The sequence below is a fragment of the Streptomyces sp. NBC_00078 genome, from assembly GCF_026343335.1.
GTDB lineage: Bacteria > Actinomycetota > Actinomycetes > Streptomycetales > Streptomycetaceae > Streptomyces.
In genome coordinates, this window is the sequence record NZ_JAPELX010000001.1 from 8,439,478 (window position 1) to 8,496,206 (window position 56,729).

The window sequence follows — 56,729 nt, forward strand, 5'->3', positions numbered from 1 at the left end:
CAGAACGTCAACGCGTGCGCGAACGACCGACCATGTCTCCTACCCCTTGGCCATGGCACGCTCCTCGCACGTGCCTGCGGGCAGGCGACAACGTAGCGTGCGGTGTCGGCACCGGCCACCGAATTCACGGCTGCAGAACCGGAGTTGCCCTATCTGCCCGGCGGCGGCCCGCTGCTCTTCCGTACCACCAGCTCCGTGGCCACCTCCACCCGCGTCGTCTCCGGCTCCTGTCCCGACAGCAGCCGCAGCACCATGCGGGCGGCCAGCGCCGTCATGTCGGCGATGGGCGTCCGCATGGTCGTCAGACGAGGCGTCACCCAGTCCGCGAACGGCAGGTCGTCGAAGCCGACCACGCTGACGTCGTCCGGAATGCGCAACCCGTGCTCGGCCGCCGCCCGGTAGGTGCCCAGCGCCTGATGGTCGCTGCCCGCGAAGATCGCCGTGGGTCGGTCGGCCAACGCCAGGAGAGCCAGGGCGTGCTGATGGGCGAGAGAGTGGGTGAAGTCGCCGTAGCGGACCAGTTCCGGGTCGAAGGGGAGCCCAGCCTCCGTCAGCGCCGAACGGTAGCCGTCCACACGGGCACGTGAGGTCAGCCGGCGCTCCGGGCCGCTGATGACGGCGATGCGCCGGTGGCCGAGCTCGAGGGCAGCTACACACCCGGCATCGAGATCAACGGCAACGACCACACCGTCACGCACAACACGGTCCGCCGCACGGGACGCGCCTCCATCGACACGGCCTGGCAGCTGAGCGGCACCGAGTTCCACGGCAACCGCATCGCCTACAACGACCTGTCCGAGGCGATGCGCACCTCCCGCGACGGCTCGCCCTTCTACGTCTGCTGCAGCCTGGACGGCACCGGCACCTCCGTCGACCATTACACCGCGCACGACGCCGACGGCCGGGTCGGCTTCTACGTCGACAACTACTCGGGCCACTTCCTCCTGCACCACAACGTCGCCTGGAACACCGGCACCCGAGGCCCCTTCTTCAACGGCCACACCGGCCCGAGCATCGCAAACCAGGACCACAACTCCAGCTACGGCATGGGCATCAACGGCAACTCCACGCTACTGAGCGGCGCCACCGACGCCTCCGGCTCGTACTTCAGCAACATCGTCGGACCGGTGCCGGTCAGTGCGACCGGGACCGGCGACCCGCGGCCGGTGTTCCGCTCCAACCTCATCAGCGACAAGGCCGGCTACACCGACCCCGTCAACGGTGAACTGTGGCTCGCCGACGGCTCACCCGCAATCGACGCCGGCGAGAAGATCGACGGCATCACCACCGAAGTCCGCGGCACGGCTCCCGACATCGGCGCCTATGAACACGGCGAGCCGATCTGGTCGACGGGCTGCGACCTCCCGGGCTGCCAACAGCGCATCCGCCACGGCGCCTGGACCGCGGCCGCCGGCGACGGCTCCGACGCCTTCGCCGCCGTCGACGCCGACGTCAACACCCGCTGGACGGCCACCGCCGCGCAGACCCCCGGCCAGTCCCTGACCGTCGACCTGGGCGAGCCCAAGACCGTCGACCGGCTCTCGCTCGACGCGGGCCGCGACACCAGCGGACAGCCGTACGGCTTCTCGGTATCGGTCAGCCGCGACGGCACGCACTGGAGCGGGAGCCTCGCCCGGGTCTCCGGCCGGTCCTTCACCCAGGACGCGGCCTTCCCGGCCCGTACGGCCCGGTTCGTCCGCATCACCCTCACCGCGAGCGGCCCCGTCCCCTGGGTGGTCAACGACCTGCGTCTGTACGGCGACGGGCCCGACGCCTCCGGCACGCTCCAGGCCGAACAGGCGACCTCAGTGCACGGCGCCGCACGCACCACGGCCACCACCGGGGTGCTGGGCTCCGGCGACTGGGTCGCCTTCCGTCGCGCTGCCGTGCACGGCGACCACCTCACCGTACGGCTCGACTCCACCTGCGCCACCGGATGCGCGCTCCAACTCCGGCTCGACACCCCGCGCGGCCCGGTGGCCGCGACCCTCCCCGTGCACGCGACCGGCGCCACCGCCTGGCAGGAGCAGTCGATCACCCTGCCCCACCGCCTGACCGGGGTCCACACCCTCTTCCTCGTCGCGAAGGGAGGCCCGCGCGTCGCGTCCCTCGACTGGCTGACGATCCGGCCATGATGCGCGCCGCTCCGCGCCGGACGCCGGGGAAGTCAGAAGAAGCGAGCCTCTGGATATCGGCCCGACGACCCGTCCAACAGGCCGTCGTCGTCCCGGCCGCGCAGCCAGCGGTCGAAGAAGGCGGCGAGACAGGCGCGTTCGGCGGCGATCGCGTGCCTCGGCATGATCGTGCCGATGTTCTCGACGACGGCCTTCCGCGGGAGTCCCAGCCGGCGGGCGATCTGCGGCACGAGCGCTTCGGCGTCGGTGTACGTCGCGTGTTCCGCACCTCGCAGGCTCAGGCCCCGGTGCCATCCGCGACTGTGCCGCCACAGGGCGTCCCAGGACGGCACCGTACTCAGGTCGTTGCCGTCCTTGCCGATCAGCAGGAAGGGGCGGTCGACGCCGTCGGCGGCAACGGTGGAGAGGCTGCCGGCGGCGTCGTCGTCCTGCACGTACGCGAGAACCCCGTCGAGATCGGCCGCCGCCGCGATGCGCGGATCGTCGTGCATGGCCTGCAAGGCGGTGAAGCCACCTGCCGACTGGCCGAACATGCCGGTGTGGCCGAAGTCCAGCATGCCGCGCAGCGCCCTGGGGAGCGCGCAGGGCAGTTCGTCGAGTACGAAGCGGATGTCGGCCACCCGCACGGCGAGTGTCTTCTGCAACAGCGCCTTGATGCGCCCGGGGTCCGGGTAGGCGTTGTCGAACTCCGCCGGCAGCACGGAGCCTTCGACACGGCCGCCGGGAAACTGGACAGCCGAGGCGTCGTAGGTGTGGTCGACGCTCACCACGACATACCCCCGGGAGGCGAGGTCGTCGCAGAGTGTGGTGCCCAGGGAACGAGGGTCGCCGGCACCCGGCGAGTAGCAGACGACGGGGAGCGGGCCGCTACGCCGATCGACAGGGGCGCCTTCGTGGGCATGCGTGCGCGTGGCCGACCAGTCGACCTGGCTGCCGGGCACATCGGTGAAACTGTTCAAGGCGGCGAATCCGGCGGCCTCGCCGGCAAGCATCTGCGGGGCGGCCGGGTGGCCGCCGACGGCTCGCGCCGGATAGCGGATGCTGATCATGAGTTCCCGGTACGGCTGCGAGGTGATCCAGGGGTCGGACCGCGACGCGTCGACCAGGTGCAGCGAGACCGTCCCCACGGGGTGCGGTCCGCTGGGCGCGGGCAACGTCAGCCGCACCGGCCCGGCCTTGCCCGACGCGGCGGAGGCGGCGGACGCGGCACGTGCCGGGACGGCGGACAGGGCGACGGCGGCAGCGGCCGACAGGATGACGGAGCGGCGGGTCTGCATGACTGAACCCCTTTTGGTCGTACGCGTTCTGCTGTCTGTACGTGTTGAGCGATCACGTACAGACTCGCGGCCCGGCATGGCCGCCCACCATCCGGCAAACCGGTCGGCGCGTCTGGGGGATTGCCCCCATCGCCGCACTCCATCCCCGGGTGGAGCCCTCTCCATCGACCCGTAGGTGGTGGTGATCCACTACTACTCGGAGCACGCTGGAGGCATGGATGCTCTCCACTCGGCACTTGTCGCGCTCACCGGCGTCTGCTTCCTGGTCTTCGTCGTGGCCTGGATCGCGGGTGCCATCTACTTCGGCACGAAGAGCCAGACGGGCCTGCGCGACTGGGGGCGTGGACTGCGTCGCACACTGCCTGGCCGGGTGCTGCTGATCGCAGGTGTCTTCGTTCTCTTCACGCTGGTCGGACGCTCTCGGGGCTTCTGGCGCCATCTCCAGTACTGGCAGCCCGAACTCGCGCTCCTGGGCGGGCTGCTCGCCGTCGCCTCCACCGCTCTGCTGCTGTGGGCCCGCTGGATCCTGGGCACGATGTGGGCCGGCGTCCCGACGGTCCGGGAGCACCACGAACTGCGCACGGAGGGCCCCTACAGACTCGTCCGCCACCCCATCTACTCGGGCCTGCTCGGCCTGGTCCTCGGCGCCATGCTGGCCTGCGGGTTCGGCGTCTGGACAGCGTTCCTGGCGGTCGCCGTCCCATGGCTGCTGCGCCGGGTACACGTCGAGGACGGGCTCATGGCGCACCAGTTCGGCGCGTCCTACGACTCCTACCGCGCCCAGGTCCCGGCCCTGATCCCAAGACTGCGCCCCACTCGACCCGGCCCCCGGCCGGCTCGGCCATGAGCAGCCGTGGCCGCGTCGGCCAAGTTCGGTGGGGCGGCGGAGTGCTCCGCCGCCCCACTCGTGGGCCTGGTGCCCCGTGCCCCGAGGTGTCAGAAGGCGCGGAACTGCGGGCCGTAGTTGCCCGGCGCGTCGGGGATAGGGCGTTCCATCAGCTTCACCGCAGGAGTCTCCAGCCCGCGCATGATGTGGATGGCCGCGTGCAGCGAGCGGTGGCCGCCGCCGGCCCAGGCCGATTCAAGAGTGTGGAGAAGGCTGTTGTAGGTGGTGTCGAAGCTCTCCAGGAGCCGCCGTACCTCTCCCGGCGGGTTGGGCCAGCCGCCCGCCGGAACCGGCGCCATGGGGCGTGCGTCGGGGAAGCGTACGGGCGCCCCGTTGAACTCCCAGTCGCCGTCGTTGTCGCGCAGCCGTCGGCCGTGGTAGATCTCGCCGAAGGCGTAGTAGTGCGCCGGGTAGTCGTCGTCGAAGGCCGTGGCGGGGGAACTGGTGGTGCCCTCGCCCTGCTCCTTGATGATCTCGATGGCGCGCTCGACGTCGTCGGGAGTCTCCACCGGCTCCAGCACGTCGGAGCCGATGCGCGTGGACAGCTGTCCGCGCGCCGACAGCTCCGGCGCCACGCTCCGGAACGTCTTGAGGATGTCGCTGTAGAAGGTGCCGACGCTCGGCGACGTGTCGATGCTCCGGGCGAGCGGGCGGTGAGGGGCTTCGATGCCCATCATCACGTCGTGCACGAACGTCTTGGTCAGGCCCGACAGATAGACGGTCAGTCCGGCGTGCACACCGCCGGGCAGCGGGCCGGGGTAGGTGGGTGCCGCTTCCCTGATCCGCGGCCGCCCGCCGACGGCCACGAGCAGGTTGCAGACCACGCCCAGGTGGAACATCTCGTCGCCGACGATGCGCCGGATCAGCCGCGCGGCCTCGCTGCCGCGATCCCTGATGGACCACCAGCCGCACAAGTAGGGCGGGATGGTGGAGAGTTCGAGCGCCACCGCGACCTGGAGGGCCGCTCTGAGCCAGTCGTCCCTGCGGCTCTCCTCGGGTACGGCCAGCAGACGCGCCACCGACTGGTGGCCGGCCGCGGCGGCCGGGCCGCTCTCCGACTGCGCGGTTGCCTGCACGGCTGCCTGCACCGGACCGGCGGCCGCCACCGGCGCACCTGCCGCCAACGCGGCTGACGCCAGGAAACTCCTGCGCTTGAACGGGGCAACCGTCGGCCTGTCCGAATGATCCGTCGTACCAGTCAATTTGGCCTCAGCTCATAGCAATGGCCCCGCCACGTCTTCGGACGAACGGGACCTTTCCGACAGTTGTGGAAGCTAGCAGCCCTCACCGCCGTTCCCGGTGCGCACGGGCCCGGGCGGCGTATCGACCACCCTGTCAGTCCAGCGGGTGAGTGCCGCCGGACCACCGGCGGAGGGGCAGCGGGCGGGCCGCCATAGGAACTCCCTATAGCGCCTGCTGACATTTCGTCTTTGCCCCTGATTCCTTTCCGCGCCTACCGTGAAACAGCTCGACGAGGTGCTCACCCGCGAATTCTCCGAAGATTCGCGCGGCGCACCCGATGCTTCTTCCGTCGAGCGGACGAACACACGATGGAGAGGACCGGTGGCATGACCACGATCGAGAATGGATCGGGAACGCGTGAACTCGCGGGAAAGCGGGCCCTGGTCACGGGTGGGTCTCGTGGGATCGGCGCGGCCGTCGTCCGCCAACTCCTGGACGCGGGCGCCGAGGTGCTCACAACCGCCAGGTCGGCGACGAGCACCCTGCCGGAGGGAGCCACCTTCGTGGACGCCGACGTGCGGACACGGGCGGGAGCCGAGGCGCTCGCCGCGGCCGCGCAGAAGGCGCTCGGCGGAGTGGACATCCTGGTCCACAACGCGGGTGGGGCGCGGCCTCACCAAGACGCCTCGGCCATCCCCGACGAGGAATGGCAGGACGCGCTGGACCTCAACTACCTGGCGTCGGTGCGGCTGGACTCGCTGCTGGTGCCGGGCATGCGGGAACGCCGTTCGGGGATGATCGTGCACATCTCCTCGGCCGCGGTCCTCACCCCGGTGGGACCGTTCCTGCACTACACGGCGGCGAAGGCGGCTCTGGAGAACTACAGCCGGGGACTGGCCTCGGAGCTTGCTCCGCACGGAATCCGGGTCAACACGGTGAGCCCTGGCCGAACCGCCACCCCCGGCGGCGAAGCGACGCGGGAGCAGTGGGCGAACCTGAACGCGGCGCCGGGCCGGATCAGCGCCGGCGACACCGCACCGCTGGGGCGCGACGGCCGGCCCGACGACATCGCCGACGCGGTGCTGTTCCTCGCATCCGACCGGGCGAGCTGGCTGACCGGGAGCAATCTCATAGTGGACGGCGGTGAATTCCCCAGGGGCTGACGCCGATACGCCGACGGAATTCCGGAACGCGACTTTCGACAAAAGGAATTCAGCGGCGCCCGCTTCCTTCCCGGCCCTTCAGGACGCCCGTGAGAAGGAAGCGGACTCGGACCAGGTTTCCGCACGCAGCAGTTCGAGCAGGGCCGTTTCCGCCGGACCCGCGCCCTGCCGGACGACGGCGATGACGGGCTGGGACACGACCGGGAACACCGGGCGAGTGAGGTGCTCGTGGCCGTGGGGCACCGCGGAGGCCGGCACGAGCGTCACCCCCAGCCCCTGGGCGGCCCAGCGCACGGCCGTCGCCGTCTGGGACACACGGGCGGCCGTCGGCGAGGTCAGACCGTTGTCCCGCAGTGCGTTCAGCAGCACGCCGTCGAGTGCGCTGTCGCGGTCGAACCGCACCCACGGCTCCCCCTCCAGATCGCGCAGCTCGACCCGGTCCGCGGCCAGTTGCCGATGCCCGGCACCCAGCACCACGACGAACTCCTCGTCGCCGAGGTGGTGGGCATCGGCGGGGCTCCGCTCGCACGCCGCCATCAGGGCGAGATCCAGCACGCCCCGGCGGCACAGGCGATCCAGCTCGGCGGAGCTGGGCTCCTCGAAGACACTGACCTCCAGCCGCGGGAAGCGGCGACGCAGCGCGCCGAGCGCGCCCGGCAGTTGCCGCGCGCCAAAGCCCATCTGCGCCGAGACCACCAGCTCGCCCACCAACTCGTCGGCACCGGCCCGCGCGGTCGCCCTCGCCCGCCGCGACGCGCTCACCGCGACCTCCGCCTCCCGCAGGAACGCCCGGCCGACCACGGTGGGCACCAGCCCGGTCGGTGTCCGAGCGAACAGTTCCACGCCGAGTTCCCGCTCCAGGCCGCGGATCTGCTGGGACACCGACGGCTGAGCAACGCGCAGCAGCTCCGCCGCTGCCGTCACCGAGCCCGCCTCGGCAATGGCCAAGGCGTACTCGTACTGACGAAGGCTCATCGGTTCCCGTCCCCTCCCTGCGGTCCAACCCCGTACCGATCGTTGTAGGCAACCCGGTTACGCCGGCGGAGATTCCCGCGGACATGGCCGGAGCCGATCTGTTCCTGTCCGCTCCTGTCCGCGAACTGGCGGCGACCACCAGCAAAACCGGCACGAGGGCCGGTTAGAGCGGAACCGGCATGAGGGCGCAGCGCACCGGCTTGGCGTGCGCCGGGTCGAGGGCGTTGAGGACGAGCCGGTTCACGTTCGGGTCGTAGATGCCACCGGCGTGACCGGTGAGGTCCAGCGGACACACGTTCTGCAGCAGGATGTTGTGCACCGTCGCGCCGGATCCGGCCTTGAGGAACTGGTTGGTGTACGGGGTCACGACCAAGTCGGTGCGGGTGACGATGGTGGTGTACGTGACGCCGGGCTCGGTGTCACCGTTGGCGTACAGCCGCTGGAGCACCGGGGAACCGATGGTCTGCTCCTTGGCCGCGGGGCTGTCCAGGCCGAGCGGTTTGCCCACCTTCCCCGCCACGTCCAGTCCCGCGTCGAGCAGGTGGGCCAGGCCGGAAGCGTTGGTGCCGTGATTGCTGGGGTTGATGCCCACCAGGTGGTGCACCTTCGCGGCGCCGCTCTCGAAGCGCAGGTACCACTCGGGCATCACTCCGCCGCCCTGGCTGTGTCCGACCAGGTCGACCTTCGACGCACCCGTGGCGGCCAGCACCTTGTCGACGTAGGCGGCCAGTTGTTCGGCCGAGTCGGGGATGTGGCGGGTCGCCTTCATCAGGGCGTGCGGTGTGCTCTCGCCGTAGTTGAGGGCGAAGACGCAGTAGCCGGCGTTCTTCAGTACCGGGGCGAGGCCGCTCCAGCTGTCGAAGGCGTTTGCGAAGGTGCCGTGGACCAGTACCACCGGGTAGGGGTGGGCGGCGGACGGCTTGCACGTGAAGTCGTTGGCACCGGCGGGCGAGCGCTCGGGGTCCGGCACCGAGGCGAGCAGGGCCAGCCCTGTGCTGACCGCCCCCAGGTACCCGAACTGGTCTGCCTGGTCGGCGTGCAGGGTGGATGGGGTGTCTGCGGCAACGGGCCGCGGTCTGGGCGGTGCTGCCGCGGCGGCGGGGACGGCAGCGGCCAGACAGGCCGCCGCTGCCAGAACGGTTCCTGCGGCTTTGAGGATTCGGCGCATCACGGTGCGCACCTCCTGGTGACGGGTCGTCAGCGGGCTCGGAGCGGGCCCAGCTTGGACAGCCGTCACGCCGTGCTCACGCACGGCGCGCCACGTGCGCCCGTTCGGCGCACGCGCGGTCAGCCGGGCGAGCGGACGGCCCCGGCTACCGGAGGAGGGGTGAGAGGAACAGGCGTGATGCCGTGCTTTCGGAGGAGTTGCCCTGGGTTCTCGTCGCGGCCCGACGGCCCGAACCCCGACCAGGTGGTGCCGGACACGCACGCCCCCTCGGCGTTGGCGCGCGTATCTGCCCGAGGAGGGCGGGGTGGATGGGCGCCCCGCCCTCCCCGCCTGCTAGGCGGTGGCAGGCAGTACGTGGTCTCCGATTTTGTCTGTGCTCAGGCACAGTGAGCAGACCACCGCGTCATGGGTGGCGCACGCGGTCACGTCGGGCCGCTCGTATGCCTGCTGGCAGACGTGGCAGTCGTACGTCGTGGCGCTCGGGTTGCCCTCCGCGTCGAGCAGCGGTTCCGCGATGCCGTCGCCGGCGCGGCGGAGGTAGTACCTGCCCTTGGTGACTACGGCCATCAGCGGGGTGAGGACGAAGGCGATGACGGCCGCGGCGACCGGGGAGTACGGCTGCAGGCCGTCGCCGAGCGCGTGGAAGTACATGGCGATCGAGAGGCCGGAAGCAGCCACGAAGGCGACGACACCGACGGGGTTGACCGCGTGGAGCATGCCGCGGCGGAACTCGGGCTGGAGCGGGGAGAGCTTCAGCAGGTACTTGTTGACGCCGATGTCGGTGGCCACGGTGACGACCCAGGCGATCGCACAGTTCGAGTAGAAGCCGAGGATGCTGTTGAGGAAGCTGAACATGTCGGCTTCCATCAGAGCCAGCGCGAAGCCCAGGTTGACCAGCACGAAGACCATGCGTCCGGGATAGCGTCCGGTGACGCGGGTGAAGGAGTTGGTCCACGCCAGTGAACCGGAGTACGCGTTCGTCACGTTGATCTTGATCTGGCTGATCACCACGAGCGCCACGGCGAGCGGGACGACCATCCAGGACGGCATCATCGCGTCGAACGCGCCGCGGAACTGCTGGATCGGCTCGGGCGCCGCCGTCGGACCGACCTTGGCGAGGATGTAGACGGCGAGGAAGACACCGATGGCCTGCTTCAGTGCGCCGAGCACCACCCAGCCGGGGCCGGCCATGACCACCGCGGTCCACCAAGTGCGCTTGTTGGCCTCGGTCTTGGGCGGCATGAAGCGCAGGTAGTCGATCTGTTCGCCGATCTGCGCGATGAGGGAGAGACAGACGCCGGCGCCCAGCAGCACGGAGGCGGTGTTGACGCCGCCTTCGCCGTCGGTGCCCGTGTAGGCGAGGAAGTGCTGGACGGTGCCCGGGTCGGTGGAGATCAGGTAGACCAGCGGGGCGACCATGAGCAGCAGCCAGATCGGGGTCGTCCACACCTGGAGCTTGCTGAGCGCCTTCATGCCGTAGATCACCAGCGGGATCACCATCAGGGTGGAGATGGCGTAGCCCAGCCACAGCGGCAGTCCGAGGCCGAGCTTGAGGCCCTGGGCCATGATCGAGCCTTCGAGGGCGAAGAAGATGAAGGTGAAGCTGGCGAAGATGACGCTGGTGAGGACCGACCCGTAGTAGCCGAAGCCGGAGCCGCGGGTGATCAGGTCCAGGTCGATGTTGTAGCGGGCGCCGTAGTACGCGAGCGGGAAGCCGGTGATGAAGATGACGACCGCGGCGACGGCGATGGCCAGGAGCGCGTTGCCCGTGCCGTGTGCCAGGCCGATGCCTGCGCCTATGGAGAAGTCCGCCATGTAGGCGATCCCGCCGAGCGCGGTCGTCGCCACGACCATCGGGGTCCAGCGGCGGTAACTGCGGGGCGCGAAGCGGAGGGTGTAGTCCTCCAGGGTCTCCTTGGTGGCCTGGCTGGTGGGAGAGTCCGACGCTGTGGCTGTCTGTGGGGAGTGGGTTGCACTCATGATCGACCCTTCGGGGATGAGGTGATGCTCCGGTGGGGGCGGAGGTGTGGTGAGCGGTGGGGCCCGGGTTGGCGTCGTCGGCAGCCGGGGAGTCGAAGGCCCGGGGCCGAAGTCCCCGGATTTCTCAGGCGGTTGCCGTCCTCAGAAGCGGCCGGCGTGCAGGGTCATCTGCGTCATGGCCCGCTGGGCGTGCTCCGTCACACCGGCCATCGAGTCACCCATATGGGCGTGCAGGGCCCGCAGGCCCTCGTCGAGCCGCCCGTCACGGACGAGTTCCAGGATCTCGATGTGTTCGGTGATGGTCGTCTCCACTCGGTCCTGGGTGAGGAAGTCGTACCGCCGCACCCGGCGGATCCGTTCGCTGACCGCCACGAGGGCCTCGGCGAGCGCGGGATTGCCGGAGGCACGGGAGAGTGCGGCGTGGAATCTCTCGTCCTGGACGACGAAGCGCGGATCCGGCTCCGGGGGCTGCTTGTGCAGCGCGTACCAGTGCTCCAACTCGGCGCCGATGACTGCCGAATCGTGCCGGACGGCCGGATCCTCGATGGCACGCGCGATCCCACGCAGCTCGAGGGTGACCCGCAGCTCGTAGAAATCCTTCAGCTGGGCCAGGTTGGGGATCGTGACGAAGAAGCCGCCGTCGCCGCGCTCGATCAGCCCGTCGGCCAGCAGCCGCGCCAGCGCCTCGCGCACAGGCGTCCGCGAGACCCCGAACCGTGCGGCCAGCCGCAGCTCGACCAGCCGTTCACGCGCGCCGAAATCGCCGTCGAGCACGGCCGCGCGCAGCTTCGCGTAGACCGACTCGCGCAGCGACGGCGCGCCTGCCGCCGCCGGACCCGGCACCGTGCCCGGCCGCGTATACAGCTTCGAATCCATGGGGGGACACGCTAGAAACCGCTTGTTTCCCGAAGATCCATCGCGTTGTGAACGGCTTGTTTCCGAGATCTCACGCGCCTGGCCGCGGAGGTTCGGCCCGCGGCAGTGGATCACCGGCCGCGCGACTCGACCGTACGACGGTCTTGATCGCGGGTAGCCAGTCGAGCCACATCCGAGGCCGGGGAGCCCGGTGTGAATCCGGAGCTGACGCACAGCGGTGAGGGGGACGGGCGGGGCATGTGACGTCACTGGGAGGAGCCCGTGCCGACCGGAGGGCCGATGGGGGCGAGCACAGGGAAGGCACCCCGGCCGGACGAACCCGAGTCCGAAGACCTGCTGGCACCTCCGTGCCTGGTGCGGGCAGGACGTCCGCAGGCCGGGCTCCAGTACGAGCCCCGACAACCGAGGCACCCCGCGCCCCGGCGAGACGATCGGCCTGCTCGGCCCCAACCGCTCCGGGACTCTGCTGCGCAATTCGCTGCGGGGGTAAGGCCGGGTCGGCGATGATCGTTGGCGGGGTCGCCTTCCTGTCGTGCGGTCCTGGAGGCGGTACGGATGTCGATGCGGCCGGTGGGGTTGCCGGAGATCCCGGAACAGACGGTGGTGGTGGCCCGGGCGGCGTTTCCGAAGGGGAGCCTGGCGATACGGGCGCGGGATCGCCTCGCGGAGGTCTTCGTCGATGAGCCGTTCACGGAGGCGTTCGGGGTGCGCGGGGCGCCGGGACTGTCGCCGGGGGTGTTATCGCTGGTGATGGTGTTGCAGTTCGCGGAGGGCCTGACGGATCGGCAGGCCGCGGCGATGGCGGTGCGGGCGATCGACTGGAAGTACGCGCTCGGTGCGGAGCTGACGGACACCGGATTCGATGCGAGTGTGCTGTGCCGGTTCCGGGCCCGGCTCGCGGACAACGGTATGGAGCGGGTGGTCTTCGACCGGCTCCTTGAGCACTGCAAGGACGCCGGCCTGGTGGCGGCCGGAGGCAAGCAGCGCACCGATTCCACCCATGTGATCAGTGCGGTGCGGGACTTGAACCGTCTGGAGCTGGCCGGGGAGAGTGTGCGGGCGGCCCTGGAGGCCCTCGCGGTCGCGGCACCGGCCTGGCTGGCCGGACACATCAACGTCACTGAGTTCGCCGAGCGGTACGGGCCGCGGGTCGACGGCTGGCGCATGCCGCCCTCGCAGACGAAACGTGACCGTCTCGCCCAGGTCTTCGGGCAGGATGCCATCGCCTTGTGCCGGGCGGCCTGGGCCGATGACGCTCCGGCCTGGATTCGCGAGATCGAGGCCGTGGGCTTGTTGCGGCAGGTCCTCGTGCAGACCTACATCGTCCGGACCGATGCCCGGGGACGGCAGGTGATCAAGAAGCGGGACGCCGACGACGGCGTCCCGCCCGGCCAACTCCGCCTGGCCTCCCCCTACGACTCCGACGCACGCTGGGCGGCCAAGGGCGACGACCTGTTCTGGATGGGCTACAAGATCCATCTCACGGAGACCTGCACCACCCTCCCCGACGCCGACGCCGACGCCGACGCCGACGCCGACGTGGGCACAGGGGTGGGCACAGGGGTGATGCCGAATCTGATCACCGACGTGCACACCACCGACGCGACCGTGCCGGATGTGAAGGCGACCGCCCCGATCCAGCGCAAGCTCGCCGAGCACGGAGTGCAGCCCGGCGAGCACTACCTCGACTCCGGCTACCCGTCGGCCGACCTGATTACCAAGGCCCTGAAACAGGGCATCCGCATGGTCACCCCGGTCCTCCAGGACCACTCTGACCAGGCCAAGGCCGCCGAAGGCTTCGACAAGAACGCCTTCACCATCAACTGGAAGACCCGCCAGGTCCGCTGCCCCGCCGGCAGGACCAGCTCCCACTGGAACCCGGTCAAACAGCACGGCAAAGACGCGATCGTCATCACCTTCAGCGTCCTGACCTGCCGGGACTGCCCTCTCCAGAAGCAGTGCACCACCTCGAAGACCGGGCGCCGCATGCTCACCCTGCGTCCCGAGGAACTCCACGAGAACCTCGCCCGGGCCCGCGCCGAGCAGAAGACCGACACCTGGAAGAACAAGTACGCCCTGCGTGCCGGAGTCGAGGGCACCATCAACCAGGCCCTCGACATCACCGGCATCCGCCGGGCCCGCTACCGCGGCCTGCCGAAAGTCCGCCTCCAACACGCCTTCTCCGCCACCGCACTCAACGTGATCAGGCTCGACGCCCACTGGACCACAGGCCCCCTCAACCGCCCCCGCACCAGCAGACTCGAACGACTCAGCTACAGACTCTCCGCCTGAACGAATTGCGCAGCAGAGTCCTCCGGCAAGCCAAAACTCTCCTCGACCTTCGCGGAAGGCCGCGCCGCCGTGGAGCGGACCCCGGGCCGACGTCACCGACGGCCCGGGGTACCCGGTGATCCGCTACCCGCGCCGGGCCAACGAGCCGTGGCGGCCGGCGACGTCGCCGGATCCGATCGCGTCATCGGTCTCCCGCTTCTCCCACGAGTGGTCGGCGGGGGTGTAACCGAGATCGCGGCGCGCCGCGGAGATGTCGAACCAGTGGGCCCGCGTCAGCTCGGCCACCAGGAAGCGTGTCAGCAGCGGGCGTTGCCGTCGTCGGGCCGCCTTCGCGGTGGCTTCGAGGAGCACGGCAGCGGCTCGCGCGGCCGAAGCGGGGATTCCCCGCACCTCCACGGCGTGGCCGTCGTGCGCCAGTAGCCCCCGGACGGTGTCGGCGAGGGTGCAGGGCCGGCCCTGGGTGATGAAGTAACTCGCGCCTGCCAACGGGGAGTTCGCCGCCAGTTGTTCCACCGCCAGCACGTGTGCCTCGGCCGCGTCGGCCACGTGCACGGTGTCCACGAGTTGGGACCCCGCTCCCGGCAACAGCAGTTTCCCCTTACGGACCGCGGCGCGCAGACCAGGCAGCAGATGCGGATCGCCGTCACCCCAGATCAGGTGGGGCCGCAGGGACACGGTCGCCAGACCAGGGCGGTTGGCAGCCAGGACCAGCTGCTCCGCTCTGGCCTTGGACCAGGGATAGGGGGCAAGGAACCGGCCGGGCAGGGCGACGGATTCGTCCACACCCTCCAGGTCCTGTCCGGCGAAGACCACGCTGGCACTGGAGCAGTTGACCAGCCGGCGCACACCATGGCGTCGGCAGGCGTCGAGGACGGCCGCGGTTCCCCCGATGTTGATGGACGCGAAGTCCCCTCGCGGCCCCCATACGTCAGCCAGCGCGGCCGTGTGCACGACGGCGTCACATCCGCGTACCGCATCCGCGACGGTCTCGGTGTCGCGGATGTCGCCCAGCACGGCTTCGGCCCCGCCGGGCGGCAGGGCACGGCGGCCGCGTTGCAGTGAACGCACCTGGTGCCCGCGGGCCGCGAGACGCCGGCAGATCTCCGCGCCCAGAAAGCCACTGCCACCCGTGACGAGAATCTTCACGCGCGTTCCTCCGCTGTCTGGCCGGTACGACCCTTCGCTGCCAGCCGGCGACGCGCCCACTGGCCCAGGACGCCCCGTTCGATCTTCGCGTTGTGCCGGATGTCCACAGGGAACCCGGGGTGGAAGACGATCGCCCGGACGTGAGCCCCGCCTTCCAGCGCGGCAAGCGTGCGACGCAGGTCGGCGACGAGCCGGCCGCGCTCCGCCCCGCGTCGCCGCCCGTCGGTTTCCACGCACAGAGCGGGCAGAGCCTGCTGGTCGCTGCCGGCGTCGACCAGGGCCGTGCGCCGGACTCCGTCGACCGCGTTGCACGCCGGCTCGATGCATTCGGTGAACAGGGGTCCGTCGGCACTCGGTACCGCGTGCGCCTTGCGCCCGCAGTACCAGAGGTTCCCCTCGTCGTCCGTGCGGCCGAGATCGCCGGTGCGGTGCCAGACGTCCGGCCCGTCGGGGATCTTCGCCTGAGCGTCGGCGTCCGGGCGGCCGTAATAGGTGCGGCTGACCAATGGGCCGCGCACCGTGATCTCGCCGACCTCGTGGGCGGGCAGCGGTCCGGCCTCCGGCGAGTGCGCGACCTGTCCGGTGTCGGCCGGGATGACGGCCACGGACGTAGCAGGCACCGTCCGGCCCACGCAGCGGCCGCCACCTCGTTCGGACGCGGCGCGGGCGGAACGCAGGTCCTGGCCGTCGATCGCACTCACCAGCAGGCACTCGGTGGCGCCGTACACGCTGCGGATCACGGCCTGGTCCGGCAGCGTGCCGGTGAGGCGGTCCAGGAGGCCGTACTCCAGCGGAGCACCGAAGGTGGCGACCGACCGCACGGTGGCGAGAGCCGGTTCCCTGTGGCCTTCGCCGGCGAGCACGGTCATGAGGGCCGGGGAGCCGAGCAGGCTCGTCGCGCCGGTCTGCGCCGCCGCGTGCAGCAGGTCGTCACGACGGGCCCGGCCCGGCCTGCGAAAGTCCATCCGGGGGATGACGACGGTGATGCCGAGGGCCGGACCGCCCAGGGCGAAGGGCAGGAAGCCGACGAGCGCCACGGCTCCTGGCCGCGTCCCGAGAACGCCCCCCGTGGCGACGCACTGACGTACCAGCTGCTCGTTGGTATAGACGACGCCCTTCGGTGTGCCGGTCGAGCCCGAGGTGTAGGCGAAGGTCCGCTCCCGACACTCCGGCCTCCGCCTGATGCCCGGGCTGCTGCGCCAGATGTACGGCTTCGAGGAGCGCCGTGTGGCGCCTGCCGATGCCTGGCCCTCCGACCTGGCGTCGGCAGCCGCCCGGAGCCTTCTCGACGAGTGCGGCCTCGGCCCCGACGCCGTGGACCTTCTCGTCTTCGCCTCCGCGAGCGAGGACATGGAGGAGCCGGCCACCGCCCATGTCGTGGCTGACAAACTCGGCGTCACGGCACCGGTCTTCGACGTCCAGAACGCCTGCAACGGCGTCCTCAACGCCCTGGAGATCGCCGACGCGCTGATCCGGGCCGGCCGCTACCACCGTGTGCTCATCGTCACCGGCGAGCGGGGCAGCATGCTCTCCCGCCTCCCGGCACGCGACCGCGAGGAACTCGCCCTGCTCCTGCCCGCCCTCACCCTCGGCGACCTGGGTGCCGCGCTGCTGCTGGAGGGGAGCGACCGGCCAGGTCTGCTCGGCATCCGCTTCTCCAGCAACTCGGCCGGCTGGCGGGCAGCCACGGCGACCAACCCCTACTACTCGCCCACCAGCCCGGTGATCTCCCTCCGCTTCGACTCCCAGGCCCTGGCCGCCTCGTTCAAGGGGATGGAGAAGGACATCATCGACGCGCTGGCGGAGTGGGGCCGCAAACCCGGCGACCTCGACCTCGTCTGCGTACACCAGGCATCCGTCCCCTTCACCGGCGCCATCCTCGACTCCACCGGCATCGCCCGCGACCGGGCCGTGGCCACCTTCCCCCGCTACGGCAACGTCGCCACCGCGAGCCTGCCCCTGCAACTCGTCGAGGCCGCACGGGAAGGCAGGCTGCAACCGGGCGCGCAGGTGGCCCTCCTCGGACTCGCCAGCGGAGCCTCCGCCGGCCTCGCCCTCGTCGAGTGGCAGCCCGAGCCCGCCTGACGACACAGCCGCCCCAGGACCCGCCCCCTACACAAGGAACACCCCATGCACGCCACGACCGACACCTACGGCGTCGTCTGCGCCGCGCTCACTTCCACCTTCCGTATCCCCGAGGACGAGCTGACACCGGATGTCACCCTGGAACAGCTTGAGTTGGACTCCCTCGCGCTGGCCGAGCTCGTCCTGGTCCTCGAAGAGAACCTCGGCGTCAGGGCCGAGGGCGAGCGCGCCAACCGGAGCACCACGCTCGCCGAGGTGACCGCCCATCTCGACGAGCTGCGCGCGGCCGGGGCGGAGGCCCGGTGACCCGGGGGAAGCAGCTGATCGCCGTCACCGGCCTCGGTCTGGTCACCCCGGGAGGCCAAGGGGTCGAGGCCACCTGGGAGGCGGTCTGCGCCGGACGCTCCCTTGCCGCACCCGACCCGGCCCTGGAGGGACTGCCGGTGGACTTCTCCTGCCGCCTCCCGCTCCCGGAGGAGGGCATCGACCGATGTGTCGGGCGCAAGTCCTGGCGCATGGGCCGGTTCGCCAAGCTCGGTGTCCTCGCCGCCCGGGAGGCCGTACGCGACGCGGGCCTGGATCCGGCGAGCTGGCAGGGAGCCAGGGTGGCCACGATCATCGGTTGCGGCATGGGCGGCACCGAGAAGTGGGAGGAGCAGCATCTGCGGCTCGAACGGTGCGGACCCGACCGGGCCTCGCCCCTCTCCATCCCCATGATCATTCCGAACCTGGTGGCCGGTGAGGTGTCCATCGACCTGCACGCCCGTGGTGTGAGCCTGGCGCCGGCCACCGCCTGCGCCTCCGGTGCCACCGCGATCTCGCTGGCCCGCGTGCTGCTCGGTGCCGGCCTGTGCGACATCGCAGTGGCAGGGGGCGTCGAAGCCGCCGTCAGCCGTGTGACCACGGCCGGCTTCTGGCGTATGGGCGCGCTGTCCGAACGGGGTCACGCGGTCGCCGAGGCGTCCCGCCCCTTCGCCGCCGACCGGGACGGCTTCGTGATGGCCGAGGGTGCCGGCGTCCTGATCCTGGAACGCGCCGCGGACGCCGCTGCCCGAGGGGCGCGCCCCCGCGCCCTGCTCGCCGGGTGCGGGAGCACCTCCGACGCACACCACCCGACCGCCCCGCCGGAGGGCGCCGAAGGCGCGGAGGCGGCTCTGCGCACCGCCCTCGACGAGGCGGGCCTTGCCCCTCACGACGTGGATCACGTCAACGCCCACGGCACGTCCACCCCGCTCAACGACGCCACCGAAGCCACGTTGATCGCCCGCGCCCTGCCGCACCGCCCCAGCGTCACCGCGGCCAAAGGCGTCCTCGGCCACACCCTCGGCGCCGCCGGCGCGATCGAGGCCGCCCTCACGGTCCTGACCATCCAGCACCGACGCGTACCGCCGATCGCCAACCTCCAGGCTCCCGCGCCCGAGTTCGACATCGACTGCGTCACCAAACAGCCCCGCCGTCAGGACGTACGCGCAGCCGTCAGCCATTCCTTCGGCTTCGGCGGCCACAACGTCGTCCTTGCCTTCACCGCCGCGTGACCACCGCGAAGGAACCCCGCTGTGCCCGAGGGCGGCGGGCGGCCGGCAGGGAATCCTGTCGGCCCGGGTTGCCGGCGGGGACGCCCCTCTCTCCCGGCTGCTGGGCCGCCCGGGCCTGCGCGCCGGCCTTGACAGCGACACGCACACCACCTCGGAGGCAGGCGGCGCACTTCTCGGCGTGACACTCGGGTGGCGCGCCGGGTCTCGTTCCGGTCCGACTGCGGGGCCGTAGCAGCCGGTTGGTGGCCCTCCAGGCAGGCGTCCTGCGAGGGCGATGACTCAAGTCGGCCTGTCAGGCGCCGAGCACCGGGGTGGCGGAGGTGTGGAAGTAGTGGCCCTTGTCGAGGTCTTCGAGGAGGCCGGGGTGGGTCGGCTGCCAGTCCAGCAGTTCGCGGGTCACGGCGTTCGACGCCGGGCAGTCGAGTCCGAGGAAGCTGCCCAGCCAGGAGAAGTGCTCGGCCGCGGCGTCGGGAGCTACCGACGTCACCGGCACATCGAGATGACGGCCGATGACCTCGGCCACGTCCCTGAGCGCGACGCCTTCCTCCGCGACGCCGTGCAGCACCGTCCCCGCGGGAGCCTTCTCGAACGCCAGCCGGAACAGCCGCGCGGCGTCGAGGCGGTGGACCGCAGGCCAGCGGTTGGCGCCGTCGCCGACGTGGGCGGAGACCCCCTTGGCTCGGGCGATGGCGACCAGGGTCGCCATGAAGCCGTTGTCTCCGTCGCCGTGGCAGGTCGGAGAGAGCCGCACCACGGATGAGCGCACGCCGAGTGAGGCGAGTGCCAGTACCGCCATGGCGGTGGCCGCACGCCCGGTCACCGGCGAGCCGTCGGGCGCGGCCGTGTCCCGCTCGGTCGCCACCTGTCCCGGCTTGAGGCCGGCCAGGCCCGAGGCGAGGACGAAGGGGCGGTCGCTGCCCGCCAGCGCGTCCCCGAGAGCGTCTACGGCGCGGCGGTCGGCCTCGGCGGCGCCCTGGAAGTCGCCGGTGAACGCAATGTCGTGCTTGAAAGCCAGGTGAATCACCCCGTCCGACGCGGCAGCGGCGCCGCCCAGGACGTCGAGGTCGTCGAGGGTGCCGCGGACCGCTTCCGCCCCGGCGGAGGTGAGTGCGGCGGCGGAGGCGTCGGAGCGGGCGAGCCCCACCACGTGGTGCCCCGCGTCGAGGAGTTCGGGAACGAGGGCCGAGCCGATCCAGCCGGACGCGCCGGTCACGAAAATGCGCATGGGAAAGCTCCCCAGACTGTCGATGTCAGTGACTGTCATCGACACTAACATGCGATGTCAGTTGCTGTCATCACGTAGGATCTGCCCATGGGTAGATGGGAGCCGAACGCGCGCGAACGTCTGGCGAAGGCGGCCTTGGAGCTCTACAGCGAGCGCGGCTACGAGCAGACGACGGTGGCGGAGATCGCCAGACTGGCCGGCCTCACCGAGCGCACCTTCTTCCGGCACTACGCCGACAAGCGTGAGGTGCTGTTCGGCGGCTCGAGCGGGTTGCAGGAGCTGTTCGTGAACGCGGTCGCCCAGGCGCCCGGGGCCGCCGCGCCGATCGACGCCATGGCGGCGGGACTCGAGGCGGTCTCCGAGGTGTTCGTGGACCGCCGCGAGTACTCCCGGCAGCGATACGCCGTCGTCGCGGCGCACGCGGAACTCCAGGAGCGCGAGCTGATCAAGCTCGCATCGCTGTCCGCCGCGCTCGCCGACGCGCTCCGCGGACGCGGTGTCACGGAGCCGGCTGCGAGCCTGACCGCCGAAGCGGGGGTCGCCGTCTTCAAGGTCGGCTTCGAACGCTGGATCGCGGCGGCAGAGGAACGCACCATGGCCCAGGTGATACGGGAATCCCTGGACGAGCTCAAGGCCGTGACGGCGGGAGGCTAGCGCCCGGGCGGGCAAGGTTTGCGCGACGGGGTGAACGTCGTCTGCGGGGCCTCGGACCTGGCGTCTGGATCATGTCCGCGTCACGGGGTCAGGCGCGCGCATCCGCGGCGTTGTCCGTCGGTTGCGACGTTCCGCGTCGACGCCCTCCACCGCCTTGCAGCTGCACGCACCAGACCTCGATCGGGCCGGCCGGAATGAACGTTCCACACAGCCCGGCCCGGCCCGACAAACGACAGGCCCTAACTCGTGAGGATGACCAACTGCCGGGTCGCCCGGGTCATCGCGACATAGCGGTCGACCGCGCCTTCGATGCCTTCGCCGAACGCCTCCGGGTCGACGAGCACGACCAGGTCGAACTCGAGCCCCTTCGACAACTCGGGTGACAGAGACCGCACGCGGGGCGTCGCCCGGAACGTGGGGTCGCCGATGACGCAGGCGATCCCCTCGGTTTCCGCGGCGAGCCAGGTGTCGAGGACCGACTCCAGATCCGCAGCGGAGCCGTGCAGGACGGGGAGGCTGTTGCTGCGGATGGAGGTCGGGACGTTGGCGTCCGGCAGCGCGGCCCGGATGACCGGCTCGGCCTCGGCCATGACCTCTTCCGGCGTACGGTAGTTGATGCTCAGCGAGGCCACGTCGATCCGGTCGAATCCGACCCGCTCCAGGCGCTCCTGCCACGACTCCGTGAACCCGTGCCTGGCCTGGGCACGGTCCCCGACGATGGTGAAGCTGCGGGACGGACAGCGCAGCAGCAGCATCTGCCACTCCGCGTCGGTCAGTTCCTGTGCCTCGTCGACGACGATGTGCGCGAAGGGGCCGGCGAGCAGGTCGGGGTCGGTGTCGGGCGGGGTGTCCGCGTCGACCAGGCTGTTCTGCAGGTCCTGCCCGGTCAGCATTGACATCAGCATGCCCTGCCAGTCGTCATCGGTCCTGAGCAGGTTCTCGGTGACCTGGGCCCGGTAGGCGCGTTCGGCGGCGACCGAGGCCTCGTGACGGCGCTTGCGCAGGGACGCCCGCGAGTCGCCGAGCCGCTGCCGTGCCGCATCCAGCAGCGGCAGGTCCGACACCGTCCAGGCCTGGGCGTCCGCGCGCTGCAGCTTCCGTACGTCCTCGGGGCCGAGCCAGGGAGCGCACATGCGCAGATAGGCGGGCACCGACCACAGGTCTCCTACGACGTCGGCCGCCTCCAGCATCGGCCACGCGCGGCCGAGCGCCGCGTTCAGCCCCTCGTCGCGCCGCAGCACCCTGCGGAACAGGTCGGGTGGGACGTCGCCGTTGTACTTGTCTCGCAGGATCTCGACCAGCTTCTCCCAGACCTGGTCGCGCGCCTCGTTGTGCGGGGTACCCGGTTCCGGTGCGTCGAAGGCCTCGGCCCAGTCGTTCGCGCTCAGCGGGATGTCGGTGTGGTCGACCGTGACCGTCAAGGGTTCGGTGGGCGGTTCCTCGTAGAACCTGACGGCCTTCTCGATCGCTTTCACCATGCCCGCGGATGACTTCAGGCGGGCCACGTCCGGGTCGGTCTCGACCGCCGCCGAGGCCCCTTCGGGGACGAGGTCCCGCAGGATGCAGGTCTGCACACCCTCCTCGCCGAGGCTGGGCAGAACGTCGGAGACATAGGCCAGGTAGGGCCGGTGCGGGCCGACGAACAGCACACCGCCGCGGCGGTGGCCGAGGCGCGGGTCGGCGTAGAGGAGGTGGGCGGTGCGGTGCAGGGCGACGACGGTCTTGCCGGTGCCCGGGCCGCCGTCGACGACGAGGGCGCCGCGCGATCCCGCCCGGATGATGGCGTCCTGGTCCGCCTGGATGGTGGCGAGCACGTCCCGCATGCGGGACGACCGGTTGGCGCCCAGGCTGGCGACGAAGGCGGACTGGTCGTCGAGCGCGGCGTGCCCTTCGAGCCCGTCGGCGGTGAACACCTCGTCCCAGTAGTCGCTGATCCGGCCGCGGGTCCAGCGATACCGGCGGCGGCTGGCCAGCCCCATCGGACTGGCGTGGGTCGCCGCGAAGAAAGGCGCGGCCGCCGGGGAACGCCAGTCGATCAGCAGCCGGCGCCCCTCGCTGTCGGTCAGGCCCAGTCGTCCGACGTAGACGGGCTCGGGGTCGTCCGCGGGGACCATGTGCCCGAGACACAGGTCCAGGCCGAAGCGGCGCAGGGTACGCAGCCGACTGTTCAGCCGGTGGACCTCGATGTCCCGGTCCATCGCCTCCTGGCCCATACCGGCGGGCGCCCTGAGTTCGGCGTCGAGGCGGTCGGACAGTTCGGCGATCGTCTGCTCGAGGCACTGGGCGATGGCTGCGAAGTGCTGCTCGTCGCGGCCGGTCAGTGTCGGGTCGGCCTTGGCGGAGAGACGGTCGGGAAGATCGAACGCACTGGTGGTGAGGGGGTTCATGTCATCGGCTCCGATCTGAGGTCGTTCCCGCGGGGTCCGACGACGCGCACAGCCGCGGCGGCACCTCGGCGCCGGGCGCGCGCGTCCGCGGCGCGACTCCCGCCCGGGGCTCGACGGCACCGCGCGCCCCATGAACCGACAACAAAGCATGCACTACTTGGATCTCCCGTTCCCGCAGATTCTGGCCTCGGCCTGCGATTCTGCGCCATGACCGGGGCCTTGCCGCAAGCCCCCCAGTGCGCTATAAGTTAAAAGTGGCAAGGAGTGGGAACTCCTTGCCTTCGCTTTTTTGCCGACCGATTCACCCGATGCGTCCGCTATAGCCGATACGCCTGACACGGCCGACGCGGCAGCGGCGACGGTCGCCGTCGTTTGCCGCCGGGCTGCGGTCCCGCCGGCCTCGGTGACCGAGACGTCCTCACCGCTGCGGAGAGCGACGACTGGGCTCGATGCCGTCGAGCGGTCGGCCGAGATCGCCGACGGAGCCGGCCTGACCATGATCCAGCTCGCACTCGGATTCGTGACCGCGCACCCCGCCGCGACGAGCGCGCTCATCGGCCCCGCACGACGGACCACCTGCACGCGCAACCCGCCGCCGCGGACACCGTGCTCCCCGCCGACGTACTCGACGCGATCGACGAGGCCGTCGCTCCCGGCACCGACCTTGCCCCGCGCACGAGAAGTTCGACACGCCGCCTGAGCTGCGGAGCCGTTGCAGGTGGGCGGCGTCCGTGGCGCCGAGCTCGCGCAGCAGCAGGAGATCCCTCCGGGTCAGCTCCCTTGCAGCGGCCCGAGCGCGCCGATCTGGATCACCCGCTGGGCGGTCGGCAGCGACGGGCGTGCCCGCTGCCACAGATCCTGCAGCGAGGTGGCCGGTTGCCCGGCCGCGATCCGCGCGGTCTGCCACACCCTGGCCTTGATCGAATCGCTCCAGGCGGTAGAGACCGGGCCGCGCCTTCGAGCGCGGCCTGCAAGCCGCCCCGACCTCGACCTCGCGCTCGGCCCCGGCTCGCTCGCACAGGACGGCCGCCTTCGCGAAGTGCCCCGCGTCGTACGCCTTGCTGGTATGCCCGAAGGGCGGATTGCCGATGCTCGGGGCCTTCTGCTGGCTATGTCGGAGAGGGTGGGACGGGATCGTCGACGGCAGCAGATGCGGCTGCCACGTCGAAGGCGCAGCATGAGAACCAGGAAGATCCTCGATCACCTCGGGGCTACCGATGACAGGCCAGCCGGAACGGCACTGTACGAACGGACATGCTGCGCCGCCAGAGAGGACGGCGGCCAAGTTCTGCACGATCTGCGGCGCTCCCATGGTCGTTACGTGTGTCAACGGTCACGAGGTCAATCCTGCGCCCTACTGCAGCGTGTGTGGGGTGCCGTTGCCTCCGATCAGATTGCCACCCAGCGCAGGCGCCGCCCCGGTGACCGACGGTCGGCCCACACCCGCCGACTTCGGGGGCAGCGCCCCATGGGCGGTTCCGGGACCCGAAGACGCGGGCCCGGGAGAATCGGTGCAGCCACCGACTGGTCCGCAGAAGCACGGGCGCGGCCCTCGTCCGCTCGCCATCGTCGCGGCTGCGTTCGTCATCGTCCTCATCGGTGGCGGGGCCTACTTCGGGATCACCCACCTGACCAGCTCGGACTCCGAGAAGCCTGTGGGCACCGTGCCAACGACGTGGTCCCCTTCGCCGACCACCGACGCCACTCTCACACCAAGGCCGACCGAGCCACCGCCCAGCTTGACTCCGACGCAGGCCACCAGCCTCAGTTCGCCCTCGGCATCGATCAAGGCCAGCCCTGCAGACACCGTTAGGGCGTACTTCGCCGCCATCAACTCTGGTGACTTCAAGCGTGCTTGGCGGCTTGGAGGCAGCAACCTCACCCAAGGGGCGTACTCGGCCTTCGTGAAGGGATTCGAGGGCACCGCCTCCGACGCGGTCACCGTCATCTCTGTCGCCGGAGACAGAGTGGAGATCGAGCTCGACGCGACACAGACGGACGGAACGCACCGCTACTTCGCTGGCACGTACACCGTCCGCGGCGGCGTCATCGTCGCGGCCAGCATCCAGCGGCAATGACCACCAACGGAACTGAACTGCCCACCAGACAGCCCCGGGTGACGCCCTCACCTTCAGGCTCAATCTCTTCGCCCAGGCCAAGCCGGGCGCGTACGCACCCCGCCGGGCCGAAGGCCTACCGCCCAGCGCAACTGTCGCCGCCGCTCGGTCCGCGACGTGAGGAGCGGATGATGCCAGGAAGAACGAACTGCCCGAACTGCGGCGCCTCGACCACGCCGGCCGACGTCTTCTGCCCACAATGCGGCCACCGGCAGCCTGAACCCGCTCCCGGCGACGCCACGGCCACCTCTCCGGAGCACACCTCCGCTTCCGGATCGCCGCCGCCGCCGACCTATCCGCCACCAGCACCGGGCACTCCACCGTCGCATCTCGGCCCGCGGCCGACGCCCGCGAAAGGATTCTTTGCAGGTCTGTTCGACTTCGGCTTCACCACCTTCGTCACACCCAAGGTCATCAAATTCGCGTACGTGGTGATCACGATCCTCATCGGGATCAGCTGGATCGTCTGGGCCATTGAGGGTTTCCACTACTCCGCGGGCCTGGGCATTCTGGTCCTCGTCTTCGGACCCCTGGTGGCACTGCTCTGGCTCATCGTGTATCGCATTACCTTCGAGCTGGTGATGGTGATCTTCCGTATCGGCTCCGACGTCCACGCCGTCAGGGACCGGAATGATCTTCAGTAAGGTCGTGTTCGCGCGCTTGGGGACATCGCCGCGCAGGCGGGTCGAGGGCTGCGAACCGTCTTGGGCGGAGGGAGGGGGAAGGAAGGCGTCGACGGACGGATCCATGATCAACACGAGGCTGGATGCGTGAACAGTGCTCGTCGGGCCAGCAAGCACCGCGGGTTCCGGGGCCCAGGGGCAGACCGCCTTCGGGCCGTCACCGACGTGTACGTTGGCACAGGCCGGCGCCACTTCGACGGCGCCGGCAACGGACAAGGGGAACAGGGGGGAAGGGCCACATGGCACGCGTCGCCGTCATCACCGCGCCGAACATCGGGTACCGCAACACCGGGATGGTGACCGTCGACTTGGCGTTCGAATCCCTGCGACGCCGTATGGACACGGAGATCGACGCCAGCTGGTACACCCTTCACACACCGGAGACCGTGCCACTGCGGGAGTGTGCGCGAGGTGTCGACTTCCCGTTCCGTTTCCAACCCCTGGCCGAGCACCTCGACGAGCTGCGCGACCACGACGCGGTCGTCTTCTGGGGCGACTTCCTGCACACGCGGCACTACCTGGCGCAGGACGCGACAAACCGCCTGCTCGATTTCGGCCTGGCCGATGACCGTGACGCCGCCCGGTCCCTGCTGAACCGGACCCTGTTGCTCGCAGACCAGCCGGACGAGCTCCTCGAGCGGACCCTCAGCTACGGGGGAACAATTCTGCACAACACGCAGTCCGACTACGAGGACAAGGACTACGGTCCGCCGTTCTCACGCCTGATGAAGCGCAGTCGCCGGGTCTGGGTGCGTGATCCGCTCTCCGCGGCCAAGATCGCGCACTTGCGCGGGGACCGTACGACCGACTACTTCGGTTCTGACGCTGCGCTTCTGTCCCGCCCGGGCGACCTCGGGCACCTCCCGACCACGGACTGGTCCCAGGAGGTCCCGGACGGCGGTGCCATCGGCGTGTTCCTCGGTGCCCGCACCAGAATCCCCTCCTGGCTGCCCGCCTTCTGCCGCGACCTCTCCGATCGCTTCGGGGCACCGCTCGAATGGCTGCCCTGGTTCGACCGGGACATCCCTTCCGAAACCAGCGACATCGCGACCCGCCCCGGTGACCGCACACTCGGCGACCTGGTGGGAGTCCTGCCTCGGTATCGGCTGGTCATCACGGACACCTACCACCTGTGCGTCAACGCATGGGGCGCCGGCACGCCCGTGGTGTGTGTCGGCGCTCCCGAACCGGTCCCGACGACCGACGACGACTACCTGACGCTGAGCGACGTGAAGAAGCACGTGTTCCACTTGGCTTACGACGCGACGGACTTCTATCTCTCCACCCTCCCCGACACCCGCGAAGCCCACGAGCGCCGCATCGACCGGATCACCCACCTCGTTGAGGGCGGGGGAGCCGAGGCGATCGCCGCCAGGATTCGCGAGCATGCCGACCACTCGGCGACCGCCTTCACCGAAACACTCTCCTCGCTGCTGGGCTCTGCCGCCCCGGCCGCCGGGACCTGACAGCGCCGATGATCAGCGGCGTCCTGCCGGGTCCACAGCTCATGGAAATGGGCCGACACCGACACGGGGACCGGCTCGGGTTGCCCTCCGGGGCTGGTCGCGCAGTTCGTGGACGAACGGACGGCGGCCGGTGTGGTGCTCGTGGGACGGCGCACCGCCGAACTACAGTAATGGACCGCTGGGGGGGGATCACGGAGGTCTTCCCATCTTCGTGCCCAGCCACCGCCTGCCGGGCCGGCTACCGGCCCTGGTCCCGGCGCCCGTGACGGTGTGACTGCTCGCTCCGCTGATGGTCCCGGTCGGCGTCGGCGGCGGGCCGGCGGTGCCCTCCCTGGCGGCGGACCTGCCGGATGCCGTGCCGGGGGAGCGGGCCGGTGTCGAAGGTGGTGTCCTGAACACATGGAGGCAACTCTGTGGCGCCCTTGCCGTGGCGGTCCAGAGTGCGTTGATCACCACCTCGGCGGGGTTCTTGCACGGCATGCGGATCAGTCTCGCGATCTCGATCGTGCCGCTGGTCGTCGTCGCGGTGGCCGCCGTGCCCCTGAGCCCGAGCACACAGAAGTGACCGTCCGGACAAAGGAAGAGCCATGACCACCATTGCCGTCATCGGAGCCGGACCGGGTCTGGGCGCCGCGGTCGCCCGCCGCTTCGGCAGTGAGGGCTTCGACGTGGCGCTCGTCTCCCGCAATCTCCAGCGGACGAACGCCCTCGCCGCCGACCTGGCCGACGCCGGCGTCACGGCACGCGGCTACGCCGCCGACGTACGCGACCTGAAGTCCCTCGTCGCAGCCCTCGACGCGGCGCACACGGAGCTCGGCCCGATCGAGGTCCTGCAGTACAGCCCGGTCCCGCAGCCGGACTTCATGCTTCCGGTGCTGGAGACCACCCATATCGACCTCGTCGGACCGATCGAGTTCTCCGTCTACGGGCCGGTCGCCGCCGTCCAGCAGGTGCTGCCCGGCATGCGCGCGCTGGGCCGAGGCACCGTCCTGTTCGTCAACGGCGGCAGCGCGGTCGTCCCGCACGCCGACCGGGCCGGCACGTCCATCGCGTTCGCCGCGGAGAGCGCGTACGGCCATCTTCTGCACGACACGCTGGCCGGCGAGGGCATCCACGTCGGCCAGCTGATCATCCCCGGAGCGATCATCCCCGGGCACCACAGGAAGGATCCGGTCGTCCTCGCGGACGCACTCTGGGAGATGCACCACAACCGGCACGGCTTCCGGCACTTCGCCGACGACCTCGACTCCTGACGAGGGCGCCGACACACCGCCGGTCCGTGGTCTTCCCACAGGTTCGGATCGGCGCCGTACGCCAACAACCCGCGCACCGACCCGTATGTGAGGCGCCAAACTCGGCTACACCGCCGCCTGAGACACCGGCTCGGCCCTGACGGTCGCCGCCCGCCGGGATCCTGGGCCGCGGCACGGCGGGTGCTGTGTCTAGGGTGCGGACATGACCTCGCAGACGTACCTCTCCGCATTGTTCTCGCTGGACGGCCGTGTCGCCGTGGTGACCGGCGGCAGTTCCGGCATCGGGCGGGCGATCGCCGGAGCCCTCGCTCGTGCCGGGGCGAGCGTCGTGGTGGTGGCGCGCAAGGAGGCGGAACTGACCGCCACGGTCGAAGAGTTGACGGCCGACGGCTGCCGGGCGGCGTGGGTGAGCGGCGACCTGGGCACCCGCGACGGTGTGCGCGCGGCGGCCGAGAAGGCGGCCGAGGCCTTCGGGGAACCCGACATCCTCGTCAACAGCGCGGGCGTCAACCTACGGCCGCCGATGGGGGAGTTGGGCGAGGAGGCCTGGGACACCACGATGGCGGTGAACCTGGAGGCGCCCTATCTGCTGGGACAGCGATTCGGACCCGGCATGGCCGAACGAGGCTTCGGACGGATCATCCACATCACCTCCCAACAGGCGCACCGGGCTTTCGTCCAGAGCGGCGCCTACGGGGTCTCCAAAGGGGCGCTGGAGTCGCTGGCCCGGTCACAGGCCGAGGCCTGGTCGCCGTACGGCGTCACCTGCAACACGCTCGTGCCCGGTTTCGTGATGACACCGCTCAACGAGCGCCTGTCGTCCGACCCGGAGAAGGTCGCGGCCCTCGCAGCCCGCACGATGGTCGGGCGCAACGGCCTCGCCGAGGACTTCGCGGGCGCAGCCGTGTTCCTGGCGAGCCACGCCTCCGCCTACGTCACGGGGCAGGCCCTCTTCGTCGACGGCGGACTGTCCGTGCACTGATGCGGCTGTGACCCGATGAGCGTCGCGTTCACCTCGGCCGGGCGTTCCTGCTGTGTCCAGTGGCCGCAGCCCACCAACACGATGGGCTGGCGGCGGAGGTGGGTCGTCAGGTGGCGGAGCGCCTCGATGAGCTGAGGTCCCGGGGAAGGCGGGCGCCGGGTCGCGGTCGCCGTAGCTGTACGGCGCGGGCGGACCGACGACGGCACCGTGCCACGGAGCGGTCAGTTCCGGCTCGGCGCCCTCCTGGGCCCCTGGATCGTGCAGCGGGTACGCGGCAGCTCGTCCGGTGACGGGCGCCTGGCCAAGCGCCCGCGCTGCTCCCGGTGACCGCGTTCACAGAGGGCCCTTCCTGACTTGATCGCCGCAGCCCGGACCGGCGCTCCATAATCGCTGTATTGACTAATCAACACGCTGGTAAATTGGACCAATGGCTCTGCGCAACGCGGTGATGGCCGCGCTTCTGGAGGGTGAGGCCTCCGGGTACGACCTCGCGAAAGGCTTCGAGGCCTCGGTCGCCAACTTCTGGATGGCCACCCCTCAGCAGCTCTACCGGGAGCTGGAGCGCATGGAGGGCGAGGGGCTCGTCTCCGCCCGCGTGGTTCAGCAGGAGCGCCGCCCCAACAAGCGGCTCTTCTCGCTCACCGAGACCGGCCGCGGGGTCCTGCGCGACTACGTCGGCGAGACCCCGGTCAAGCCGCTGGCCCTGCGGGACGAGCTGATGGTCAAGGTCCAGTGCGTCGACATCGGAGACGTCGCGGAGTTCGACGCCGTACGGACCGCGGTCGCCGAGCGCCACGAGCGGGCCACCGCCAAGCTGGCCCGCTACCGGCGCATGCAGGAGCGCATGCTGGACGGCCGCAGCGAGGAGGACTACCTCGCCACCGCCCCGCGCATCGGTCCCTACCTCACCCTCCTGGGCGGGATCGCCCTGGAGCAGGCGAACCTCCAGTGGGGCGACACGGTCCTCGATCGGCTCGAACGGCGTGCCGCGGCACTGGGCGACCCGGCAGGGGACTGAACGGAACATCTTGGCCGGCTTGCGCGGGAAGCGGCGCTCGGCACACGGGCCTGTCGGCCCGTGCGCGCGGCGAGCTGCGCGTGGGCCCTGGCATCGCACCTCGCAGGGGCGGTGCGCTAGATGATCAATTCCAAGGGATGCTTGCGGAAGGTGTGGGGCGGGCGGCTCTCCTGCCCGGTGATGAGGTCGCCGACGCGGTCGAAGCACCTGAGCGGTCTTCACGGTCTGCTCCTCGGCAGCCGTCAGGTCAGCCTGAGCATGGTCCTGCCCGCAGCTTGCCGGAGTGCCTCGCCTCCAACCGGTAGTAGCCGTCACCGGAGTCCACGAACTGGAACTGCTTGGTCCCGTCGTACCGGGCGCACTGCGTGACCGCGGCGCCGTCCGCGGAGCTCACGCCCGCCACGTCCAGCGCCTTGCCGTTGTTGCGGTTGACCACGAGGTACCAGGCGTTCGTGTCCACAGGGCCCGCTTACGCCGCCGGCGCGCACGCGCGCAACTCGAAGCGTTCCACCCGCACTTTGCCGCCGAGGGCCTTGGTGGCGTGGTTGAAGACGGCGAAGCGGTAGCCCAGGAAGAACTCCCACGCGTTGGTCATAGTGAAGGCTGGGCCGAGCGGGGTGAAGGTGGTGCCGTCGGTGCTGTAGGAGAACGTCGCCTGGCGGCCCGGTCCCGGGCTGATGTCGGCGGTGGCGCGCAGCCAGACGCGCTTGCCGGACGGGGGGAGGTCGGCGCGGGCCTGCTCGGTGCCGGTGCCGGTGGTGTTCCAGCTGGTGTCCATGGTCAGGCCGTCGAACATCACCAGCCTGCTGACGCCGTCCTGCCGCGTGACGCCGATCCAGGCGGAGGAGTCGCGCAGCATCGCCAGCCCGGCCCGGTCGCCGTCCGCCATCCCGGAGTAGTCGAGCACGACGGTCGCGGTGGAGGCGGGGCCCTGGATGCGGCGGGTGAGGGTGTTACGGGCGTTGTAGAGGTCGTCGGTGACGGTGGCGGTCCTGAGGGTGAGCCCGTTTTTGACGGTGAACGCGGCGGTGTCGGGGTTGTGGTTCCACTCCCAGTACGGCGCCAGCGCCGTCCCCTCGAAGGTGTCGGCGCCGGTCATCGGCGGGAGCGGGTGCTGGGTGACCGGGTAGGGGTATGTCTTGCCCCACGTGCCGTCGACGAGCTGGAGCTCGGGCCAGCCCTCGGCGTTCCAGGTGACCGGGGCCAGGGCGGGGATGCGGCCGCCGGGATAGGCGTCGATGAAGCCCATGTAGTACCAGTCGCCGTTCGGGGTGTCGACCAGCGCGCCCTGGTGCGGCACGCCGCCGCCGGGGATCGGGCGGGGCAGGTCCCACAGCACCTCCCGCATCTCGTACGGGCCGAAGGGGCCTGAGGTGGACTTCCAGATGTACTGCCCGGCGGTGCCGTCGGCCGGGCGGGTGACGAAGATGTAGTAGTTCCCGTTGATCTTGTAGAAGCGGGAGCCCTCCATCAGGCCGAACTCGTCGGGCTTGGTGAGCACGTGCTCGGACCGCACCTCGGTGCGCATGTCCGGGGAGAGCTGCGCGACGCGGATCTCGTTGGCGCCGTACGCCACGTACGGGGTGCCGTCGTCATCGAAGAGCAGCCCCGCGTCGTAGTAGATGCTGCCGATCTCGGCGTGCCGGGTCCAGGGGCCCGCCGCGTCGGTGGCGCTGTATACGTACGACCGCTGGAAGCCGATCTGGCCCAGCCAGTAGAAGGTCTTGTCGCTGGGGCGGTAGCGCATCGAGGACGCCCAGATGCCCCCGACGTACGCCCGTCCGCCCTTGAGGTCGTACGCGTCGCCGAAGTCGAGGACCGGCACCGAGTGGCCGATGAACTCCCAGTTGACCAGGTCGTAGGAGCGCAGGACGGGCGCGCCCGGCGAGTAGTGCATGGTCGAGCCGGTGTAGTAGTACGTCTTGCCGACGCGGATGACCTCTAGGTCGGCGAAGTCCTGCCAGATCACCGGGTTGGTGAACCGCTCCTGCCGGGCCGCCGTGGCCGCCGCCGCGCGCATCGCCGGCAGCGTGGCGCCCGCGACCAGGCCGGCGGTGACCGCCATGACTCCCCGGCGGCTGTGGGGGTGTTGGAGCCAGGACATACGAGATCAACTTCCTCACGGGTAAGGGGACCGAGAGCCGAAAGTTCGACATATCGGACATCATTCTCGGATGGCGTCGAGGATCTGGTAGGGGTGAGTTCGCTGTATCGGCTTTTGGGGCCAGGCGCTGCTCGGTCAGGAACGCGTGGGCGGCGGTGACCAGGGTGACGTGGTGATGCCGGCCGGTCCAGGAGCGGCCCTCGAATCCCGGGACCGGGGCGGAGAGGGGCTCAGGTCCCGGGAGCGGGGGTCATCCGGCGGTCAGAGTGGTCCACTTCTGGTTGGAGCCGCCGTTGCAGTCAAACAGCTGGAGCTGTGTGCCGTCGGTCGTGGAGTAGCCCGGATCGTCGAGGCAGCGGCCGGAGGCGGGGTTGCGGTAGCCGCCGTTGTAGGGCTGCCAGACCTGGTTGGAGCCGCCGTGGCAGGCCCAGAGCTGCACCTTGGTGCCGTTGGCCGTGCCGAAGCCGGCGGCTTCGAGGCACTTGCCCATGGAGCGCAGGGTGCCGTCGGTGTAGGCGGACCAGTACTGGTTGATGCTGTCGCCGCAGCTCCAGATCTGGACGGCGGTCCCGTCGGCGGTGCCGAAGCCGCTGACATCCAGGCACTTGCCGGCGATGCCGGACTGCACGCGTGCGGGGGCGGGGGCGGGGTTCCTCAGCCACCCGGCGCTGTCCGCGGTCTGGATGCCGCGGTGGAAGGCGTCGGCCATCTTCTGGTAGCCCGCGTCGTTGGGATGCACGGCGTCGGCCAGGTCGGCCGTGGTCAGGCTGCTCATGTCCACGTATGCGACGCGCTTGCCCGCGGCCTGCGCGTCGCTCACGATCTGGGGGATGGCCTGGTTGTACGCGCCACGGTACTGCTCCTCCGAGCCGCTGGTGGACACGATCAGGGAGGCCACGAGGACGGTCGCGTCGGGGACGTCGGCGGTGATCTGGTTGACCAGCGACCTCAGCCGGTCGGCGGCGGTGGAGGGCTGATAGCTCCCGCCCAGGTCGTTGGTGCCGATCTCCAGCGTCACGACGTTGGGCCGGTAGCGGGTCAGTGAGGCGTCGGCGAGTGCGGCGATCTGGTCGATGCGGTATCCGGAGTGGCCTTCGTTGTCGGGGTCGGACATCGAACCGTTCTGCCCCGTGCCCACGAAGTCCAGCGGATGGCCGTCCGCCGAGAGCTCGTCCCGCAACGGACCCCGGTAGCCGTTGCCCGTGCTGCTTCCCACGCCCCAGGTTATGGAGTCGCCCAACGGCATGACCCGCAAGGGCGTGTTCGAGGCGGCGGAGGCAGGTGCCACACCTGCCGCCGTCATCCCGAGCGCGGCCATGACCAGCGTGATGAGGGGCAGGACCCAAGGCTTTCTCATGCAGTCGTCCTCTTCTGCGAGTGAGTGCTGAATCTGGCACGGGCTGCTCGACGTTCGTCGGCAACTCGGCTGCTGTGTCGTCCCGGTGGCGTCGGCGGGGCGCATGACGTACTGGCGGAACGGCGTGTTGGGGAACCGATTGCGAGGTGAGCGTTGACAACGTCGAGCCATCCGGCGTCCCGTCTGCCCCGGTGCTCGCCTGCGGGAAGACCGTCGCCTTGCCGAGCCAGGAGGCGCCGTGCAGCGCCTCCGTGCCGGTGCCGAACGAGGCGATGCCGAGGCGCGCCACGTCCGGTGCGTACTGGTGGAGCAGCGCGATCCGCTCGGCGGGGGTGAGCCGACGGAGCAGATCGTCGATGCGCTTGCCGATCGGCAGCGCGGCGTCGGGGAAGGGATGCCTCTCGGTCGCAGGGGGAGGCCCGAAGAAACCGGTCTGACCTCTAAGCAGGCTGGTATGGGGTGTTGAAGCGCTTCGACGCTGTCATCGCTCCTGGCGGACTGTCAATGGCTGGAACGCAAGAAGATTTCTTGTTGTGGGCCCTCTTGTTCGGTTCGAAATGCGCCGTTAGCGTTCGCGGCCAGTGAAGCGCTTCGACACTCGGTTCTGGGAGGGCTGCCGCCATGAGAGACGAGTGGAACCGCAGACGCTTCGTCGGCAGAGCCACCGTCGTGGCGGGAGCGGCCGCGATGGCCCCTGTGCTCTCCGTGCGCGGAGACGGCGGGCCTCGGCAGACCGACGGGAGCGGCACGGCGGGCCTGGAGACGACGCCGCCCGCCCATGATCAGGTCGTGAAGGTGACGCATCGTCTCTTTCCCGGACAGTCCCACCTGCGTCGCGAGGACGAGGTCGTCCGGCTCCGTGATCGACAGCAGCGCCGACGGCCGCTCGAACAGCACACTGTGGCCGACGGCTCGCGGTGGGCTGCCTCACCAGGGCGTTCGCCCACGTCGGGTCGGTGCGGACCTTGCCGAGCACGCGCCAGTTCATTGAGGTGGGCGAAGCCGTGCTCCACCGGTGCCCGGACCGCTGCCAGTGCGGTGTTCCTGAGTGCCACCGGCCCCGCCGCGAGCGCGGGTCGGGCACCAAGCCGAACCAGAGGCTCAGGTGAGCGACCTGGTCGGGGTCCGTAATGATCACCAAGCCCGCGCACTGCTACCTGCCCCTCACGCCAAAGACCCGGTACAACCACGGAACTTGAAGCCGCCTGGTTTCAGCCTGCGAACGTTTCTGCCCGCGAAGTGTGCGAGAGGTATTGACGCTGATCACCGGAACCCTAATCATCCGGTTGCTCGACCCTTCGACCCTTGTTCGATATATCGGACAGCCGGGGTCGTGTCCACACCGCCTCCGGACAGCCTCTGACGGGCTGAACCGGAGTCGCTTGCTCAAGGATGACGAGGTCCTTATGCCCAGACGTAGTTTCAGCCGCAGACGTCCGTCGGTGGTGTTCGCCGCCGTGGTCGCGGCCCTGGCCGCGCTGGCGGCGCTGCTCGTCGCCGGCCCGGCTCAGGCGGCCACCACCAGCGACGTGCGCGGTGTTGATTCCGGCCGCTGTCTCGATGTGGAGGGCTTCAGCCAGACCGACGGCGCGAACGTGCACATCTGGGACTGCCACGGTGGAATCAACCAGCAGTGGACGTTGACGGACAGCAGCCAGCTGACCGTGTACGGCAACAAGTGCCTGGATGCCCGGGGCGGCGGCACCACGGCCGGGACCCCGGTGCAGATCTGGACGTGTACCGGCACTGACAACCAGCAGTGGCGGGTGAACCCCGACGGCACGATCGTCGGCGTGCGGTCCGGGCTGTGCCTGGAAGCCTCGGGCTGGGGCAAGGCCAACGGCACGGAGGCGCGGCTCTGGTCGTGCCAAGGCGGCGCCAACCAGAAGTGGACCGGCATGTCCGGGGCGAGCAACGCGTGTGCTCTTCCATCGGCCTACCGCTGGACCTCGTCGGCTCCGCTGGCGCAGCCGGCGAACGGGCAGGTCGCGCTGAAGGACTTCACCACCACCATGTACAACGGCAAGCACCTGGTCTACGCGACCACCTCCAACGGAACGTCGTGGGGCTCGACGGGGTTCAGTCCCTTCACGAACTGGTCGGACATGGCGACGGCCGGCCAGACCCAGATGAACGACGCCACGGTGGCGCCCCAACTGTTCTACTTCGCGCCCAAGAACATCTGGGTGCTGGTGTCCCAGTGGGGTCAGTGGCCGCTCTACTACCGCACGTCCAGCGACCCCACCAACCCCAACGGCTGGTCCGCCCGGCAGCCGCTGTTCACCGGCAGCCTCCCCGACGGCCCCGACGCGAACCAGAAGAACGCCCCGATCGACCCGACCATGATCGCCGACGACCAGAACATGTACCTGTTCTTCGCCGCTGACAACGGCAAGATCTACCGGGCGAGCATGCCGATCGGGAACTTCCCGGGCAACTTCGGCTCCTCGTACACCACGGTCATGAGCGACGCACGGGACCTTCTGTTCGAGGCGCCGCAGGTCTACAAGGTCCAGGGCCGGAACCAGTACCTCATGATCGTTGAGGCGCAGGGGACGAACCGCTACTTCCGCTCGTTCACCGCCTCCAGCCTGGACGGTCCGTGGACCGTCCAGGCCGGCAGCGAGAGCAGCCCCTTCGCGGGCCAGGCCAACAGCGGTTCCACCTGGGCCCAGGGCGTGAGCCACGGTGATCTGGTCCGCGTCAACCCCGACCAGACCATGGCCATCGATCCCTGCAACCTGCAGTTCCTCTACCAGGGCCTCCCCAACAACACACAGGAACCCGACTACCTGAAACTGCCGTACCGGCCGGGTCTGCTCACCCTGCAGCGTTGACCCGCCTGATCCACGGTGATCGCGATGGGGTGCGGTCCGCCGACGCGTAGACGAGCAGTTCACGGCGTGGGCGACTCCACCTGCTGACCGGTACTCACCACCTTGAGGAACCCCAGCCGCGCGTCGGTCGGGGTTCCTCCCTTTCTGGTTTTCCCCCGCGGGCGCATGGCGGCGTAACGGGCAAGCGCGCACTGATCCGTACCTGACATCCGTGCGCAGTCCGGCAGTTCGTGAGCAGTCCGCCAGGGACCTCGTCAGCGCGCGAACTGCGCCGGCGGACTCCCTCGGCGACCACGTCTGCCACGCCGCCGGGTTTGGGGGTCAGGCCGGTGTGGGCGAGGAGTTCGGCGCGTCTGACCTACCGGCCAGGCGCCGTAGCCTTCACCGCCCGGGGTTGGGATTGAAGACGGGGTGGAAGCGTTCCGGCGGGGCGAGGTAGGTGGCCGGCAGCCCGCCGGTGTCGATGACGATCTGATCGATGGCATTCGCCGGGTCGACCATCCACAGCTTGACGATGTGTTCGCCGGGCCGGTCCGACGCTATGGTCGTGGTCACTTTCTCGATGCCCTCGACCACGTTGCGCGGCCACGCAGTGGTGCTGGACGTGACACCCGTTCCCTTGAGCAGGATCGGGTTGCCGGAATCGAGGCCGATGGCGAGCCGGCGGGTGCCGCGTTCGTCCAGCGAGGGCAGCCGGTACACGGTGACCGGGAAACTCCCGGTCGTGGTGAAGCGGACGTTGTACTGCAACTCGGGTGCCAGGGTGCGGCCGTCCCCGTCGATGCGCGCCGCGTTGAACGGCGTACCGATGACGGCGGCGCCGGAGCGGCCGAGGCCGGGGACCGTCTGCCAGGTCGCACCGGAGCGCGGCACCAGCCGGTCGTAGTGCTCGGCCTCGATCGACACGTAGCCCTGTGCCTCGACGAACCCGGTCGCCGTAACCCGACCCTGCTCGCCGTCGTTGGCCACCTGCAGCGGCACTGTCACTGTTGCGCCCGCGCCGGTGATGCGCACCTGTGGGCTGCTGGCGCCGAGCGAGGCGGCGGCCCAGTCGACGCTGACCCAGATGCGAACCTGATCCGTAGTGGTCCCTGCGCCGGCGCTGACCCGCACCCAGGAGTGGCTGGTGGACGCCTGCCAGGACAGCGGGGCGAAACCCGTGTTGAAGATGTCGAAGAAGCGCCGGGTACGGGTGTATGAGGAGAACGGCAGGCGCCGGATGACGCCCGTCTCGTTGCCCTCGGCAGCCACCCCGAGACCTGCGGCGCTCGTCGGGGTACGCCTCGTCACGACGGGCACCCGCGGCGCCTTGGGGACGTTGTTCGGGTAAGGGTTGATGATCTCTTTCCACTTTCCACCGGCGATCGCGGTGTTGTAGCGGCGGGTCAGCGCGTCCTCGTCGGCCTGGGCCCGCTCGGCGAGGTCGGCGAAGGTGTTCACCCCGGCGCCGCGGGCCCTGCTTGACGGCGAGCGCGTTGCGGTCGGCGCACACGAACTTCAGGTTCGTCAGGTACGCGCCGGTCGGCGGATACTGCAGCAGCTCGAAGAAGGCGTCCTGGTGGTCCGCCAGCAGCTGTCCGGCCACCGCCTCGGTGCGGCTGATCAGGCTCCGGTACGCCTTCATTCGCCGCTCCGCCTCGTCGCCGTGGTGGACCAGGGAAAAGACCCCGCTCTGTATGAACTCGGGGCGGCGGGCCGCGGCCAGCTCGTAGTAGCCCTGCCGGATCTCCGCGATCTCCTGGGCGTGCGCCGCGCCGAACTGGCGACCGGCCCACTCGGCCAGCCGGGGCTGCACGTCCTCCGCACGCCACCTGTCGATGTCCCAGGCGAGCGCCATCGCGAACGACAGCCCCACCTCCTGCGACTTCAGGTCGCCCACGTTGAGGTCTGCGCCTATCACTCAGGCCTGGGTGAAGCCGTTCATGATGCTGGTGGGCCGCTTGCTGGAGGAGTCCCAGGCGCCCATGTTGTAGCCGGTGAACGGGGACATGCCCTCCGGCTCCCAGTAGAAGATGCCCTGCCCGCCGTTGGCCTTCAGCGCCTTGATGTAGGCGACGAGCGCGGCCTGGGTGGAGGAGGCCCGGTCCACACGACCGCCGAACTCGGTCTGCAGGAACGGTTTTCCGTACTGCGCGGAGATCCTCTTCATGTTCCCCACGATCCCGCCCGCGAGGCTGGCGCTGCCGTACGAGGAGAACACCGACATGTCCCACTTGCCGCCGCCCGCGGCGTAGCGGCTGAAGAACGTCGTCATCGAGTCGTACTTCTGCGGCTGGGCCAGGTGGATGCACACCGTCGAGTTCGGCGACACCGCCTTGACCTGTGTGTACGCCGCGTTGAGCAGCCCGGCCATCTGCGCCGGGTTCGAGACGCCGCCGACGGGGCGGCAGATCCCGGTGTTGATCTCGTTGCCGATCTGCACCCAGGTGGGCAGCACGTCGTTGTTCTTCATGACCGTCATGGTTTGGTTCACGTACGTGGTCATCGCGGTGCGCATCTGGCTGTAGTTCATGTTCCGCCAGGCCGCGGGCGGGTTCTGCACGCCGACAGAGTTCCAGGTGTCGCCGAACATGTAGTCGAGCATGATCGACATGCCGGCCGCCTTGATCCGCTTGGCGTGACTTCTCCGGCTGGTCGGCGCGCAGTTGACGAGATGGCACACCGTGTCGCTTCGCCACCCTGCCCAACTGCGCGCCCACGAGGTACCCAGAGGTACGTACCCGTCGCCGAGATTCGGTCCTGCTACGTGCCGGACGCAAGGCCGGAGCCGGCAACACTGCCGCTGACGCCATTCATGATGGCGTTGATGATGCCCTGTTGGGTGACCGTGAGGGAGCGGCGGTTGAACAGCCCGAACCCGTACCGATCGGTTGCACCGTTGTCCCAGTAGATGGTGGCCGCGCCGTATTTCTTGGCCGTGGCCACGACGGCCCGTGCGAAGTCCGCGCGATACCTGTTGTTCGACGAATCCAACGATGACTTGTCGATGGCACCGTATTCGCCCACCACCACCGGATACCCCTTCGAGACGAACACATCGTGCATCATCTTGAGCTGCGCGTCCAGATAGTCCTCCTGTCCCCAGGTCGACGTCCTTGATGGGTTGGTCGCTGCTCGGCCCCATTGCGTGATGGTGCCGTTTTCCTCTCCGGCGAAGTCCCAGGGGCTGTAGTGATGAACGGAGATCATGATCCGCCGCTCATTTGCGGGAATGGAGGGGGAGCGGTACTGGTCGGACGGAAGCGCGAAGCCGTAATTCCCCGCGGTGTAATCAATGTTCGTGTTCCAGCCGGCCACGAGCAGCCACCGCGAACTGTTGTTTCCGCCCGTTTTCCGCACGGTGTCCACGAAGATCTGGTTGTAGCTGTTGATGTTCGAGTAGCACGGTTGGGTCGGGCGGCCGTACTGCCCGTCGAACTCCTCGTTCATGGACTCCAGGATCAGGCGCTGGTCGTAGTCCTTGAACCTGTTCGCGATCTGCTGCCAAGCTTTCTCGTACTTGGCCTTGATCGTCGCCTGGGAAGGCGAATCGCAGATCAGCCAGGAGCCGTTGACGGTCTTGTACCCGTCGCCGTGCATGTTGATCAGCACATGCAGGCCCCTGTTGTAGGCGTAGTTGACGACTTCTTGGACTCTGTTCAGCCAGGAGGCGTTGATCGTGTAATTCGGGCCGGGCCCTATGTATCCCAGGTAGGAGACCGGGATCCTGATCGTCTTGAACCCTGCCGCCCTCACTTTGTCGATGAGGGCCTGGGTCACCGTCGGCTGGCCCCATGCTGTTTCGCTGGGGTATCCGTTGGTGGTGGCTTCGAGTTGGTTCCCCAGATTCCATCCCGCGCCCATGTCGGCCACGATCTGTGAAGCGCTGGACTGTGCCGCGGTATCGGCCGATGCCTGATGCGCCGCACCGTAAACCGATGCGGTAACTGCCAACAGGACGGCAAGGAAAATGACTCTGATCTTCCCTGCTAATGAAACCATGAGCTTTCCTCTCCTGCGTCTTTGAGGGCGTCGGGCCCCCAAGCGGATCCATCTGTGCGAGTGGGAGCGGCCGGAGCCGCCGGCTGTTCGGGCGGTGGCGTCCACGCTGGCGCGGAAACGAGCACAGTCGATTGCGCAGCGGCTGACCTCACGGGCGCCCGTGGGTGGCCACGCATCCTGCACGACCCGGATGCACGGCGAGCACGGCAGACGCGCGCACCCGGGCCGTGCGTGGTTGCTCCTCAGCTCAGGGCGGATTCCCAGGTGGTCGTGCTGGAGGTGGCGTCGGCGCGAAGGCGGTCGCGGGCCGCGGTCTCGCCGTACAGACTCCACCGCATCCAGTCCACGAAGGTGTTGACGGTGCGGGAGTCGCCGAATCAGTTGCTGTGGCCGTCGCCGCGGAAGGTGAGGAACGCCATGGCGGCGGCCAGTTCCCGGAACGCCTGGCGGGCGGAGGAGATCGGGCACGTTCCGTCCCGGTCGCCGTGCGTGAACAGGACCCTGGCGCGGACAGCCAGGCTCGGGTTGCCCATGTCCACACAGGACATGGGGATCGTGGCGGTGATCCGTGCGCCGGGCCAGGACGTGAGCAGGCCGTGGGTGGTCATGCCGCCCATCGCGTGGCCGGAGACACCGACTCCGACCGCTGTGTTGATGTGGCCGGCCGGCGGCTCGCCGGCCGTGTTGAGGGCGAGGGTCCGGGTGATGACCTCGGAGACGTCCTTGGACTGGTTGCCGTTGTAGACGTCTTGGCCGCTGAGGTTGGCGAAGTGGGGGGCGGGGACGATGAACCCCGCCTCCGCCAGCGGGCGGATGATCGCCAGGGATTTCTGCGGGCTGCTGCTGAAGCCGTGCATGAACTCGCAGACCGGGAAAACGCCCTGGGCGACGGGGGTGCTGGTGACCGGGGAGCGACCGGGAGTACCGGTGGCGGGGTAGTAGACGTAGGTGGTCCACCGGCGGCTGCCGCGCGCCAGGCGTACTGACGTACGCCGACCGCGAACCGCTGGGTCGGAGCAATGGCACTCGCGGTGGCACTTGCGTGTCCCGTGCCGAGCAGGGACATGCCTACGCCCGCGGCTCCGGCTGCGCTCAGCGTCACGAGACTACGCCGTTGCATGGTCATGAAGACTCCTGGTGGGGGGTGCGGAGCGCTGTTCGGTCAGGTGCCGGGGAGAGGCGTGGGTGATGCCGCGGCGGTGAGACTGACCTAGGTGGTGGGGGGAGTAGTGGTGGGGGTGGTCGGCTCGGCGAATCGCGCATGGTGGAGGACGTTCCGGTCCTGCCCGTGGTGGTCATCGGCGTGGTTGGCCCTGCCCGAAGAGACGCGGCAAGCCGCTGAACACCGGCCGGACCGTGACCCGTTGAGGGAGCAGCGCCCTTGGCGCCCGCCCGCTCGCCTGGCTGACAGGAGGTGTCGATTCCGCGGAGACGGCGCTGCCTCTCCTTCGACTCGTCGTGCGCTATGCCTCTGGGAGCGTTCCCACATGTCTTTCAACAGGTACATTCCCGACCGGGTGCCGATCTGTCAATCATCGGCGCTCAACTCTGTTGTCTTCGACGCGCATTCGACAGATCGCAGGCGCAGGAGGCACGGTGTGACTTCTTCGGGGCCCGCCCGATCACACTCGCGGCGGCCCGCCGTCAGCTGTGGCCGATACCCGCACTCATGCCGGCGATCGTATGGCCCTGATGTCGGGGTGAGGTCCCTGCGCGAATCGGGTCGTCACGGAGCGGACGTGGTCCTGGGCCGGCTGGAGCAGACCGTCGTACACCGCGACGCAGACTTCCCGCGCCCGTGACCGGGGCCAGCCCGGCGGCAGAAGCCCGATGGGGAGCAGCGGGTCCAGAATGGGGAAGTGGCGGTAGGCGTGCATGACCTCGGTCCGTGCGCGCACCGCATCGGCACCGGTGACGCGGTCGGCGGTGATGTGTGCAAGCAAGCCGCTCCAACGGTCGATGAAAGCCCGGTAGTGCTCGGTAATGCCGGGCAGGTCCCACGCCTGGACCGGGCTGCGGTCGGCCTCCGTGTCCAGTTCCTCCTGCCGCGCGCGGAATACGGTCACCGCTCCCCGCGCCAGGTCGGCCACCTCGATCCGCCCCTTGAGGGTCAGCGGGTGCGGCGACACCCAGAGCGCGTCGTACAGCGGCGCGAATCCGCGCCAGCGCAGCGCGGTGCGCAGTGCGCGCCGCCGCGTGCTCTCCTGCTCCGGGACGGAGAAGGCGATCAGTGTCCACCGACCGTCCCATGACTCGGGTTGGGTGGTGAAGGTGGCGATCGAGCTGGCGCCGCTCCACAGGTCGACGGCGGCCTCCCGTGTCAGCCGGTAGGAGCTGTACCGTCCTTGGCGGCTGCCCTCCAGCACCCCACGGCGCATCAGCCTGCTGATCGTCGTACGGGCGGCGCTCGCGGCTCGGAGAAGTCCTTAGCATCCTTGTCCAAAGATAGATTTTCCGTCCAGTTCGTGAGGGGGCGGTTCATGGAGCACCCGGTGACTGGTAGGCCGCAGGACGACACCAGGGGCCCCCGTGCCGCCGCTTCGGACGAGGCCGATGAGCACCTCATCCGCGAAGCGGAGAAGATCGCTGTGGCGTTGGGCCGTATGTTTCCCGGGCTGTGCGAGGTGGTGCTGCACGACCTGCGGGATCCGCAGCAAGCGATCCGGGTGATCGAGAACGACCTTTCCGGCCGGAAGGTCGGGGATTCGGCCACGGAGCTGGGCCTGGCCCGCATCGCGGATCCGCACTACCCGAGCGTCATCCAGAACTATCCCAACCAATTTCCCGACGGTCGGCCGGTGAAGAGCACGTCGATCGGCATCAAGAACGCCGAGGGCCGGTACGTCGCGGCCCTGTGCCTGAACCTTGATGTATCCGTTCTGTCGCCGGTGACGCTGGCGTTGTCGAACCTCGTGGCCACCGACGTCGAGCACCGCGAGCAGCCACTGGAGAACCTGCGGGACCGCAACATGCGCGAGCTGCGCCGGACGGTGGAGGCGCTGGCCGCGGAGCGCGGCGCCACTCCCCGGTCGCTGAGCCGGGACAACAAGAAGGCGCTCGTACGGAAGCTGCAGGGCGAGGGCTACTTCGATCACCGAGAGGCCGCACAGACCATCGCGGACCTGCTCGGCGTGTCCCGGGCCACCGTCTACAACTACGCCAAGTAACAGGGACACGCACATGACCGACACCGGACCCGCAGCACACCCCGCACCGGCCTCTGCGCCCGGCCACGGGCGAAGAGCAGACGGCTGCGCTCGTGGACGAGGCGGGTCCGATCACCGTCTCCACCCTCGCCGAAGCCGAAGCCGAAGCCGAAGCGTTCGCGGACGGCGGCTACACCGACATCACCTACGCCGTCGGCATCGATCCCCACAAGCTCCCCCGCGTGATCGTGCTGCTGCGCCGCGGCGTGACCATGCGGGTCCTGCTGGACAGCATCGAGCAGGCCGTATTCGTCGCCGAAGCCTCCCGCCAGGCCGGCCAGCCAATCCCGGCCCAGATCGAGATCGACTGCGACGGCCACCGCGGGGGCCTCAAGCCCGACGACCCCGCCCTCACCGAGATTGGCCGCATCCTGCACGACGAGGCATGCCTGGACGGCGTGCTCGCCCATGCAGGCGAGTCGTACTTCGCCTACAGCGCCGAGGAACAGCGCTTGGCTGCACAGAACGAACGCGACACCGCGGTCGCCGCAGCAGAACGTCTCCGCGCTGCCGGCCTGCCCGTGACCTGCGTCAGTGTCGGCTCCACCCCCACCGCCCACGCGGCCGACGACCTCACCGGGGTCACCGAACTGCGGGCCGGGAACTACATCTTCTTCGACCTGGTGATGGCCGGCCTCGACGTGTGCCAGGTGCAGGACCTCGCCCTGTCGGTGGTCGTCACCGTCATCGGCCACCGGCCCGAGTACGGGTGGATCATCACCGACGGCGGTTGGATGGCCATGTCCCGCGACCGTGGCACCGCCGACCAGGCCCAGGACCAGGGCTACGGTCTGGTCACCGACCTGACCGGCCGCCTCATCCCGAACCTGGTCATGACCGGCGCGAGCCAGGAACACGGCACCCTCACCGCCCGTGACGGCGCCGACCTGCCCGACCTTCCGGTCGGCACCCGGCTGCGGGACAGGTTCGGCAAGGTCGGCTCCGACGCGGTGCACACGGGCGACATCACCGGAACGGCTGTGAAACCGCCGGGTGGAGCTCCGCCGCGACTGCTCCACCCGGCGGGACCTGCGCGCACCGGCGACAGCGTCTGGGCAGTGCCCAGGTGTGCTGCACCGGTGTACGTGGATGGTGGCGGCAGCGAACCGTCATCCTCGCCCGCTGACGGCCTGGCGGCGCAGGAAGAGGTTCATGGCGCTCATGGTCAGCACCGTCTGTCCGTGCTGGTCGAGGACCTCGATGCCGGTGGTGACGAGACCGCGATCAGGCTTGGAGCGCGAGGCTCGGGCATCCTGGACCGTTGCCCGCAGGGACAGACTGTCGCCGGGTCTGACCGGCTGGACCCAGCGCAGTTCGTCGATGCCGGGGGAGGCCAGGCCGGCCACCTTGCTGACGTAGTGGTCGACATACATGCGCATCGTGACGGCGCAGGTGTGCCACCCGCTGGCGATGAGACCGCTGAACGGGCCCTGCCGGGGTGTTGACGGTGCCGGCCTCGGCTCGGGTGTCGTGCTCGCGCATCCACGTCATGCAGACCTGCCGCCCGCAAACCGCCCGGCATTGCGCCGGACCGGACGGTGGCGGGACCTCTGATCAGCGTCTCCGACGAACACCCCCGGGCCCGGTGACACCACCCCCCAGGTCATGCCTTCGAGAGGGGGCAACAGTCATGCCGGACCCGGAGGCCGGCGGCCCCGTTGCGGAGCCGCCGAAAACCTAACGGGGCGTTGCTGCCGGGCCGTCAGTCACTCACGCGGTCTCACTTCCCGTGCAAACCCCTGCGGCGACGTCCGCGAAGCGTCAGCATGCCGCCGGCAGCGATGACCAGCAGGCCACCGAGGGCGCTGTACATGACAGCGTTGCTCGCCCCGGTGGAAGCCAGGTCGCCGGACGTGCTGCTCGGGGTCGGCCGGCCGACGCGTGCGCCGATCTCCCCCTGCGCACGGGTGCCGGTCGTGCCGGAGGCGGAGACAACCGGCGTGGGGGCGGTCGGCGTGGGGGCGGGCGTCGGCTTGGCAGCGCCGGCGGTCCCCGGCGCGGGCTTCAGCTGAAGAGTCGTGATCGAGTACGGCGGCAGCGTCTGTGCGGCCGCCGTGCCCCGCTTCGTCGTCGTCAGGGCAGTGTCTCCCTTGGCATACGAAACGGTCGTGACCGCCCCTGCGGCCGGGGTGTATCCGGCGTACGAGAGCGACACCTGCGCCGCGTTCTGCGGGCTCTTGTTGATCAGCATGACGTTCAGACCGCCGTTGCTGCTCCGCACCGCGTGCACAGCAACCGACGAGTTGCCCGAGGACGACTTGACCATGGTGTCGCCAGGCTTCACCAGCGCGGTCAGCGAGCGGATGCCCCAGTAGGTGGGGAAGGGCGTGTCGCGCCGCGGTTCGCACTTCCCGCCGGCGCAGGTTCCGGCGGAGAGCACACCCCCGTCCTGGTAGTCGGTCTCGCCGTGGACGGTGGTGGGTGCTTGGTCCGTGCCGTTGTGCAGGTTCCACCAGTCCACGTGGGTGGCGCCTTGCTCGAACCAGGTCATGTAGGTGTCCGGTGCGAACAGGGCCGCGGCCTGGCTGGTCTGGGCGGGCGAGCCGACGGCGCCGTTCTCGGTGACCGCGATCTCCACCGAAGCGGCGTTCGAGCCCGCGTACCTGGCGATCAGCGAGCGCAGCGTGGACCTGACACCGGCGATCCGGGAGGGGGTGTTCAGCAGGTCGGCCGTGGTGGTGCCGCCCGGATACCAGTGGACGATGGCGAAGTCGATCGACTTCGCCGCGATGGAGAGCACCGTGTGGTTCCAGTCGGCGCTGTCACCGGGAGCCTTCTCCGCATCCGGCCAGAAGCCGGGGGTGGTGAGCACCGCTCCGATCTTCACCTTCGGATCCACGGCCTTCATCGCCTTCGCGTAGGCGACCAGGTTCTTCGCATACGCCGTCGGGCTCTTGTCGGCGTGCTTGTCAATTTCCCAGCCCTTGCCGTCGCCGTAGTGCCCGTTGCCGTAGACCTCGTTGCCGATCTCCCAGTACTTCACGCCGTAGCCCTTGTCGACGTTGGCGTACTTGACCCAGTCGGCGGCCTCCTGGGGGGTGCCGGAACCGTAGTTCGCGGTCAGGATCGGCTGGGCGCCGACCCTCTTCGCGGTGGCCATGAAGTGGTCGAAGTCGGTGTTGGAGGGGATCCAGCCGCTGCCGTCGCCGGAGGTGTGGGTCTTCCAGTGGTAGTCGTCCGCGCCGGAGCCGCCGGGATAGCGCAGCTGCCGAACTCCCGCGGCCTTCATCAGCGATGTCACCTTGGCGTCGCCCATGTGCTCATCGCCGAAGCCCGTGTTGAGGCCGGCACCACTGCTGGGCACCGTGCCCAAGGAGGTACCGGCATCCACACGGATGCCGACGGTCGGCGCGGCGCCCGCGCTGGGCGCCAGGGCGCCGACGCCGGCCGAGGCGGCGAGCACCGCCACCGCCCCCGCGACAAAGCGCCGGCGCACCCGGCTACGGCGGGGCGTGCGACCCCGAGGCATCGGCTGCTCGGCGGATCTCGGGTTGTCTGGTGACACGTGGGGCTCCGATCGGGTGTTGACACAGAGGGCGTAGCGCCGCTGACCACGGCTCGCCCTCGTCGGTACACCCCCAAGTGGCCACTCAGAGCGGAAAGGTTGCCATCTCAATTGTTTTTTTCGCCGAGACGCGGTCGCACCGTCTCACCGGACCCCGTGACCCCCTGACCCGATGCCCCGCACGGGCTCCCTTTCCACCCCGACGGCGCGAACCACCACATGCTTCCGGCCGCACACCACCCCGCGGCGGCCGAGCGGCTGAAGCCGCAGAAGCACGGGAAAAGACAGACGGCCGCCGCCAACGCGACGGGCGGCGGCGGGCCCAGGCCGCACCTGCCGGCCGGAGCGTGGTGGCCGGAGCACCCGACGACCCGGCCACGCCGCATCAACACGCCCAGGAGAACACCCTTGGCAGGCGGGCGTTGAGCCGACGGCCTCCGCGCGGTTGAGCCGGACGACGGGGCTGTCGGTCAGGCGCACCAGCTCGTCGTACCACTCGACGATCGGCATCCAGTCGGTCTCCTCGGCGGTGGGCGCGTCGGCCTGGTCGGGGTGGATGACGGCCGACGCCACCGCGGGACGACCGCGATCTGGCACTACGACGCCACCGGGCAGACCGTCCTACGCTCACTGATCGCCACGACCACTGACCCCTTGGAGTGGATCATCTAGCTGAGCTGCGTCTGCGGAGCCTGGATCGTCGTACTCACCGATCTCGGTGACGGCATGCCGGCGACGGTACGCGGACCCGGATGACGCACCACCGCCCAGACGGTCTTGCCCTGCCGTCCCCGGGGGCGTACCCCCCAGGTCTGGGCGAGTTGGTCGACGAGGTGCAGACCGCGCCCCTTCTCGTCGTCCGCGGTCGGCGCGTCGTGCAGGACGGGCTGTGCGGAACTCTCGTCGGAGACCGCTATGAAACAGGAGCCGTCGGCCCGTGCCGTCACCGCCATCTCGAATTCGCGCTCCAGGATGGGCCCGTGACGGACGACGTTCGCCGCCAGCTCGGAGGCCAGCAGGACGACTCTCTCCGTCATGTCCTCGCCCGTGCCGTACCCCCAGGCGGCCAGATGTTGCCGCACCTGGTACCGGGCGAAGCCGACCGAAGCCGGATGGCGGGGAAGCCGGAACGTCTCCCGTCTCAGCACACGCATCCCTCCCGAATGACACCGAAAACACTCGACACTGGAAGAAGCGCACACTGACAGATGTTTGTCACACCGCACACGATGCGCGGCTGAAACTGGCCATATCTGGACCGTCGGTAACGAGGGACGGATGCATGGCCCCGTTCGCGTCGAGACGCCGTGACGGAAGTCCGGGCCGTGTCGAGTCGTCAAGAAGCAAGCAGCTCAAGGCTGGTGCAGGCCGGGGGCTTCGAGGCCCCGGGACGCGAGTTCCGGGCACCGTGACACCTCCGGGTGGCCGTCCGGGCAGCTGTTCGTTCTCGGACAGAATGGCTGACGTGTGCGCTTCGGCCGGCGGCCGGCGCCTCCCCAGCGGTCGAGTGCGGCGCGCCGACCGGGAACCGGCTTCGAGGCGCCGTGCCGAAATGGACCCGCCGTTCTTCCTGCTCAGCCGTCCCGCCGACACCTCGCCGAGGTTGATCCGTCAGCGACGCCCTGCACCGGGCCGAGAACACCGAGACCGACGCAGCGGTGCTGCCGTGGTGGCGCCGACCGCGACAGGCAACAGGCCTGCGGGAAGCGGCCGTTGGAGGAGCTATACGTGCCGGTCGACGCCTGTGCGTGCCGGTTCGGGGCGGTGGACGCCGCGGGGCCGGTAGCCGAGCTCGTCGGAGCGGCCCAGCAGGTCGGCGAGGTACCAGATGATGGCGAGCCACATCTCGGTGCCTTGAAGACCAGGTTCGGGGCCGATGCCCGTGGGGCCGAAGCCGAACCCACGGCCGTCGTGCCAGCGGGGCAGGGCGGCGGCCAGCTGCCGCTCGGCCCAGGCGCGGATGTCGGCCGTACGGTAGCCGTCGCCACCGGAGCCCGCACCGAGCTGTCGGCTGCACAGCCACAAGGGGTGGGCCACGTCCAGCACGTTGCAGGCGTTCTCCCGGCCCGCGCCGAAGTGGCGGGAGTCGCGGGCGTGGTCCAGAACCGCGTCCACGACCCGCTCCGGATACGGCACCGGCAGCCCGAACTGGGCGAAGGAGCCACGCGTCAGCCGGTAGTAGCCGTTGACGACCTGCAACCGCCCGTCCTCGGGCGCCGCACTGCCCCACATGCCGCTCCACGGGTCGGCCCGGGTGACCAGCCAGCCGAACAACGCCTCCCGCGCACCGCTGTCCTGGGCGCCGTCCGCGCCCCCGCGCCGCAGATTCCAGTGCGCGGCCGTGGCCCAGGCGTCGATCCAGGCACCGGCACCCCACACGCCGTCGTGCCACGGCAACCCCTCAAGCCGCGCGACGAGTTGACGTGCCGTCATCTCCCGTACACCGCACACCGGATGAGGGAAGGAGGTGCCCATCAGGTCGAGCGCATAGCCGACCGACAGGATGTGGTAGAGCGCGGCTCCCTCACCGACGAAGCCGTCGTCGTCCGTCGCGGGCGCCGGGTCGCCCAGTTCCGGCACCAGACCGGTCTGCGGATCCTGGGCGCTGTGCAGCCGCCGTACATGCTCGTCGGTGGGCAACTGTTCGGGCGCCGAGCCCAGGAGCAGGTCGGCGATCTCCACGGCGTCGCAGTGCGCCCGCACGGTCGGTGTCCTACCGGGACGGTCGACGTAGCGCTCGCCGTCCCAGCAGCGCGCCAGGATGTCGGGCGCCTGCGCGCGGGCGGTGTCGGCGAACCGGGCCAGCGGGCCTCGGAGGGCCGGAGCGGTGGGAGCCGTGCTGGGGGAGTCCCGGCGGTCGCGAAGGGGACGTGCCGGGTTCCCGGCCGCCACCGTCCACGCCGGGAGATCCTTGGTGACGACGGCTCCCGCGCCGATGACACAGTGGTCGCCGATGGTCACCCCGTCCACCACAACCACGTGCGAGCCGATCCACACGTCGTCCCCGACCTTGATCCCCCTGCTGCTGAGCGGCTGTTGGAAGACCGGACGATCGGGTGCCATCGAATGGTTGAAGCCGAGCAGTGACGTGTGTGCGCCGATCCGTACGCCGTCGCCCAGCACGACCGCGCCCCGCACCGTGGTGAACGGGTTGAGCGTGCAGTCCGCGCCGGTGGTCAACTCCCCGGTGACATAGGCGTGCGCGGCGATGTACGAGTCGTCGCCGAGGCGCAGCCGGTCCGGGAGGACCGCCGCGGAATGGGCGACGTAGCACCGTTCGCCGATCCCGCTGTCCCCGCCGACCGCCTGCTGCCGCGCCCGCTGGGCGTGCCGCTGCTCCTCGGTCGCGGTCTCGGCGAACAGCCACGGACAGTGGTCGAAATGCCGTACCGACGCATCCTGTTGGTGATCCAGATCCATGGGCCGAACGGTATGCAGCCGGACGCCCGGTGGGAAGGGGCCGTAGCGGGAAGCGCGACTGTCAGAGGCTCGCCGTACCCTCCGGCAGATGACACCGCACCGCATCGAACCCCGCACCCTCGAAGCCGCAGTGCGGGATGCGCGGCAGGCGGTGGCCGTGTACGACAACGCCCTGGAGCGGCTGCTGCACCCGCAGGCGGCGCTGAACCCGCCGTTCGCCGCCGAGGTGTGGGTCTTCGACAGCACGCTGACGCAGGTCCTGCTGGTGCGGCACCGCTGGCGGGGATGGGTGCCGCCCGGAGGCAAGGTGGACCCCGGCGAGACGCCGCGGGAAGCGGCGCGCCGGGAGCTGCTGGAGGAGACGGGCGTCCGGGCCGGGCTCCTTGAGCAGCCGGCGGCCGTCACGGTCCGCTCCTATCACCCCGACTGGTCGGCCACTGTGGGCGTGACCTTTCTCGAAGTCCTCGACCGGCGAACGGGGTTGACGCCCGAGGAGGGCCAGCCCGCGGCCTGGCTGCCGCTCGACGAGCCCTGGCAGGGCTGGTTCGCCGAAGACCGGCTCCTGATGCGGCAGTGCGCGGACCGGCTGCGGCGACGGGGCCATGGATCGTGAGGATCTTGACGGCATAGGTTGGGTGCATGACACAGGGGGAACAGCCCGCGACGCTGACCACGCCGTCGGGCGAACAGACAGGCGAACAGACAGGCGAACCGACAGGTCGGCGCCATGCCGCTCCGCGGAGGGAAGCGGCGAAGGGAGGACCGGCCCGGGCGTCCTTGCTGATGGCGCTGGCCACCGTCGTCTCACGTGCCACGGGGCTGATACGGCAGATCCTGCAGGCCGCGGCACTGGGCACGGGCCTGCTGGCCAGTACCTACAACACGGCGAACACGGTGCCGACCAGCCTGTACACACTGCTGGTCGGTGGCGCGCTCAACGCCGTCCTGGTGCCCCAACTGGTCCGCGCGCGCACCACACATCCGGACGGCGGCCGGGCCTACGAGCAGCGCCTGGTGACCCTGGTGGTGTGCGTGCTCGGCGCAGGCACCGCGCTGGCCGTGTGGGCACGTCGATCGTCACGGTGTCCCTGGTGACCGCGCTGCTGCCCCGTATGAGCAGGGCCGCCGCCGAGGGCCGGGTCGCGGACCTGCGCGCCGATCTGTCCCGCGCCTTGCGCGTCAGCGGTGTCGTCATCGTGCCCGCGGCCTTCCTCTTCCTCGCGCTGGGCCCGCAGATCGCCGTGCTGCTGTTCGCCCACGGCGCGGCCGACCCGACCACCGCGCAGCCACTAGGACACATGCTGCAGGCGTTCGGGCTCGGCCTGATCCCGTTCTCCGCGCAGTACCTGCTGCTGCGCGGCTTCTACGCCTTCGAGGACACCCGCACCCCGTTCTTCATGGCCGTCTCGATCGCCGCGGTCAACATCGCCCTGGCCACCGCCTGCCATGTGCTGCTGCCCGTCCGCTGGTCCGTGACCGGCATGGCCGGCTCCTACACCCTCTCCTACCTGGCCGGCCTCGCGCTCACCGCACGGCTGCTGCGCCGCAGGACCGGCGCCCGCCTCGACGACGGAACCCTGCGCCGCACCTATCTGAAACTGCTGTCGGCCGCCGCTCTGGCCGCGACCGTGGGCTGGGCCACCGCACACGCCTGCGCCGGCCTCCTGGGCAGTGGCACCTGGGCCGTCGCGGCCGATCTGGGCGCAGGAACACTCGCGCTGGCTCTGGCGCATCTCGTCCTGGCCCGCCTGCTGAAGATCGGAGAACTGGGCCGCCTTCCCGGACTGCGCTGACGGCCGGCCGGTGGATCAGCCAGCATCCGTGAGCGGTTTACGGGGCCCGCTGCGGGCTACGCGGGCGACGTGTCCGAACTCGCCGATCCAGGACCTGGGAGGAACCATGACCCGGAAAGTACGCGACGTGATGTCGTCCGGCGCGGCCGCCGTCGAGCCCATGACCACGGTGGCTCGCGCGGCCCGCGTGATGCGTGAGCAGGACGTCGGAGACGTGCTGGTGGCCTACGACGTCGATCTGTTCGGCGTGCTCACCGACCGTGACATCGTGATCCGTGCTCTCGCCGAGGGCCGCGACCCGGCCGTGACGACCGTCGGATCCGTGTGCACGCCACCGCCCGTGGCGACCCTGACGCCCGACGACACGACCGACCGGGCGATCGAGCTGATGCGCCGGCACGCCGTGCGCCGCCTCCCGGTCGTGGAGCACGGCGGCTGTCCGGTCGGTGTGATCAGCCTCGGCGACCTGGCCGCTACGGAGAACCCGCACCCCGCGCTGACGGACATCGGCAAGGCGGCACCGAACCACTGAAGGGGTCTACGGGTCTTCTACGGGTCCACGGGTCCACGGGATCAACAGCCCCGGGGCGTCGACCGGCGCGTGAGGGGTACGCGGGGCACCGGAGGAGGGGGCCGTCTCCATGGAAAGGAGTGGCGACCGCGATGCAGTTCCATGACCGCGGGCAGGCCGGACGGGAACTGGCCGAGCGGCTGCGGATCCAGCAGGAGAAGGGCGCCCTGCCCGACCCCGTCGTCCTGGCGCTGCCCCGCGGAGGCGTCGCCGTGGCTCACGAGGTGGCGCGGGTGCTCGACGCCCCGCTCGACGTGCTGGTCGTGCGGAAGATAGGTGTTCCGGGCCACGAGGAGTTCGGCGTCGGTGCGATCGTGGGTGAGGAGGATCCGCTCTTCGACCGGCGCACCCTCGACTACCTGGGCCTCAGCGAGTCGTCGCTCGCCTCCGTGGTGAAGAGGGAACGCGAGGAGCTCCGCCGCCGCGAACGCCTCTACCGGCAGGACCGTTCCGCCCCCGACCTGACCGGCCGGACCGTGATCGTCGTGGACGACGGGCTGGCGACCGGCTCAACGGCCCGCGCAGCCCTGCGCTGTGTACGGCGTCAGTCGCCCCGCCGCGTGGTGCTGGCCGTGCCGGTCGGCTCACCGGAGGCGGCGGAAGGGATGCGTGCCGAGGCCGACGAGGTGTTCTGCCTGCACCGGCCGCCCGGCTTCACGTCCGTGGGCCTGTGCTACGAGGAGTTCGGACAGCTGACGGACGAGGACGTGCTCGCAGCGCTGCGCATGACGGCAGAACACCGGAGCGCCTGACCCGACCGAAGTGACGATGGGGACGCGCCACCGGAACGTGGCGCATCCCCATCGACGAGCCCTTCGTGCCCTACGGCTCAGTCCGTGCCGGACTCCATCGCGGCGCGGTCAAGGAGCGCGTCCGCCTCGGACACCTCGCCGCGGGAGGCGATCGCCTCGGCGCCGCCCTCCGGCAGCTCCGGCATGGTGCCGATCAGCCCGGTCGCGGCCGCCTGCGAGGCGCCGATGGTGGGGCTGCCGGTGCCGATCAGACCGAGACCGACGTACTGCTCCAGCTTGGCGCGGGAGTCGGCGATGTCCAGGTTGCGCATGGTCAGCTGGCCGATCCGGTCCACCGGGCCGAAGGCGGAGTCCTCGGTCCGCTCCATCGACAGCTTGTCCGGGTGGTAGCTGAACGCCGGGCCCGTGGTGTCGAGGAGCGAGAAGTCCTCACCGCGCCGCAGCCGCAGGGTCACCTCGCCGGTGACGGCCGCGCCGACCCAGCGCTGCAGCGACTCACGGATCATCAGCGCCTGCGGGTCCAGCCAGCGGCCCTCGTACATGAGGCGGCCCAGACGCCGTCCCTCGTTGTGGTACTGGGCGAGGGTGTCCTCGTTGTGGATCGCGTTGACCAGGCGCTCGTACGCGTTGTGCAGCAGGGCCATGCCGGGCGCCTCGTAGATGCCGCGGCTCTTGGCCTCGATGATCCGGTTCTCGATCTGGTCGGACATGCCCAGGCCGTGGCGGCCGCCGATGGCGTTGGCCTCCATCACCAGGTCGACGGCGGAGGCGAACTCCTTGCCGTTGATCGTCACCGGGCGGCCCTGGTCGAAGCCGATCGTCACGTCCTCCGTGACGATCTCGACCTCGGGGTCCCAGAACCGCACGCCCATGATCGGCTCAACGGTCTCAACGCCCGTGTCGAGGTGTTCCAGGGTCTTGGCCTCGTGGGTGGCGCCCCAGATGTTGGCGTCGGTGGAGTACGCCTTCTCCGTGCTGTCGCGGTAGGGCAGGCCGTGCGTGAGCAGCCACTCCGACATTTCCTTGCGGCCGCCGAGCTCGGTCACGAAATTCGCGTCCAGCCAGGGCTTGTAGATGCGCAGGTGCGGGTTGGCGAGCAGGCCGTAGCGGTAGAACCGCTCGATGTCGTTGCCCTTGAAGGTCGAGCCGTCGCCCCAGATCTGGACGTCGTCCTCGAGCATCGCCCGCACCAGCAGCGTGCCGGTGACGGCGCGGCCGAGCGGAGTGGTGTTGAAGTAGGCGCGCCCGCCCGAGCGGATGTGGAACGCCCCGCAGGTGAGCGCCGCCAGGCCCTCCTCGACCAGTGCCGCACGGCAGTCGACCAGGCGGGCGATCTCGGCACCGTAGGTCTTCGCACGACCGGGCACCGAGGCGATGTCTGGCTCGTCGTACTGACCGATGTCGGCGGTGTAGGTGCACGGGACGGCGCCCTTGTCGCGCATCCATGCGACCGCGACGGAGGTGTCGAGACCGCCGGAGAAGGCGATGCCGACGCGTTCGCCGGCGGGAAGGGAGGTGAGGACCTTGGACATAGGAAGAGTATGCATCATCTCGCATGGTCATGCAAAGAGGGTTCCGGCAGGGTTCCTCTCCCCGAGGTGCCGCCATTCGGGCACCATGATCGTGTGACATACGCGGTGACTGTGGACATGGACCTTCCCAAGGGCGCCCCGGAGCTCGACGTTCTTCAACGGGAGGGCGTCGTCTTCCTGCTGCGCAGGGGCCTCGATTCGATCGCGGCCATCGAGGGACCCGACGGGATGGAAGTCGACCTGGTCGACGACGTCATCGCCGTCCACCCCGGCGGCGCCCTGCTCAAGCTCTTCATCGACGCTCCGGCACTGGAATTCGCCGAGGACGCCGCGCGTGAGGTGGTCGCGGAGCTGCTGGAACGGACCGAGCCGCTCGCCGACTGGGAGATCACCCGCTGCGGGGTGGACCTGCACCCGGAACTGCTGCAGGAGAGCCTCGACGCGGCCGACGGCCCCGACGCCCCGCCGGCGGACCCCGCGGAACGGGCCCGCCGGCACGCCGAGGCCGAGCCCTCCGGCGGCACCGGCCGTGTCGACGAGGCGGCCGAGGCCGAGGACATGCGGAGCAGGCTCCGCGCCCTCGCGCCGAGTCTGCGGGCCTTCCCGCTCGAGGCGTTCGGCCACTCCGACGGCGAGGAGGAGGGGATCGTCAGCCGTGAGGCGGCGGAAGTGGCCGCCGGCGCTCTCGTGTACGCCATCGATCTTCTGGTCGACGAACTGTTCACGGATCTCGCGGGCCTTGAGGAGGACGGCCCCACCGTCGCCGAGGCCGACGCGCCGTTCATGATCCTCGACGAGCTGCCCCCGCAGCTCGGCCTGCAGTACACCGTCCTGTTCGTGCGCCGTCTCACCGTCACCGCCGTGACCATGACCGGCCGTCTCACCCAGCCGGACTTCGGCCGGCCGAGCTGCCTGGCCGAGGAACTGTTGCTGAAGTTCCTCGTCGCGCAGGCGGAGGCGACAGCGGATCTCTACGAGCTGCTGAGCGACGAGGTCGAGACGGCACTGCACATCTTCGCCGACGGCGTGTGCGAGGACATGGACCACGAGTGGCTGTACACCCCGGCCGTGGACGGCATCGGCAACGGCACCGTCCAGGACTGGTTCATCCCCTTCGACGACGAGCGGTACGTCCATCCGTATGCCGCGAACGGCGACAGCGGCGACGAGGACCTGGACTGACTCC

Annotated in this window: 46 protein-coding genes, 8 pseudogenes and 1 riboswitch; of the genes and pseudogenes, 24 read left to right on the forward strand and 30 right to left on the reverse strand. The window is 69.9% G+C overall.

All coding sequences use genetic code 11. The features are described from left to right. Positions 1-149 precede the first annotated feature (149 nt). A pseudogene (locus OOK07_RS39240) lies at positions 150-644 on the reverse strand (substrate-binding domain-containing protein); the annotation flags it as partial. Positions 645-1,046: 402 nt separating this feature from the next. Between OOK07_RS39240 and OOK07_RS39245 the strand changes: the two are divergent. Next, entirely contained in the window at positions 1,047-2,135 is a 1,089-nt protein-coding gene (locus OOK07_RS39245) for a discoidin domain-containing protein (RefSeq protein ID WP_266802246.1), read from the forward strand. 32 nt (positions 2,136-2,167) lie between these two features. On the opposite strand, the gene OOK07_RS39250 is transcribed toward OOK07_RS39245, so the two are convergent. Next, on the reverse strand, positions 2,168-3,412 hold the full coding sequence (locus tag OOK07_RS39250) for an alpha/beta hydrolase family protein (RefSeq protein ID WP_266801379.1): 1,245 nt from the start codon (positions 3,410-3,412) through the stop codon (positions 2,168-2,170). 214 nt (positions 3,413-3,626) lie between these two features. Between OOK07_RS39250 and OOK07_RS39255 the strand changes: the two genes are divergently transcribed. Next, positions 3,627-4,259, forward strand: a complete 633-nt coding sequence (locus tag OOK07_RS39255; RefSeq protein WP_266801380.1) for a methyltransferase family protein — start codon at positions 3,627-3,629, stop codon at positions 4,257-4,259. Between the two features lie 89 nt (positions 4,260-4,348). Here the strand turns inward: OOK07_RS39255 and OOK07_RS39260 are convergent, their stop codons facing one another. Next, positions 4,349-5,404: a ferritin-like domain-containing protein gene (locus OOK07_RS39260; protein ID WP_266801381.1), complete on the reverse strand. Its 1,056-nt coding sequence runs from the start codon at positions 5,402-5,404 to the stop codon at positions 4,349-4,351. 462 nt (positions 5,405-5,866) lie between these two features. Between OOK07_RS39260 and OOK07_RS39265 the strand changes: the two genes are divergently transcribed. Further along, positions 5,867-6,643: an oxidoreductase gene (locus OOK07_RS39265; protein WP_266801382.1), complete on the forward strand. Its 777-nt coding sequence runs from the start codon at positions 5,867-5,869 to the stop codon at positions 6,641-6,643. A 78-nt stretch (positions 6,644-6,721) separates the two neighbouring features. On the opposite strand, the gene OOK07_RS39270 is transcribed toward OOK07_RS39265, so the two are convergent. The 4 genes from OOK07_RS39270 to OOK07_RS39285 form a co-directional block, all read right to left on the reverse strand. Next, positions 6,722-7,618: a LysR family transcriptional regulator gene (locus tag OOK07_RS39270; protein ID WP_266801383.1), complete on the reverse strand. Its 897-nt coding sequence runs from the start codon at positions 7,616-7,618 to the stop codon at positions 6,722-6,724. 163 nt (positions 7,619-7,781) lie between these two features. Then, positions 7,782-8,786, reverse strand: a complete 1,005-nt coding sequence (locus OOK07_RS39275; protein WP_266802248.1) for an esterase/lipase family protein — start codon at positions 8,784-8,786, stop codon at positions 7,782-7,784. Positions 8,787-9,119: 333 nt separating this feature from the next. Further along, complete coding sequence (locus OOK07_RS39280; protein ID WP_266801384.1) at positions 9,120-10,766, reverse strand: purine-cytosine permease family protein; 1,647 nt, start codon at positions 10,764-10,766, stop codon at positions 9,120-9,122. A gap of 141 nt (positions 10,767-10,907) precedes the next feature. Next, positions 10,908-11,642, reverse strand: a complete 735-nt coding sequence (locus OOK07_RS39285; protein ID WP_266801385.1) for a GntR family transcriptional regulator — start codon at positions 11,640-11,642, stop codon at positions 10,908-10,910. Positions 11,643-11,783: 141 nt separating this feature from the next. After that, positions 11,784-11,997, forward strand: a riboswitch (cobalamin riboswitch). 200 nt (positions 11,998-12,197) lie between these two features. On the opposite strand from OOK07_RS39285, the gene OOK07_RS39290 reads away from it, so the two are divergent. Then, positions 12,198-13,934 carry an IS1182 family transposase gene (locus OOK07_RS39290; protein ID WP_266801386.1) on the forward strand — a complete coding sequence of 579 codons (1,737 nt, stop codon included), beginning with the start codon at positions 12,198-12,200 and terminating at the stop codon, positions 13,932-13,934. 123 nt (positions 13,935-14,057) lie between these two features. Here OOK07_RS39290 and OOK07_RS39295 read toward each other — a convergent pair whose 3' ends face one another. Then, the gene (locus OOK07_RS39295; RefSeq protein WP_266801387.1) at positions 14,058-15,080 is read right to left on the reverse strand and encodes an NAD-dependent epimerase/dehydratase family protein; all 1,023 of its coding nucleotides are present in this window, start codon (positions 15,078-15,080) and stop codon (positions 14,058-14,060) included. Beyond that, the gene (locus tag OOK07_RS39300) at positions 15,077-16,285 is read right to left on the reverse strand and encodes an AMP-binding protein (RefSeq protein ID WP_266802250.1); all 1,209 of its coding nucleotides are present in this window, start codon (positions 16,283-16,285) and stop codon (positions 15,077-15,079) included. Before OOK07_RS39300 ends, OOK07_RS39295 begins: the two co-directional genes overlap by 4 nt. Between OOK07_RS39300 and OOK07_RS39305 the strand changes: the two genes are divergently transcribed. The 3 genes from OOK07_RS39305 to OOK07_RS39315 are packed head-to-tail and all read left to right on the forward strand — an operon-like array spanning position 16,263 to position 18,700. Beyond that, a complete protein-coding gene (locus tag OOK07_RS39305; protein WP_266801388.1) occupies positions 16,263-17,165 on the forward strand; it encodes a 3-oxoacyl-ACP synthase III family protein in 903 nt (300 codons plus the stop codon). The two genes, OOK07_RS39300 and OOK07_RS39305, sit on opposite strands and share 23 nt — an antisense overlap. A gap of 45 nt (positions 17,166-17,210) precedes the next feature. Beyond that, positions 17,211-17,471, forward strand: a complete 261-nt coding sequence (locus OOK07_RS39310; RefSeq protein WP_266801389.1) for a phosphopantetheine-binding protein — start codon at positions 17,211-17,213, stop codon at positions 17,469-17,471. Then, a complete protein-coding gene (locus OOK07_RS39315) occupies positions 17,468-18,700 on the forward strand; it encodes a beta-ketoacyl-[acyl-carrier-protein] synthase family protein (protein WP_266801390.1) in 1,233 nt (410 codons plus the stop codon). The genes OOK07_RS39310 and OOK07_RS39315 overlap by 4 nt, the downstream gene beginning before the upstream one ends. Before the next feature lie 292 nt (positions 18,701-18,992). Here OOK07_RS39315 and OOK07_RS39320 read toward each other — a convergent pair whose 3' ends face one another. Beyond that, positions 18,993-19,925, reverse strand: a complete 933-nt coding sequence (locus OOK07_RS39320; protein ID WP_266801391.1) for an SDR family oxidoreductase — start codon at positions 19,923-19,925, stop codon at positions 18,993-18,995. 87 nt (positions 19,926-20,012) lie between these two features. On the opposite strand from OOK07_RS39320, the gene OOK07_RS39325 reads away from it, so the two are divergent. Continuing rightward, positions 20,013-20,579, forward strand: a complete 567-nt coding sequence (locus OOK07_RS39325; RefSeq protein WP_266801392.1) for a TetR/AcrR family transcriptional regulator — start codon at positions 20,013-20,015, stop codon at positions 20,577-20,579. A 239-nt stretch (positions 20,580-20,818) separates the two neighbouring features. Here the strand turns inward: OOK07_RS39325 and helR are convergent, their stop codons facing one another. Continuing rightward, entirely contained in the window at positions 20,819-22,966 is a 2,148-nt protein-coding gene (gene helR, locus OOK07_RS39330) for an RNA polymerase recycling motor ATPase HelR (protein WP_266801393.1), read from the reverse strand. Between the two features lie 430 nt (positions 22,967-23,396). Here helR and OOK07_RS39335 point away from each other — a divergent pair. Beyond that, positions 23,397-23,670: pseudogene (locus OOK07_RS39335) on the forward strand (aldo/keto reductase); the annotation flags it as partial. A gap of 67 nt (positions 23,671-23,737) precedes the next feature. Here OOK07_RS39335 and OOK07_RS39340 read toward each other — a convergent pair. Together OOK07_RS39340 and OOK07_RS39345 are read right to left on the reverse strand one after the other, a co-directional pair. After that, positions 23,738-23,875 carry a hypothetical protein gene (locus OOK07_RS39340; RefSeq protein ID WP_266802348.1) on the reverse strand — a complete coding sequence of 46 codons (138 nt, stop codon included), beginning with the start codon at positions 23,873-23,875 and terminating at the stop codon, positions 23,738-23,740. A gap of 700 nt (positions 23,876-24,575) precedes the next feature. Further along, entirely contained in the window at positions 24,576-24,797 is a 222-nt protein-coding gene (locus tag OOK07_RS39345; protein ID WP_266801394.1) for a hypothetical protein, read from the reverse strand. A gap of 73 nt (positions 24,798-24,870) precedes the next feature. On the opposite strand from OOK07_RS39345, the gene OOK07_RS39350 reads away from it, so the two are divergent. From OOK07_RS39350 to OOK07_RS39375, 6 genes are all read left to right on the forward strand, one after another. Continuing rightward, entirely contained in the window at positions 24,871-25,044 is a 174-nt protein-coding gene (locus tag OOK07_RS39350) for a hypothetical protein (protein ID WP_266801395.1), read from the forward strand. Between the two features lie 167 nt (positions 25,045-25,211). Further along, positions 25,212-25,727, forward strand: coding sequence for a DUF4282 domain-containing protein (locus OOK07_RS39355; protein ID WP_266801396.1), 516 nt, complete (start codon positions 25,212-25,214; stop codon positions 25,725-25,727). A 278-nt stretch (positions 25,728-26,005) separates the two neighbouring features. Beyond that, positions 26,006-27,232 (forward strand): polysaccharide pyruvyl transferase family protein, encoded by a 1,227-nt coding sequence (locus OOK07_RS39360; protein ID WP_266801397.1) that lies wholly within the window; start codon positions 26,006-26,008, stop codon positions 27,230-27,232. Positions 27,233-27,521: 289 nt separating this feature from the next. Continuing rightward, positions 27,522-27,797 carry a hypothetical protein gene (locus tag OOK07_RS39365; protein ID WP_266801398.1) on the forward strand — a complete coding sequence of 92 codons (276 nt, stop codon included), beginning with the start codon at positions 27,522-27,524 and terminating at the stop codon, positions 27,795-27,797. A 22-nt stretch (positions 27,798-27,819) separates the two neighbouring features. Next, positions 27,820-28,485, forward strand: a complete 666-nt coding sequence (locus OOK07_RS39370) for an SDR family NAD(P)-dependent oxidoreductase (RefSeq protein WP_266801399.1) — start codon at positions 27,820-27,822, stop codon at positions 28,483-28,485. Between the two features lie 202 nt (positions 28,486-28,687). Further along, entirely contained in the window at positions 28,688-29,467 is a 780-nt protein-coding gene (locus OOK07_RS39375; RefSeq protein ID WP_266801400.1) for an SDR family NAD(P)-dependent oxidoreductase, read from the forward strand. On the opposite strand, the pseudogene OOK07_RS39380 reads toward OOK07_RS39375, so the two are convergent. Next, a pseudogene (locus OOK07_RS39380) lies at positions 29,416-29,695 on the reverse strand (hypothetical protein); the annotation flags it as partial. The gene OOK07_RS39375 and the pseudogene OOK07_RS39380 sit on opposite strands and share 52 nt — an antisense overlap. 199 nt (positions 29,696-29,894) lie before the next feature. Between OOK07_RS39380 and OOK07_RS39385 the strand changes: the two are divergent. Beyond that, entirely contained in the window at positions 29,895-30,485 is a 591-nt protein-coding gene (locus OOK07_RS39385) for a PadR family transcriptional regulator (RefSeq protein ID WP_266801401.1), read from the forward strand. A 247-nt stretch (positions 30,486-30,732) separates the two neighbouring features. Here the strand turns inward: OOK07_RS39385 and OOK07_RS39390 are convergent, their stop codons facing one another. The 4 genes and pseudogenes from OOK07_RS39390 to OOK07_RS39400 form a co-directional block, all read right to left on the reverse strand. Next, positions 30,733-30,945 (reverse strand): RICIN domain-containing protein, encoded by a 213-nt coding sequence (locus OOK07_RS39390; protein ID WP_266801402.1) that lies wholly within the window; start codon positions 30,943-30,945, stop codon positions 30,733-30,735. A gap of 9 nt (positions 30,946-30,954) precedes the next feature. Further along, positions 30,955-32,589 (reverse strand): glycoside hydrolase family 43 protein, encoded by a 1,635-nt coding sequence (locus OOK07_RS39395; protein WP_266801403.1) that lies wholly within the window; start codon positions 32,587-32,589, stop codon positions 30,955-30,957. A 68-nt stretch (positions 32,590-32,657) separates the two neighbouring features. Next, positions 32,658-32,794 (reverse strand): annotated as a pseudogene (locus OOK07_RS43870) (IS701 family transposase); the annotation flags it as partial. Positions 32,795-32,839: 45 nt separating this feature from the next. After that, a complete protein-coding gene (locus OOK07_RS39400; protein WP_266801404.1) occupies positions 32,840-33,946 on the reverse strand; it encodes a ricin-type beta-trefoil lectin domain protein in 1,107 nt (368 codons plus the stop codon). A gap of 1,406 nt (positions 33,947-35,352) precedes the next feature. On the opposite strand from OOK07_RS39400, the gene OOK07_RS39405 reads away from it, so the two are divergent. Beyond that, positions 35,353-36,783 (forward strand): non-reducing end alpha-L-arabinofuranosidase family hydrolase, encoded by a 1,431-nt coding sequence (locus OOK07_RS39405; RefSeq protein ID WP_266801405.1) that lies wholly within the window; start codon positions 35,353-35,355, stop codon positions 36,781-36,783. Between the two features lie 381 nt (positions 36,784-37,164). Here the strand turns inward: OOK07_RS39405 and OOK07_RS39410 are convergent, their stop codons facing one another. From OOK07_RS39410 to OOK07_RS39430, 6 genes and pseudogenes are all read right to left on the reverse strand, one after another. Further along, on the reverse strand, positions 37,165-38,223 hold the full coding sequence (locus OOK07_RS39410; RefSeq protein WP_266801406.1) for a hypothetical protein: 1,059 nt from the start codon (positions 38,221-38,223) through the stop codon (positions 37,165-37,167). A gap of 250 nt (positions 38,224-38,473) precedes the next feature. After that, positions 38,474-38,683 (reverse strand): annotated as a pseudogene (locus OOK07_RS43540) (glycosyl hydrolase 115 family protein); the annotation flags it as partial. After that, positions 38,684-39,445 carry a glycosyl hydrolase 53 family protein gene (locus OOK07_RS39415; protein ID WP_266801407.1) on the reverse strand — a complete coding sequence of 254 codons (762 nt, stop codon included), beginning with the start codon at positions 39,443-39,445 and terminating at the stop codon, positions 38,684-38,686. 80 nt (positions 39,446-39,525) lie between these two features. After that, positions 39,526-40,764, reverse strand: a complete 1,239-nt coding sequence (locus OOK07_RS39420) for a glycoside hydrolase family 5 protein (RefSeq protein ID WP_266801408.1) — start codon at positions 40,762-40,764, stop codon at positions 39,526-39,528. 377 nt (positions 40,765-41,141) lie between these two features. Continuing rightward, positions 41,142-41,741 carry an alpha/beta hydrolase gene (locus tag OOK07_RS39425; RefSeq protein WP_266802251.1) on the reverse strand — a complete coding sequence of 200 codons (600 nt, stop codon included), beginning with the start codon at positions 41,739-41,741 and terminating at the stop codon, positions 41,142-41,144. A gap of 690 nt (positions 41,742-42,431) precedes the next feature. After that, complete coding sequence (locus OOK07_RS39430) at positions 42,432-43,142, reverse strand: PaaX family transcriptional regulator C-terminal domain-containing protein (RefSeq protein ID WP_266801409.1); 711 nt, start codon at positions 43,140-43,142, stop codon at positions 42,432-42,434. Positions 43,143-43,244: 102 nt separating this feature from the next. Between OOK07_RS39430 and OOK07_RS39435 the strand changes: the two genes are divergently transcribed. Next, the gene (locus OOK07_RS39435; protein WP_266801410.1) at positions 43,245-43,931 is read left to right on the forward strand and encodes a helix-turn-helix transcriptional regulator; all 687 of its coding nucleotides are present in this window, start codon (positions 43,245-43,247) and stop codon (positions 43,929-43,931) included. A gap of 83 nt (positions 43,932-44,014) precedes the next feature. Beyond that, positions 44,015-44,890 (forward strand): annotated as a pseudogene (locus OOK07_RS39440) (alanine racemase); the annotation flags it as partial. A gap of 189 nt (positions 44,891-45,079) precedes the next feature. On the opposite strand, the gene OOK07_RS39445 reads toward OOK07_RS39440, so the two are convergent. From OOK07_RS39445 to OOK07_RS39465, 5 genes and pseudogenes are all read right to left on the reverse strand, one after another. After that, positions 45,080-45,349: a hotdog family protein gene (locus OOK07_RS39445; protein ID WP_266802252.1), complete on the reverse strand. Its 270-nt coding sequence runs from the start codon at positions 45,347-45,349 to the stop codon at positions 45,080-45,082. A gap of 341 nt (positions 45,350-45,690) precedes the next feature. Next, the gene (locus tag OOK07_RS39450; RefSeq protein ID WP_266801411.1) at positions 45,691-47,406 is read right to left on the reverse strand and encodes an LPXTG cell wall anchor domain-containing protein; all 1,716 of its coding nucleotides are present in this window, start codon (positions 47,404-47,406) and stop codon (positions 45,691-45,693) included. A 495-nt stretch (positions 47,407-47,901) separates the two neighbouring features. After that, positions 47,902-48,024: pseudogene (locus OOK07_RS39455) on the reverse strand (RNA polymerase subunit sigma-24); the annotation flags it as partial. 119 nt (positions 48,025-48,143) lie between these two features. After that, complete coding sequence (locus OOK07_RS39460; protein ID WP_266802253.1) at positions 48,144-48,623, reverse strand: ATP-binding protein; 480 nt, start codon at positions 48,621-48,623, stop codon at positions 48,144-48,146. A 574-nt stretch (positions 48,624-49,197) separates the two neighbouring features. Then, entirely contained in the window at positions 49,198-50,895 is a 1,698-nt protein-coding gene (locus tag OOK07_RS39465; protein ID WP_266801412.1) for an acyltransferase, read from the reverse strand. 88 nt (positions 50,896-50,983) lie between these two features. Here OOK07_RS39465 and OOK07_RS39470 point away from each other — a divergent pair, with 88 nt between their 5' ends. The 4 genes and pseudogenes from OOK07_RS39470 (at position 50,984) to OOK07_RS39485 (ending at position 54,011) form a co-directional block, all read left to right on the forward strand. Further along, positions 50,984-51,508, forward strand: coding sequence for an NUDIX domain-containing protein (locus OOK07_RS39470; protein WP_266801413.1), 525 nt, complete (start codon positions 50,984-50,986; stop codon positions 51,506-51,508). A 26-nt stretch (positions 51,509-51,534) separates the two neighbouring features. Next, positions 51,535-52,688 (forward strand): annotated as a pseudogene (murJ, locus tag OOK07_RS39475) (murein biosynthesis integral membrane protein MurJ). 106 nt (positions 52,689-52,794) lie between these two features. Beyond that, entirely contained in the window at positions 52,795-53,220 is a 426-nt protein-coding gene (locus OOK07_RS39480) for a CBS domain-containing protein (RefSeq protein ID WP_266801414.1), read from the forward strand. Positions 53,221-53,351: 131 nt separating this feature from the next. After that, positions 53,352-54,011, forward strand: coding sequence for a phosphoribosyltransferase (locus tag OOK07_RS39485; protein WP_266801415.1), 660 nt, complete (start codon positions 53,352-53,354; stop codon positions 54,009-54,011). 77 nt (positions 54,012-54,088) lie between these two features. Here OOK07_RS39485 and argG read toward each other — a convergent pair whose 3' ends face one another. Further along, positions 54,089-55,543: an argininosuccinate synthase gene (gene argG, locus OOK07_RS39490; RefSeq protein ID WP_266801416.1), complete on the reverse strand. Its 1,455-nt coding sequence runs from the start codon at positions 55,541-55,543 to the stop codon at positions 54,089-54,091. Positions 55,544-55,636: 93 nt separating this feature from the next. Here argG and OOK07_RS39495 point away from each other — a divergent pair, with 93 nt between their 5' ends. Continuing rightward, complete coding sequence (locus tag OOK07_RS39495; protein WP_266801417.1) at positions 55,637-56,725, forward strand: hypothetical protein; 1,089 nt, start codon at positions 55,637-55,639, stop codon at positions 56,723-56,725. Positions 56,726-56,729 lie beyond the last annotated feature (4 nt).

Coding starts and splice junctions, on each gene's coding strand:
- OOK07_RS39245 (WP_266802246.1), top strand. CDS start 1,047: ATGGGCATCAACGGCAACTCCACGCTACTGAGCGGCGCCACCGACGCC.
- OOK07_RS39250 (WP_266801379.1), bottom strand. CDS start 3,412: ATGCAGACCCGCCGCTCCGTCATCCTGTCGGCCGCTGCCGCCGTCGCC.
- OOK07_RS39255 (WP_266801380.1), top strand. CDS start 3,627: ATGGATGCTCTCCACTCGGCACTTGTCGCGCTCACCGGCGTCTGCTTC.
- OOK07_RS39265 (WP_266801382.1), top strand. CDS start 5,867: ATGACCACGATCGAGAATGGATCGGGAACGCGTGAACTCGCGGGAAAG.
- OOK07_RS39270 (WP_266801383.1), bottom strand. CDS start 7,618: ATGAGCCTTCGTCAGTACGAGTACGCCTTGGCCATTGCCGAGGCGGGC.
- OOK07_RS39275 (WP_266802248.1), bottom strand. CDS start 8,786: ATGCGCCGAATCCTCAAAGCCGCAGGAACCGTTCTGGCAGCGGCGGCC.
- OOK07_RS39280 (WP_266801384.1), bottom strand. CDS start 10,766: ATGAGTGCAACCCACTCCCCACAGACAGCCACAGCGTCGGACTCTCCC.
- OOK07_RS39285 (WP_266801385.1), bottom strand. CDS start 11,642: ATGGATTCGAAGCTGTATACGCGGCCGGGCACGGTGCCGGGTCCGGCG.
- OOK07_RS39290 (WP_266801386.1), top strand. CDS start 12,198: ATGTCGATGCGGCCGGTGGGGTTGCCGGAGATCCCGGAACAGACGGTG.
- OOK07_RS39305 (WP_266801388.1), top strand. CDS start 16,263: ATGCCCGGGCTGCTGCGCCAGATGTACGGCTTCGAGGAGCGCCGTGTG.
- OOK07_RS39310 (WP_266801389.1), top strand. CDS start 17,211: ATGCACGCCACGACCGACACCTACGGCGTCGTCTGCGCCGCGCTCACT.
- OOK07_RS39320 (WP_266801391.1), bottom strand. CDS start 19,925: ATGCGCATTTTCGTGACCGGCGCGTCCGGCTGGATCGGCTCGGCCCTC.
- OOK07_RS39325 (WP_266801392.1), top strand. CDS start 20,013: ATGGGTAGATGGGAGCCGAACGCGCGCGAACGTCTGGCGAAGGCGGCC.
- helR (WP_266801393.1), bottom strand. CDS start 22,966: ATGAACCCCCTCACCACCAGTGCGTTCGATCTTCCCGACCGTCTCTCC.
- OOK07_RS39345 (WP_266801394.1), bottom strand. CDS start 24,797: ATGGCGGCGAAGTACGCCCTAACGGTGTCTGCAGGGCTGGCCTTGATC.
- OOK07_RS39355 (WP_266801396.1), top strand. CDS start 25,212: ATGATGCCAGGAAGAACGAACTGCCCGAACTGCGGCGCCTCGACCACG.
- OOK07_RS39360 (WP_266801397.1), top strand. CDS start 26,006: ATGGCACGCGTCGCCGTCATCACCGCGCCGAACATCGGGTACCGCAAC.
- OOK07_RS39365 (WP_266801398.1), top strand. CDS start 27,522: ATGGTCCCGGTCGGCGTCGGCGGCGGGCCGGCGGTGCCCTCCCTGGCG.
- OOK07_RS39370 (WP_266801399.1), top strand. CDS start 27,820: ATGACCACCATTGCCGTCATCGGAGCCGGACCGGGTCTGGGCGCCGCG.
- OOK07_RS39375 (WP_266801400.1), top strand. CDS start 28,688: ATGACCTCGCAGACGTACCTCTCCGCATTGTTCTCGCTGGACGGCCGT.
- OOK07_RS39385 (WP_266801401.1), top strand. CDS start 29,895: ATGGCTCTGCGCAACGCGGTGATGGCCGCGCTTCTGGAGGGTGAGGCC.
- OOK07_RS39395 (WP_266801403.1), bottom strand. CDS start 32,589: ATGTCCTGGCTCCAACACCCCCACAGCCGCCGGGGAGTCATGGCGGTC.
- OOK07_RS39400 (WP_266801404.1), bottom strand. CDS start 33,946: ATGAGAAAGCCTTGGGTCCTGCCCCTCATCACGCTGGTCATGGCCGCG.
- OOK07_RS39405 (WP_266801405.1), top strand. CDS start 35,353: ATGCCCAGACGTAGTTTCAGCCGCAGACGTCCGTCGGTGGTGTTCGCC.
- OOK07_RS39420 (WP_266801408.1), bottom strand. CDS start 40,764: ATGGTTTCATTAGCAGGGAAGATCAGAGTCATTTTCCTTGCCGTCCTG.
- OOK07_RS39430 (WP_266801409.1), bottom strand. CDS start 43,142: ATGCGCCGTGGGGTGCTGGAGGGCAGCCGCCAAGGACGGTACAGCTCC.
- OOK07_RS39435 (WP_266801410.1), top strand. CDS start 43,245: ATGGAGCACCCGGTGACTGGTAGGCCGCAGGACGACACCAGGGGCCCC.
- OOK07_RS39445 (WP_266802252.1), bottom strand. CDS start 45,349: ATGCGCATGTATGTCGACCACTACGTCAGCAAGGTGGCCGGCCTGGCC.
- OOK07_RS39465 (WP_266801412.1), bottom strand. CDS start 50,895: ATGGATCTGGATCACCAACAGGATGCGTCGGTACGGCATTTCGACCAC.
- OOK07_RS39470 (WP_266801413.1), top strand. CDS start 50,984: ATGACACCGCACCGCATCGAACCCCGCACCCTCGAAGCCGCAGTGCGG.
- OOK07_RS39480 (WP_266801414.1), top strand. CDS start 52,795: ATGACCCGGAAAGTACGCGACGTGATGTCGTCCGGCGCGGCCGCCGTC.
- OOK07_RS39485 (WP_266801415.1), top strand. CDS start 53,352: ATGCAGTTCCATGACCGCGGGCAGGCCGGACGGGAACTGGCCGAGCGG.
- argG (WP_266801416.1), bottom strand. CDS start 55,543: ATGTCCAAGGTCCTCACCTCCCTTCCCGCCGGCGAACGCGTCGGCATC.